This window comes from Burkholderia sp. YHN3-13 (genome assembly GCF_055810675.1).
The window spans coordinates 1-55,245 of record NZ_JBVVNQ010000015.1; the positions used below are offsets into that span (position 1 = coordinate 1).

At 67.3% G+C, this 55,245-nt stretch carries 56 protein-coding genes and 1 tRNA gene (1 of these 57 only partly in view); 18 read left to right on the plus strand and 39 right to left on the minus strand.

Going from position 1 to position 55,245, the window contains the following annotated elements; all coding sequences use genetic code 11:
• A partial coding sequence (locus tag AC0KUR_RS27290) for a hypothetical protein (RefSeq protein WP_473376651.1) occupies window positions 1-291 on the plus strand: 291 nt, incomplete at its 5' end.
• Window positions 292-579: 288 nt separating this feature from the next.
• Here AC0KUR_RS27290 and AC0KUR_RS27295 read toward each other — a convergent pair.
• The gene (locus AC0KUR_RS27295) at window positions 580-1,110 is read right to left on the minus strand and encodes a cytochrome b (RefSeq protein ID WP_175904955.1); all 531 of its coding nucleotides are present in this window, start codon (window positions 1,108-1,110) and stop codon (window positions 580-582) included.
• Window positions 1,110-2,198, minus strand: coding sequence for a catalase family peroxidase (locus AC0KUR_RS27300; RefSeq protein ID WP_059560206.1), 1,089 nt, complete (start codon window positions 2,196-2,198; stop codon window positions 1,110-1,112). Before AC0KUR_RS27300 ends, AC0KUR_RS27295 begins: the two co-directional genes overlap by 1 nt.
• A 158-nt stretch (window positions 2,199-2,356) precedes the next feature.
• Here AC0KUR_RS27300 and AC0KUR_RS27305 point away from each other — a divergent pair, with 158 nt between their 5' ends.
• Window positions 2,357-2,878 (plus strand): sigma-70 family RNA polymerase sigma factor, encoded by a 522-nt coding sequence (locus AC0KUR_RS27305; RefSeq protein WP_473376652.1) that lies wholly within the window; start codon window positions 2,357-2,359, stop codon window positions 2,876-2,878.
• The gene (locus tag AC0KUR_RS27310; protein ID WP_473376653.1) at window positions 2,875-3,633 is read left to right on the plus strand and encodes an anti-sigma factor family protein; all 759 of its coding nucleotides are present in this window, start codon (window positions 2,875-2,877) and stop codon (window positions 3,631-3,633) included. Before AC0KUR_RS27305 ends, AC0KUR_RS27310 begins: the two co-directional genes overlap by 4 nt.
• 247 nt (window positions 3,634-3,880) lie before the next feature.
• On the opposite strand, the gene AC0KUR_RS27315 is transcribed toward AC0KUR_RS27310, so the two are convergent.
• The 4 genes from AC0KUR_RS27315 to AC0KUR_RS27330 all read right to left on the minus strand — a co-directional run bounded on the left by AC0KUR_RS27315 (window position 3,881) and on the right by AC0KUR_RS27330 (window position 6,766).
• The gene (locus tag AC0KUR_RS27315; RefSeq protein ID WP_175028920.1) at window positions 3,881-4,441 is read right to left on the minus strand and encodes a hypothetical protein; all 561 of its coding nucleotides are present in this window, start codon (window positions 4,439-4,441) and stop codon (window positions 3,881-3,883) included.
• Between the two features lie 751 nt (window positions 4,442-5,192).
• Window positions 5,193-5,510, minus strand: a complete 318-nt coding sequence (locus tag AC0KUR_RS27320; protein ID WP_473376654.1) for a hypothetical protein — start codon at window positions 5,508-5,510, stop codon at window positions 5,193-5,195.
• A 15-nt stretch (window positions 5,511-5,525) separates the two neighbouring features.
• The gene (locus AC0KUR_RS27325) at window positions 5,526-6,425 is read right to left on the minus strand and encodes an Imm72 family immunity protein (RefSeq protein ID WP_473376700.1); all 900 of its coding nucleotides are present in this window, start codon (window positions 6,423-6,425) and stop codon (window positions 5,526-5,528) included.
• A 176-nt stretch (window positions 6,426-6,601) separates the two neighbouring features.
• A complete protein-coding gene (locus AC0KUR_RS27330) occupies window positions 6,602-6,766 on the minus strand; it encodes a hypothetical protein (protein WP_175028917.1) in 165 nt (54 codons plus the stop codon).
• Window positions 6,767-7,353: 587 nt separating this feature from the next.
• Here AC0KUR_RS27330 and AC0KUR_RS27335 point away from each other — a divergent pair.
• Window positions 7,354-7,430 (plus strand) — tRNA-Val (locus AC0KUR_RS27335).
• A 306-nt stretch (window positions 7,431-7,736) separates the two neighbouring features.
• Entirely contained in the window at window positions 7,737-8,243 is a 507-nt protein-coding gene (locus AC0KUR_RS27340; RefSeq protein ID WP_034188228.1) for a DUF2628 domain-containing protein, read from the plus strand.
• A gap of 95 nt (window positions 8,244-8,338) precedes the next feature.
• On the opposite strand, the gene AC0KUR_RS27345 is transcribed toward AC0KUR_RS27340, so the two are convergent.
• Complete coding sequence (locus tag AC0KUR_RS27345; RefSeq protein WP_473376655.1) at window positions 8,339-9,220, minus strand: sigma-70 family RNA polymerase sigma factor; 882 nt, start codon at window positions 9,218-9,220, stop codon at window positions 8,339-8,341.
• On the minus strand, window positions 9,220-9,696 hold the full coding sequence (locus AC0KUR_RS27350; protein WP_034188227.1) for a carboxymuconolactone decarboxylase family protein: 477 nt from the start codon (window positions 9,694-9,696) through the stop codon (window positions 9,220-9,222). The genes AC0KUR_RS27345 and AC0KUR_RS27350 overlap by 1 nt, the downstream gene beginning before the upstream one ends.
• 522 nt (window positions 9,697-10,218) lie before the next feature.
• Between AC0KUR_RS27350 and egtB the strand changes: the two genes are divergently transcribed.
• From egtB to AC0KUR_RS27375, 5 genes are all read left to right on the plus strand, one after another.
• Window positions 10,219-11,442, plus strand: a complete 1,224-nt coding sequence (egtB, locus tag AC0KUR_RS27355) for an ergothioneine biosynthesis protein EgtB (protein ID WP_200089459.1) — start codon at window positions 10,219-10,221, stop codon at window positions 11,440-11,442.
• On the plus strand, window positions 11,426-12,439 hold the full coding sequence (gene egtD / locus AC0KUR_RS27360; protein WP_059559519.1) for an L-histidine N(alpha)-methyltransferase: 1,014 nt from the start codon (window positions 11,426-11,428) through the stop codon (window positions 12,437-12,439). Before egtB ends, egtD begins: the two co-directional genes overlap by 17 nt.
• Window positions 12,440-12,731: 292 nt before the next feature.
• Window positions 12,732-13,037: a hypothetical protein gene (locus AC0KUR_RS27365; protein WP_034188224.1), complete on the plus strand. Its 306-nt coding sequence runs from the start codon at window positions 12,732-12,734 to the stop codon at window positions 13,035-13,037.
• Between the two features lie 37 nt (window positions 13,038-13,074).
• Window positions 13,075-13,329, plus strand: coding sequence for a glycine zipper 2TM domain protein (locus tag AC0KUR_RS27370; RefSeq protein ID WP_034188223.1), 255 nt, complete (start codon window positions 13,075-13,077; stop codon window positions 13,327-13,329).
• Window positions 13,330-13,515: 186 nt separating this feature from the next.
• Window positions 13,516-13,890, plus strand: a complete 375-nt coding sequence (locus tag AC0KUR_RS27375) for a hypothetical protein (protein ID WP_034188222.1) — start codon at window positions 13,516-13,518, stop codon at window positions 13,888-13,890.
• Between the two features lie 261 nt (window positions 13,891-14,151).
• Here AC0KUR_RS27375 and AC0KUR_RS27380 read toward each other — a convergent pair whose 3' ends face one another.
• The 17 genes from AC0KUR_RS27380 to AC0KUR_RS27460 form a co-directional block, all read right to left on the minus strand.
• A complete protein-coding gene (locus tag AC0KUR_RS27380; protein ID WP_473376656.1) occupies window positions 14,152-17,178 on the minus strand; it encodes a type III restriction-modification system endonuclease in 3,027 nt (1,008 codons plus the stop codon).
• Window positions 17,178-19,196 carry a site-specific DNA-methyltransferase gene (locus tag AC0KUR_RS27385; protein ID WP_034188220.1) on the minus strand — a complete coding sequence of 673 codons (2,019 nt, stop codon included), beginning with the start codon at window positions 19,194-19,196 and terminating at the stop codon, window positions 17,178-17,180. The genes AC0KUR_RS27380 and AC0KUR_RS27385 overlap by 1 nt, the downstream gene beginning before the upstream one ends.
• 350 nt (window positions 19,197-19,546) lie before the next feature.
• Complete coding sequence (locus tag AC0KUR_RS27390) at window positions 19,547-20,677, minus strand: porin (RefSeq protein WP_034188219.1); 1,131 nt, start codon at window positions 20,675-20,677, stop codon at window positions 19,547-19,549.
• A gap of 287 nt (window positions 20,678-20,964) precedes the next feature.
• Complete coding sequence (locus tag AC0KUR_RS27395; RefSeq protein ID WP_034188218.1) at window positions 20,965-21,642, minus strand: response regulator; 678 nt, start codon at window positions 21,640-21,642, stop codon at window positions 20,965-20,967.
• 13 nt (window positions 21,643-21,655) lie between these two features.
• A complete protein-coding gene (locus tag AC0KUR_RS27400) occupies window positions 21,656-23,023 on the minus strand; it encodes a sensor histidine kinase (RefSeq protein WP_473376701.1) in 1,368 nt (455 codons plus the stop codon).
• Window positions 23,024-23,111: 88 nt separating this feature from the next.
• The gene (locus AC0KUR_RS27405; protein WP_124608637.1) at window positions 23,112-23,969 is read right to left on the minus strand and encodes an ABC transporter permease; all 858 of its coding nucleotides are present in this window, start codon (window positions 23,967-23,969) and stop codon (window positions 23,112-23,114) included.
• Window positions 23,970-24,016: 47 nt separating this feature from the next.
• On the minus strand, window positions 24,017-24,814 hold the full coding sequence (locus tag AC0KUR_RS27410; protein WP_011350460.1) for an ABC transporter ATP-binding protein: 798 nt from the start codon (window positions 24,812-24,814) through the stop codon (window positions 24,017-24,019).
• A 112-nt stretch (window positions 24,815-24,926) separates the two neighbouring features.
• Window positions 24,927-25,931: an ABC transporter substrate-binding protein gene (locus AC0KUR_RS27415; protein ID WP_473376657.1), complete on the minus strand. Its 1,005-nt coding sequence runs from the start codon at window positions 25,929-25,931 to the stop codon at window positions 24,927-24,929.
• A 142-nt stretch (window positions 25,932-26,073) separates the two neighbouring features.
• A complete protein-coding gene (fliR, locus tag AC0KUR_RS27420) occupies window positions 26,074-26,856 on the minus strand; it encodes a flagellar biosynthetic protein FliR (protein WP_034188217.1) in 783 nt (260 codons plus the stop codon).
• Between the two features lie 23 nt (window positions 26,857-26,879).
• Entirely contained in the window at window positions 26,880-27,152 is a 273-nt protein-coding gene (fliQ, locus tag AC0KUR_RS27425) for a flagellar biosynthesis protein FliQ (RefSeq protein ID WP_034188216.1), read from the minus strand.
• Between the two features lie 19 nt (window positions 27,153-27,171).
• Window positions 27,172-27,933 carry a flagellar type III secretion system pore protein FliP gene (gene fliP / locus AC0KUR_RS27430; protein WP_034188215.1) on the minus strand — a complete coding sequence of 254 codons (762 nt, stop codon included), beginning with the start codon at window positions 27,931-27,933 and terminating at the stop codon, window positions 27,172-27,174.
• A gap of 36 nt (window positions 27,934-27,969) precedes the next feature.
• Complete coding sequence (gene fliO / locus AC0KUR_RS27435; protein ID WP_124608636.1) at window positions 27,970-28,542, minus strand: flagellar biosynthetic protein FliO; 573 nt, start codon at window positions 28,540-28,542, stop codon at window positions 27,970-27,972.
• On the minus strand, window positions 28,539-29,030 hold the full coding sequence (fliN, locus tag AC0KUR_RS27440) for a flagellar motor switch protein FliN (RefSeq protein WP_034188213.1): 492 nt from the start codon (window positions 29,028-29,030) through the stop codon (window positions 28,539-28,541). Before fliN ends, fliO begins: the two co-directional genes overlap by 4 nt.
• Complete coding sequence (gene fliM, locus AC0KUR_RS27445) at window positions 29,023-30,021, minus strand: flagellar motor switch protein FliM (protein WP_034188212.1); 999 nt, start codon at window positions 30,019-30,021, stop codon at window positions 29,023-29,025. Before fliM ends, fliN begins: the two co-directional genes overlap by 8 nt.
• Before the next feature lie 22 nt (window positions 30,022-30,043).
• Window positions 30,044-30,580, minus strand: a complete 537-nt coding sequence (gene fliL, locus AC0KUR_RS27450) for a flagellar basal body-associated protein FliL (RefSeq protein ID WP_049033962.1) — start codon at window positions 30,578-30,580, stop codon at window positions 30,044-30,046.
• Between the two features lie 151 nt (window positions 30,581-30,731).
• Entirely contained in the window at window positions 30,732-31,454 is a 723-nt protein-coding gene (locus tag AC0KUR_RS27455) for an LrgB family protein (RefSeq protein WP_034188210.1), read from the minus strand.
• 13 nt (window positions 31,455-31,467) lie between these two features.
• The gene (locus tag AC0KUR_RS27460) at window positions 31,468-31,944 is read right to left on the minus strand and encodes a CidA/LrgA family protein (RefSeq protein WP_034188259.1); all 477 of its coding nucleotides are present in this window, start codon (window positions 31,942-31,944) and stop codon (window positions 31,468-31,470) included.
• Between the two features lie 141 nt (window positions 31,945-32,085).
• On the opposite strand from AC0KUR_RS27460, the gene AC0KUR_RS27465 reads away from it, so the two are divergent.
• Window positions 32,086-33,012, plus strand: a complete 927-nt coding sequence (locus AC0KUR_RS27465; protein WP_034188209.1) for a LysR family transcriptional regulator — start codon at window positions 32,086-32,088, stop codon at window positions 33,010-33,012.
• A 144-nt stretch (window positions 33,013-33,156) separates the two neighbouring features.
• Here AC0KUR_RS27465 and AC0KUR_RS27470 read toward each other — a convergent pair whose 3' ends face one another.
• Window positions 33,157-34,719 carry a DHA2 family efflux MFS transporter permease subunit gene (locus AC0KUR_RS27470; protein ID WP_473376658.1) on the minus strand — a complete coding sequence of 521 codons (1,563 nt, stop codon included), beginning with the start codon at window positions 34,717-34,719 and terminating at the stop codon, window positions 33,157-33,159.
• Between the two features lie 177 nt (window positions 34,720-34,896).
• Window positions 34,897-35,382, minus strand: coding sequence for a MarR family winged helix-turn-helix transcriptional regulator (locus tag AC0KUR_RS27475; protein WP_473376659.1), 486 nt, complete (start codon window positions 35,380-35,382; stop codon window positions 34,897-34,899).
• Window positions 35,383-35,556: 174 nt separating this feature from the next.
• Here AC0KUR_RS27475 and AC0KUR_RS27480 point away from each other — a divergent pair, with 174 nt between their 5' ends.
• Together AC0KUR_RS27480 and AC0KUR_RS27485 are read left to right on the plus strand one after the other, a co-directional pair.
• A complete protein-coding gene (locus AC0KUR_RS27480) occupies window positions 35,557-35,841 on the plus strand; it encodes a multidrug ABC transporter ATPase (RefSeq protein WP_080287836.1) in 285 nt (94 codons plus the stop codon).
• A gap of 269 nt (window positions 35,842-36,110) precedes the next feature.
• The gene (locus tag AC0KUR_RS27485) at window positions 36,111-37,652 is read left to right on the plus strand and encodes an efflux transporter outer membrane subunit (RefSeq protein WP_473376660.1); all 1,542 of its coding nucleotides are present in this window, start codon (window positions 36,111-36,113) and stop codon (window positions 37,650-37,652) included.
• A 21-nt stretch (window positions 37,653-37,673) separates the two neighbouring features.
• Here the strand turns inward: AC0KUR_RS27485 and AC0KUR_RS27490 are convergent, their stop codons facing one another.
• Genes AC0KUR_RS27490 through gspG form a run of 8 tightly spaced genes read right to left on the minus strand, consistent with a single transcriptional unit; the run spans window position 37,674 to window position 43,660 of the window.
• Window positions 37,674-38,462, minus strand: coding sequence for a type II secretion system protein N (locus AC0KUR_RS27490; protein ID WP_034188204.1), 789 nt, complete (start codon window positions 38,460-38,462; stop codon window positions 37,674-37,676).
• A gap of 35 nt (window positions 38,463-38,497) precedes the next feature.
• The gene (gspM, locus tag AC0KUR_RS27495) at window positions 38,498-39,004 is read right to left on the minus strand and encodes a type II secretion system protein GspM (protein WP_034188258.1); all 507 of its coding nucleotides are present in this window, start codon (window positions 39,002-39,004) and stop codon (window positions 38,498-38,500) included.
• Window positions 39,001-40,359: a type II secretion system protein GspL gene (gspL, locus tag AC0KUR_RS27500; RefSeq protein ID WP_034188203.1), complete on the minus strand. Its 1,359-nt coding sequence runs from the start codon at window positions 40,357-40,359 to the stop codon at window positions 39,001-39,003. Before gspL ends, gspM begins: the two co-directional genes overlap by 4 nt.
• 26 nt (window positions 40,360-40,385) lie before the next feature.
• The gene (gspK, locus tag AC0KUR_RS27505) at window positions 40,386-41,525 is read right to left on the minus strand and encodes a type II secretion system minor pseudopilin GspK (RefSeq protein ID WP_226253713.1); all 1,140 of its coding nucleotides are present in this window, start codon (window positions 41,523-41,525) and stop codon (window positions 40,386-40,388) included.
• A 2-nt stretch (window positions 41,526-41,527) separates the two neighbouring features.
• Window positions 41,528-42,187, minus strand: a complete 660-nt coding sequence (locus AC0KUR_RS27510; RefSeq protein WP_034188202.1) for a PulJ/GspJ family protein — start codon at window positions 42,185-42,187, stop codon at window positions 41,528-41,530.
• A gap of 7 nt (window positions 42,188-42,194) precedes the next feature.
• Entirely contained in the window at window positions 42,195-42,602 is a 408-nt protein-coding gene (gspI, locus tag AC0KUR_RS27515; RefSeq protein WP_049029107.1) for a type II secretion system minor pseudopilin GspI, read from the minus strand.
• Window positions 42,599-43,168, minus strand: coding sequence for a GspH/FimT family pseudopilin (locus AC0KUR_RS27520; RefSeq protein WP_226229767.1), 570 nt, complete (start codon window positions 43,166-43,168; stop codon window positions 42,599-42,601). Before AC0KUR_RS27520 ends, gspI begins: the two co-directional genes overlap by 4 nt.
• Window positions 43,169-43,207: 39 nt before the next feature.
• On the minus strand, window positions 43,208-43,660 hold the full coding sequence (gspG, locus tag AC0KUR_RS27525; RefSeq protein ID WP_049029109.1) for a type II secretion system major pseudopilin GspG: 453 nt from the start codon (window positions 43,658-43,660) through the stop codon (window positions 43,208-43,210).
• A gap of 174 nt (window positions 43,661-43,834) precedes the next feature.
• Here gspG and AC0KUR_RS27530 point away from each other — a divergent pair, with 174 nt between their 5' ends.
• Entirely contained in the window at window positions 43,835-44,245 is a 411-nt protein-coding gene (locus AC0KUR_RS27530; RefSeq protein ID WP_034188199.1) for a type II secretion system protein N, read from the plus strand.
• A 31-nt stretch (window positions 44,246-44,276) separates the two neighbouring features.
• On the opposite strand, the gene gspF is transcribed toward AC0KUR_RS27530, so the two are convergent.
• Genes gspF through gspD form a run of 3 tightly spaced genes read right to left on the minus strand, consistent with a single transcriptional unit; the run spans window position 44,277 to window position 49,334 of the window.
• Window positions 44,277-45,494: a type II secretion system inner membrane protein GspF gene (gene gspF, locus AC0KUR_RS27535; protein ID WP_034188198.1), complete on the minus strand. Its 1,218-nt coding sequence runs from the start codon at window positions 45,492-45,494 to the stop codon at window positions 44,277-44,279.
• Between the two features lie 4 nt (window positions 45,495-45,498).
• The gene (gene gspE / locus AC0KUR_RS27540; RefSeq protein ID WP_034188197.1) at window positions 45,499-46,998 is read right to left on the minus strand and encodes a type II secretion system ATPase GspE; all 1,500 of its coding nucleotides are present in this window, start codon (window positions 46,996-46,998) and stop codon (window positions 45,499-45,501) included.
• The gene (gene gspD / locus AC0KUR_RS27545; protein ID WP_034188196.1) at window positions 46,995-49,334 is read right to left on the minus strand and encodes a type II secretion system secretin GspD; all 2,340 of its coding nucleotides are present in this window, start codon (window positions 49,332-49,334) and stop codon (window positions 46,995-46,997) included. Before gspD ends, gspE begins: the two co-directional genes overlap by 4 nt.
• Window positions 49,335-49,701: 367 nt before the next feature.
• On the opposite strand from gspD, the gene AC0KUR_RS27550 reads away from it, so the two are divergent.
• Window positions 49,702-50,154, plus strand: coding sequence for a lytic transglycosylase domain-containing protein (locus AC0KUR_RS27550; protein WP_034188195.1), 453 nt, complete (start codon window positions 49,702-49,704; stop codon window positions 50,152-50,154).
• Between the two features lie 159 nt (window positions 50,155-50,313).
• A complete protein-coding gene (locus tag AC0KUR_RS27555; protein WP_069705889.1) occupies window positions 50,314-51,627 on the plus strand; it encodes a GTP-binding protein in 1,314 nt (437 codons plus the stop codon).
• A 129-nt stretch (window positions 51,628-51,756) separates the two neighbouring features.
• Here AC0KUR_RS27555 and AC0KUR_RS27560 read toward each other — a convergent pair whose 3' ends face one another.
• Entirely contained in the window at window positions 51,757-52,035 is a 279-nt protein-coding gene (locus tag AC0KUR_RS27560) for an HU family DNA-binding protein (protein WP_006401505.1), read from the minus strand.
• Between the two features lie 388 nt (window positions 52,036-52,423).
• Between AC0KUR_RS27560 and mnmC the strand changes: the two genes are divergently transcribed.
• Together mnmC and AC0KUR_RS27570 are read left to right on the plus strand one after the other, a co-directional pair.
• On the plus strand, window positions 52,424-54,349 hold the full coding sequence (gene mnmC, locus AC0KUR_RS27565) for a bifunctional tRNA (5-methylaminomethyl-2-thiouridine)(34)-methyltransferase MnmC2/FAD-dependent 5-carboxymethylaminomethyl-2-thiouridine(34) oxidoreductase MnmC1 (protein ID WP_473376661.1): 1,926 nt from the start codon (window positions 52,424-52,426) through the stop codon (window positions 54,347-54,349).
• A gap of 671 nt (window positions 54,350-55,020) precedes the next feature.
• Window positions 55,021-55,245 carry the 5' portion of a cation:proton antiporter gene (locus AC0KUR_RS27570; RefSeq protein WP_034188193.1) on the plus strand. 990 nt of this gene lie beyond the right edge of the window, so 225 of the gene's 1,215 nt are visible here — the first part of the coding sequence; the start codon lies at window positions 55,021-55,023; its stop codon lies off the right edge, out of view.

The window sequence follows — 55,245 nt, forward strand, 5'->3', positions numbered from 1 at the left end:
AGTTTAAACCTGTTACTGTTTTCGGTTCGGTTAAGAACCGGTCGCTCACTCAAAGCTGACAGGAATATGAATCACTTCATAAACCTGACTTACTTTAGTGTGAGACTCTTGATGCTTTCGCCATCTGATCCGAGGATCAGCTCGCTACCATCAAGCGCCCACACTTATCGGCTGTTAATTTTTAAAGAGCAATCTGCGAGGAACTTCGTGTTTCCCGGCAGCGCTGCGTTTTCAGCAGCAGAGAAGCGAGATTATCAACCGTTTTTTGAGACTCGTCAACAACTTTTTTAACTACTTCGTTGCGACGACTGCGGTTTAATTTCGCGTGCACTGGAATCGATAAAACCGACTTCAACAGCACCGCTTCCCTCTTCTTCCCCCGCGCCGTGTTTCCGTTAGCGCGAAAGAGGCGTGATTCTATGCATCTGCCCCGGTCTCCGCAACCCCTTTTGTGAAATATTTTTGACATGCTAGGGCGGGGCCGCTGAGCTTTCCCAGTGCTCATATACAGGCGACACGGCAGGCGCAGCCTCGGTCGCCCTTGAACAGCCCCGCCGCATCGAACGCAACTTCCGTCGATTACCGCCCCACCATCGCCCTCACCACGCCATCCCGCCGAATCAGCCCGTGATACAGCGCCGCGGCAAAGTGCGCGAGGAACGTCAGGAAGAACAGATACGCGAGCACGCGATGCGCGACCCGGAGCCACGCGAACGTCACCGGATCAGCCGACACCAGCGCCGGCAGCTGCACGCCACCGCCCAGCGTCACCGGATACCCGCCCGCCGACAGCATCGCCCAGCCGATCAGCGGCATCGCGACCATCAGCGCATACAGCACGAGATGCGACCCGTGCGCGGCCACCTTCTGCCACCACGGCAGATCCTCGGGCAACGCGGGCGGCTTCGACAGCACCCGCACCACGATCCGCACACACACGAGCACCAGCACGGCCACACCCAGCGGCTTGTGAATCGCCACCAGGATCTCGTGCCGTTCGGAAACGGACGCCACCATCCCCACGCCGATGAACAGCATCGCGAGGATCATCGCGGCCATCACCCAATGCAGCACCCGCGCCGGCAAACCAAACGTCGTAGAAGCCTTCATCACCGTCCCTCCGAACTCAACCTGGCCACGCCGGCCACCCCGGCCTCTTCACTCGTGCGCCGCAGATACGAATCCGCATACGCCGCCGAGCGCGCCGCCAGCAACGGATCGCCCGACACCTGGATCCCTTGCGGCAGCACCGTCGGGTCGTAATTCACGTCGCGGCACGGGCCGCTGTCCTGCGCCTCCACGCGGTCGAGCACGAGCGTGCCCGCGTCGATCGTCGTGCGCTGCGCGGGCCAGACCTTCGTCGCGTCGTCCACCGGGTCGCCGGGCTCCGCCAGCGTGACCAGCAGCTTCCACTTCTGCGGGCCAGCCGCGATGCGCTGCGTCACGTCCTGCTGCAGCACGTTCGGATCCGCGGCCGTCGCGACGTCGCCGGCGCCGGCCGTCTGTTCCGGCACGACGCGCCACCGCACCGCCTGGCGCTTGCCGGCCGCGTCGACGAAGTAGAACGCGTTCAATCCGTAATAGCTTTCGGTGACGTAACTCGCGCTCGGCTTCGCACTCTTCACCCATTGCAGGAACGCGCCCGCCTCCGGATGCGCGCCAAAGAACGCCTTCACTTTCGCCGGATCGGGCTTGCCCGTCTTCGGATCGGGCCGGGTCGCGAGCGTCTGCTCATAGAATGCCTGCGGCGTCGCGACCGGAAACACCGGCATCGCGTTCATCCCGGTCCGCCATTGCTCGCCGTCCGGCGCGGTGAGCTTCAGCGCGAGGCTGCGGATCGGCACGCTGCTGTCGGGCGCATACGGATTCCCGCCCGGCAGCGCGAAGCGGCCGACCACCGGCGTGCGCACCGCGTTGAAGAACGGCGCAACCGAATACGCGCTCGCGGCGCCGTTGCCCTCGAAGTAGCCGGTCACGCACACGCCCTTCGCGTGATTGCGCCGGAAGCCGGGATGGACGCCGCTGTTGGTCTGCAGCGCGTCGACGAGCCGCTGCGGGGTCAGACGGGCCGGCGCGAGCCAGCCGCCCGCATAACCGAACGCGACGGCCACGCCGGCCACCGCGCCGCCGATCACGGCCCAGCGCCACCACCCGCGCCCGGGCTCGCGCTGCGGCGAAGAAGAGGAAGATTGCTTCATGAATGCGCTCCCGATCGTCAGATCATTGTCGAACCCGCGTAGGACGCCGCCCGCGCCGCTTTATTCCACGAAAAAATTTTTCCTATGCTGAAGGGAATAATCGATGCCGGCCGACGTCCTACGCGGCATCCACGACCCTTTCGGCAACCGGCCCGGCCATGCCCTCCACCGCCCTCGACGACGAAGCATTACGCGAACTCATCCCCAGGCTGCGACGCTTCGCGCTCTGGCTGGCGCGCGACGTCCATGCGGCCGACGATCTCGTCCAGTCGACGCTCGAGCGCGCGCTGTCGCGCTGGACGAGCCGTCGCGACGACGCATCGCTGCGCAGCTGGCTCTTCACGATCCTGTATCGGCAATTCCTCGACGGGAAACGCAGCGCGAAGCGCTACGCGTGGCTGCTCGGCCGTATCCAGGACGACGACGAAGCGCACTGGCCCTCCGCCGAACGCGAATTCACGGCACGGGCGACGCTCGAAGCGTTTGGCCGGCTCCCGGACGAGCAGCGCAGCCTGTTGCTGCTCGTCGCGGTCGAGGGCTTCACCTATCAGGAAGCCGCCGACCTGCTCGAGGTGCCGATCGGCACCGTGATGTCGCGGCTCTCCCGCGCGCGCCAGGCGCTGCGCCAGCTCAGCGACGGCGAGCTCCCTGTTCCTTCCTTGCGATTGATGAAGAAATGAACACGCCTCCGAACGAACACGACCTTCACGCCTATGTCGACGGCCAGCTCGACGACGATGCGCGCGCCGCGGTCGAGCGCTATCTCGCGCTGCATCCGGAGCGCGCGGAACAGGTGAAGCAATGGCAGCAGGACGCGCAACGGTTGCGGGCCGCGCTGGAAAGCGTGCGGATGCCGCCCGACAACCCCGCGCTGGATCCGGCGGCGATTCGCGGCCGGCGCGCGGAACGCTCGCGGATGCGGTTCGCGATGGCGGCTTCGTTCGTGTTCTGCGTCGGGCTCGGGACGTTCGGCGGATGGCAGGCGCGCGGGTGGAACGCGGCGCCGCCCATCGCGCCGATGAGCGATGCGGTCAAGGCTTACCGGATGATGGTGGTCGATCGGACGGCCAAGGTCGATTACCGGTCGACCGGTGCGGGCGATTTGCAGGGATGGCTCACCAAAGGCGTGGGCGCATCGGCGAAGCTACCGGATTTGAGCGCGGCGGGGTTCAGGCCCGTCGGCGGACGGTTGTTCACGACGGACAGCGGCGCCACGGCCGCGATGGTGCTCTATCAGAATGACGCCGGGCAGACGCTGAGCTTCTATCTCCGGCCGGCGGAATCGGAACATCGGCTGCTGCCGAATGGGCAACGCATGGATGGCGCGCTGCTCGCGCGGTATGGGTCGGTGAACGGGCTCAACTATGCGGTGGTCGGGCCGGCCGGGAGCCTCGGGGAGAAGGCGGTCGTGCAGGCGCTTGATCAGCAGACTTGAGTGGTGGGATGCGCGCCCGGCTGGCGGTCGGTGGTGACCGTCAGCGCTTTTTGTGGGGCGGCCCGGCGAGCTTGAACGGGCGCACGCTCACCACTCCCTTGCACAGCGTTTCGACTGCCTTTCCCTGGTTGTTATGCACATTGAGGCAACGCCGGCGCCCTCACCTTTGAAATCACAGGGTTTCGAGTCGGCGCGGAACAGGATGTCCACATCGATCATGGGTAAGCGATCTGGCTTCCGAGGTGGACTACGATCCTGTCCGTCCTGGTAGAACAGCCGCCGATATCTGGCTGCCGGCAAGCATCTTGTTTGCTCGGCGCACAAACACCCAGTGCCAAACCCAGAGGAAAACCGCAACGCCGCCGGCGATGGCGCCCATGGTATTCGGTATCAACGAAACAACCTGCGCAAGACACCACCCGATGCCGCTGATCCGGCCGAACGAGCGCAAACCCGACAGAGCGGGATTGATACGAGACTCCGCTTCCAGCGACTTCGCAACGTTGGAAATAATGAAGAAGTCCTCGATGAAGTTGTACGGCAAGAGGAACATGAGCCAGACGCTGTTGGGTTCGGCCGCACGCGATCCCTGGTTGACCGATTTCAGGGTAGTCCGGAGGTCGCTCGCGTAGGCATAGACCAGAGCCAGGAAAACCGTGATGGCGACGATGCCGCCGATTGTCCCAAGCCTATCCATTTCGCCGAGAATGCCTCCGTCTTCCGAGGGACGGATAAGCGGATAGGCAAGCCCAAAGGCAATGGGGATGCTCAGAATGGCTTTGAGAACGGTCCGGGCAGTTGCGCTCATGTGTATCGGATCGATAGCTGCGTTGTCACCGGCAGCATAGCGAACGATCATCCTCGCTAGGCGACTTTGTCCTGGTATATGCCGCCTTCTCTCGCGACGCTAGCCGAGTCGGTGTCTGAACCGCACCGGGAATCGTGGAGGCCAGTTGGTTTAATCGTGGTGACGCTGCATGCGGATATCGTTCGGCTCGCTCACCTTGGGTCTGCACAGCGTTTCGAGTTGCATGGAAGCGCGATATCCACAACCCGTGAGGTGGTGCAAACATCCTCGCCGAATTCGCGTACCCTCACCCGTTGAATGCACAGGGTTTCGAGTGTCTTGGCTGCTCGATATCCACACGGAATTCAACCACGGTGGATCGCGCGGAAACTGTCGCATCATCGACCCTGTTCCGAAAAGCCCTGTCAGACAGGGCATTCGGGCCGATTCGTGTGGTTGAATGCAAGGCGCTCACCTGTTCGACGCACGGCGATTCGACTCGTTGGGTGTGCGAGTTGTCCACATGCTGCCCGCCAGCAAGCGCACGAACGTGATGCACCTTTCCCCGGCGTTCGCATCATGACGCCGGCAGTTCTCCGCTCAGTCGTGCGCTCGCGCATCCGGATCGGCTTGTCACGGTCCGAATTCGCCGGGATCCGCTCCCGACTTGCGATCCGGGTACATGCTCACCATTTACGCGCACAGCGTTTTGTGTTGTTTTGTGCGGCAGTTATCCACACGCGAAGGTCGACCAACTTCACGGCATCCGCAGTCACTTGGTTCGATAAACCCCGAGAATTTCGCCGGTTTCCGGAGAAACGACATACTGGATCGACGTCCCAAGCGGACTCGCATTGCCGAGCCCACGCATGCCGGGCGGCATCTTCGCCACGAACGTCACGCTGATGACGTGATCCTCGGGCGTTGGATGCGCCTTGGCTTCACTTTCGTCTTCGATGCAGATCTCGAAGTTGTGCAGATCCTGCCCGGTCGTCGCGAAGTCGTCATAGGCGGCCTTCAGACCGAGCAGCGTCGCGGTATTGAGCCGGACGGAACAGCGATCGATCCTGCCGAAATTCAGCTTGCTCATGGTGTTCTCTGGATATCACGGGTTCGGGCTCGTCTGCGACGCTTGCCGTAGCCCGAGGAAATACTGTGATTCGTCGTGGATGACGCCGTCCGCGTATCGCTTGTCTTCCCACAGCAGTCGCCAGCGTGTCTTGACGGACACTCTCGTGTCGTTATCTCTGAGGTTCGGCGCGCGTATATCGCGAATGAGGTAATTGAAACAGCCGTTGCCGTGCAGGCTGCGATCGCCGATCGGCACAATACCCAGCAATTTCGATTGCTCGACGGCAACCGGTTCCCAGATGCCGTCGCAAGGCACCTTCTCGCCCGTCTTGATCACCGTGCCGACTGGTTCCGGAACCTCGGGCAAGTCCTCCGGAAACACTGGATACGGAAGCGTGTAGAAGGTGTTCTCGTATGCCTTCGGAGACAACAGCAGCCCTACCGAGCGCAGTTGCGCCAGATCGCTGTTCAAACTCGACGGCTCGAACGGAGCACTCTCCATCTGGTATTCCGATGCGTGCAGCAGTTGGGCCAGCGCGTCAACCTTCGGCGGATAGGGGGCGAACTGCGTACCACGCTCCCAGTAGTCATAATGAGGGAAGAAATGCGCGTTCAAATAGTTAGACCGATCGACTGCGTATTGCAGCGGCTGGCCGCGCTGCCAGACAAACCGGTACCCGCGAGCCAGTTCCGGTAATCCTCGATCGTAAGCGGCGAGTACTTCGAAGATGGTTGGCAGATGGTCTGCCGGCACGCGCTCCGGATCGTCTTCAGGCCAAGTCTTCACCGCCTTCTCGTACTCGTTCGCGAAGATCGCAAACGCATCGCGCTTCCGCTTCCAGAGCGAATAACTAGTCAGACGTTGCAGCAGCCAGAAAATCCTGCGCCGCGTCGCGTCATCCGCCATGTCGTACTGCTTGATCGTATCCGTCATCTCTGCCAGCTCTTTCATTCGGTTGCATCGCTCCGTTGAAAGCATCGATCAATCACGCACGGCATCAATACAGTTCGATGACGTACTGCCCCGGCTCGCGCGATGTAATCGAACGACGCCAGCGCCTCAGCGTAGTCAATGATTCGATCATCTACCTGTGCCCCTCATCAGCCGGTTCATGCCGTCATGAATCGCTCGCCCTTGTAGCGGCAACACAGGACCTCCGCTTCCGGGATCGACATGCGTTGCTCGAACACGATGTCGCCCGGGTGTTGCCGCATCCGATGCACGACTGCGTCGATATCGAGCGTGTCGAGCCCGGTCAACGAGGAATCGGTCATGTGCCGTGAGCCTGTCCGTCGGGCCTTTGCATTCTGAATGCCCGCGATTCTACAGACATGGGGACTCACGCACTGCTCGGACGCATCACAGCCTTTCGCTTCGTTCCTCTGCTCGCCGCACGCAGTGCATATCCCGAGCAGATCACAGTCGACGGACTGTGCTTATCCAAAGGTGTTAACAGGGTTCGTATATATACGTAGTGATAGTTAACAAGTCCTGTGGCCCACAGTGGATAACCTCCGTAACGCACTGAATTTTCAACATGAAGCGAAATGCATAACCCTGGGTGAGCGACGTGAACAGCGCCCGGCAGCACAGAACAACTTTTCGTCGATTCGCCGCTTCGCCGACCTATCCTCAATCGTTCCACTGTGAATCCAGAGGCTTGCCGGACGGTTATCCAGAGGGCAATGTGGATAACACCACAGCGCATCGACGCGTTTTGCTGTGACTCGAGCACGTGAAGCCAACGTTCCCGGCATCGCCAGGCACCATCGATCGTCAGCGTCCACACGCGCCGTTTCAAAAAATTTTCACGAAGGGGCTTGTGCTCCTCAAAAACCCTCTCTATAATTCGCGGCTTCTTAGGCTCGTAGCTCAGTTGGTTAGAGCACCACCTTGACATGGTGGGGGTCGTTGGTTCGAATCCAATCGAGCCTACCAACGAACAAAATGAAGGGGTCCGGCAGCACAACTTGCCTACAGGCAACGCGGCTCGCCAAACATACAAACGCCACGCGGCAGCATCGCGTGGCGTTTTTCTTTTCCGGTCCGAAACAACGCATGAAGCCCCGATGCGTTGCGCGAATCGCGGCATCGCATTCTCTCCTGCGTCCCGACCTGCCATGCAACGGTCGCTGTACGGCGCGTAGAATCGTCTGCGCATCGACGTGGCGGCTTCGCCCATCGCCCGATTTCCACCGCATCAGAACAACCACGCGCGCTCCGCGCGACTGAGAGCACACGACCATGTCCGAGGTCACGACCGCCGGATCGTCCGCAAGCAACGACGAAATCGCCGCTTACGTCGGCAAGAATGCCGCCTGGTTCGAGCGCAAATGGGCGATCGCCGAAGCGCGCAAGAGCCGGCAGTCATGGAACTGGGCCGCGTGCTTCCTCGGCCCGGTCTGGATGGCGTATCGATGCATGTACTGGCAGGCGGCCGCCGTGCTCGCCGCCACGCTCGGCATCACGCTGGTCGAGCTGCTGTACTTTCCGAACTACTTCGAATCGAGCATGCTCGACCCGGTCACGATTGCGATCGCGGTCTCGCTCGGCTGGTGCGGGAACAGCCTCTACAAGCGGCACGTCGAACGCAGGATCGAAAAACTGCGCCCCAGCGCGACATCCCGCGAATCGTTGCTCACGCTGCTCGAAGCGCAAGGTGGCACGAACTGGCTGGCGGCGGCCGGTTTCGCCGTCGCGACGCCGCTGCTCGGCGTACTGATGTTCACCACCGTAGGCGCGATGTACTGATTGCTGTAGCCGGCGATCGGTGAAGCAGAAAGAAGAGGGCGGACGGCGCCGTCGCCATGCATCCGCATGGCATGCGGCGCCGGCTCGCGCCACCTTCAGCGCAGATGCTTCAATTTGTCAGGATTCCGCACGACATAGATCGCGACGATCTTGCCGTCGTCGATCTCCAGCGCGGTGGTCTGCAGCTTGCCATCCGCTTCCAGCGTGACGAATCCCGGCAGCCCGTTGATGAACCCGGCCCGCACGAGCTTCGACGCATGCGTCGCGAATAGCTCCGCCAGGTACGCGTGCACCTTCATCACGAGTTCGAAGCCGAACACCGGCTTGCCGGCCGCCGTGCGCTTGCCGCCGCCGTCGGAATGCAGGCTCACGTCCTCGGCGAGCATCGCGCCGAGCGCACGCATGTCGCCGCTGCGCGACGCCGCGAAGAACGCCTCGGCCAGCTCGATCCCGCGCTGCTTCTCGACATGAAACCGCGGCCGCGCCTCGCGCACGTGCGTTCGCGCCCGCGCGGCAAGTTGCCGGCACGCGGCCGCGTCGCGCTGGATCGTCGTCGCCACTTCGTCGAACTCGAGACCGAACACGTCGTGCAGCAGGAACGCCGCGCGTTCGAGCGGCGACAGCCGTTCGAACGCGAGCAGCAGCGGCAGCGTGACGTCGTCCTGTTCGTCTTCCTCGATGACCGGCTCGGGCAGCCAGGGGCCGATGTAGGTCTCGCGCTGGTGCCGCGCGGATTTCAGCTGGTCGAGGCACATGCGCATCACCATGCGGCGCAGGAACGCCTCGGGCACGCGCACCTCCGTACGGTCGACGTCCATCCAGCGGATGAACGCGTCCTGCACCACGTCCTCGGCATCCGCGACGGAACCGAGCATCCGGTACGCAACGCGGATCAGCGTGCGGCGCAGCGGGTCGAAGCTCGCCGCCGCATCGGCCCGTGCTTCGGCGCTGCCCGTGGCCGGGGCGTGGTCCGTCATCAGGCCACCATTTTCGCGGCGGCGGCCTTTGCATCGGCCGGCTCGATCCACAGCCCGAAGCCGACGGCGAGCCGGTTCCAGCCGTTGATCACGTTGATCATCAGCGTGAGTTTCACCTGTTCCTCCTGGCTGAAATGATCGTTCAGCGCCGCATAGGCCGCTTCATGCGCGGCGTGGCCCTCCGACAGCCGCGTGAGCGCCTCGGTCCAGCCGAGCGCCGCGCGTTCGCGGTCGGTATAGCAGGGTGCTTCGCGCCACGCGGCAAGCAAGTAGATGCGTTGCTCGGTCTCGCCGTGCTCGCGCGCCTCGGCGGTGTGCATGTTAATGCAGTTCGCACACGCGTTGATCTGCGACGCGCGGATCTTGACGAGCTCGATCAGCGTCGGCTCGAGGCTCCCGGCAGCGGCGACCGATACGGCCATCCAGTTCTTCATCAGCGCGGGGGCGGCGGCAAACGGATTGAGTTTCGCAGTCATGGTTCCTTCTCCTTTCGTGTGGGTTCCGGTGACATGACGAGCGAGCCCCCGCGCGTGTGACATCGACTCAGAAAATTTTTCGAATCACGCACGGATGGAGATCGCAAGCGAAGGGCCGAGCGATTCAACACCGTGCCAATGACCGTACACGACGGCGTTCGTCAGACAAACTCGCACGCCACGCGGCTGTCATGGGCCGTCAGTAGCACGCCGCGCAGGCTGGCATCCGGCAAAGCCCGCCCGGGCGGGCATCCCCGCGTCGTCACGCATCCGGCACATGCGCACCCGATGCTTTCATTTGTCTTTCTGTCGCGTTTCATCGGCATCCCGATTCGCAGCATTCACATTTCTGGACCATACTGTTCTGCACGGGCAGATGAAGTGACGCCGCATCCGCGGCCCGGCGCGCGCGCCGGCTGCCCGACGACGCAGCAGGTCGCACGTCAGCCGCGCGCATCATGCGCAAGGCTTTCCTTTTTCCGGCAACGCAACGCAGCGCATCGCGCCGTGGACGGTAAACCGATGAGCCTTCTTGCCTCGCAGCTTCAGCGCCGTTACCAGGACGTGCGCTCCCATAGCGTCGCGCTGACCGCGACGCTGTCCGCCGAAGACCAGGCCGTGCAGTCGATGCCCGACGCGAGTCCGACGAAATGGCATCTCGCGCATACGACCTGGTTCTTCGAAACCGTCGTGCTGATGCGCCGCGTGCCCGGCTACGCGCCGTTCGACGACGCGTTCCAGTTCCTCTTCAATTCCTATTACGAAGCGCTCGGCCCGCGACATCCGCGGCCGCAGCGCGGGTTGCTCACGCGCCCGTCGCTCGACGAGGTGCACGCGTACCGGCAATACGTCGACGACGCGATGCTGCGCGCGCTGGCCGGCGCCGATGCGGCGCTGCTCGACGCGATCGCGCCCGAGGTCGTGCTCGGCCTGCATCACGAGCAGCAGCACCAGGAACTGATCGTCACGGACATGCTGCATGCGTTCTCGTGCAACCCGCTGAAGCCGGCGTTCCGGCCGCGCAACGGGATGGACGGCGATGCGATGGCGACCGGCGACGCCGGCGCGCTGCGCTGGCTGCATCAGCCGGGCGGGCTCGTCGAGATCGGCCACGACGGCGACGCGTTCTCGTTCGACAACGAACGACCGCGCCACACGGCGCTCGTGCGGCCGTACGAAATCGCGAACCGGCTCGTGACGAATGCGGAATTCGCGGCGTTCGTCGCCGACGGCGGTTACACACGCCCCGAGTTCTGGCTGTCCGACGGCTGGGCCACGGTGCAGCGGGAAGGGTGGCAAGGGCCCGCGTACTGGATGCCCGACGACGACGATGCGGCCGCCACGCGCGTGCGGCGCACGTTCGGCCTGCACGGCATCGAGCCGCTCGCGCCGGACGCGCCGGTGTGCCACGTGAGCTTCTACGAAGCGGCCGCGTATGCGGAATGGGCCGGCGCGCGGCTGCCGACCGAATTCGAATGGGAAACCGCGTTTGCCGCCGAAGGTATCCGGCAGATGCTCGGGCACGTATGGCAGTGGACGCGCTCGTCCTACGAGCCGTATCCGGGCTTTCGGCCGCTCGCGGGTGTCGCGGCCGAATACAACGGCAAGTTCATGGTCGGCCAGCAGGTCCTGCGCGGCAGCAGCATCGCGACGCCGCCCGGGCACGAACGGCCGACGTACCGCAATTTCTTTCCGCCGGCGGCACGCTGGCAATTCACGGGAGTGCGACTTGCGCGAGACGTCTGAGCAGACGGCCACGAGCGGTGGCCAGCAACCCGCCCGCGATGCGCGGCCGAGCGCGTTCGAGCGCGACCTGATCGACGGACTGTCGCGCACGCCGCGCAGCATTTCGCCGAAATACTTCTACGATGCGGCCGGCTCCGCGCTGTTCGATCGCATCTGCGAACTGCCGGAGTATTACCCGACGCGCACCGAGCTCGGCATCCTGCGCGATCGCGCGGCCGAGATCGTGCGGCGCGTCGGCCCGCATGCGGAACTCGTCGAATTCGGCGCCGGCTCGCTCGAGAAGATCCGCGTGCTGCTCGACGCGTTCGCGGGCAACTATGCGAACGCGCCGGCACGCTATGTGCCGGTCGACATCTCGGCGGACTACCTGCACGGCGCGGCCGCGCGACTGCGGTCGGCCTATCCGTGGCTCGACGTCGCGCCGCTCGCGGCCGACTATACGAAGGCCGAGCAACTGGCCGCGCTGACCGCGACACCGGCGCGGCGCATCGGTTTCTTTCCCGGCTCGACGATCGGCAATTTCTCGCGGGAAGAAGCCGACGCGTTCCTGCGCGATGCCGCGCGGCTGCTGCGCGGTGGCGGCCTGCTGGTCGGCGTCGATCTCGTGAAGGACGAGCGCACGCTGCACGACGCGTACAACGATGCGCAGGGCGTGACCGCGCAGTTCAACCTGAACCTGCTGGTGCGCGCGAACGCGGAGCTCGGCGCGGACTTCGACATCGCTGCGTTCTCGCATTGCGCGTTCTACGACCGCGATCGGCAGCGCATCGAGATGCATCTCGTCAGCGACGTCGCGCAAACCGTGCACGTGCGCGGCCATGCGTTCCGCTTCGAAGCCGGCGAGCGCATCCATACGGAGAACTCGCACAAGTTCACGATCGACGGCTTCCAGGCGATCGCGCGCCGCGCCGGGTTCGAGCCCGATACCGTGTGGACCGACGCGGACAACCTGTTCAGCGTGCACTGGCTGCGCAGCGTCGACGACATCCGCGCTTGACCCGCGCGTTGGCGAACCGCTCGCGCCGCGCGGTGCGGGCGGTTCGCATCCCGCGCACGCCGGCCGGCCCGATCGAATCGCCCGGTTTCGTGCCGAAACGCCCTTTTTACCGGTGCGATGCACCGTCGCAACGGTGTTTCGAGTGCGGCCTCTCCCTTGTCCCGCAAGGGTTTGCGGCTCTTCGTAAACGTCCGTTACCGGTCTCGCATACCCGTTTCACCTGTGTCCGTGCCCGGTGCCTAGACTCCGAACCGTATTCACATGACGCACGACACGTGCAGGGAGTCGCGAGATGAGCAAGAAACTTATTCTCGGTGCAGTTCTCGGTGTAGCGGCGCTGGCAGCTTCGGGCGTCGCGTCGGCCCACGTCGACCTGTCGGTCGGCATCGGCGTGCCGGGCGTCTACGCGGCGCCGGCACCGGTCTACGTCGCGCCGCCGCCGCCCGTCATGTACGCGCCGATCGGCTACCGCGATGACGGCTGGCGTGGCGATGGCTGGCGCCAGCGCGAATGGCGCGAACACGAGTGGCGCCGCCGTGAATGGCGCGAGCACGAGTGGCGTGACCGCGGCGGCTGGCGCGGCGGCCGCTGGGACTGAGCGGCCCGGTTGATTGCCACGAGAGGAGAGTGACAACATGAAACCCATTCGACACATCAGCGTGTATGCCGCGGCCGCTGCCGTGGCGCTCGCAACGATCGGCAACGCGCACGCGGCGGGCTGCATGAAGGGGGCGGTGGTCGGCGGGGTCGCCGGCCACTACGCGGGCCACCACGCGGTCGTCGGTGCGGTCGGCGGCTGTGTCGTCGGCCACCACATGGCGAAGAAGCAGGCGCAGGAGCAGGCCGCTCAGCACCGGGCGGCCGCGCAGGGCACGCAGCCGGCGCAATAAGACTTCATCACCGGGGCGGCGCCGAGGCGCCGCCACCGCCTGTTTCGTTTCCCGTTCACGCAGGACCCGGATTGATCCGACGAATGCGCGCCACGCGCGCCGTTACGATCATTTACAACGTCGTGCGGCGCGAATTTTGCGCGTTCATAGAATGCAGTCACACGAACGCGCTCCAGGGAGTACCAGATGAAACAGCAACGATATCTGTTCGTATTGACGGCCGCGCTGCTCGCGCTCGGCTCGGTGTCCGCGTACGCGGCGGCCGGCGGCAATGGCGGTGGCAACGGCGGCGGTCATGGCGCTGGCGGCTCGGGCGGCAACGCGGGCGGCATGTCCGGCGGCCACATGAGCGGTCAGGCGCTGAGCAACTCGAACGGCATGCGCGCGGGCGACCGCGACAAGGGCCTGTCGCGCGCAGCCGACCGCTCCGACACGATCGCCGACCGCGCCGGCGTGCAGCCGGGCCGCGGTCATACGCACGGGCATGCGCCAGGCCATACCGCGCATGCGTCGACGTCCGCGCATCGTTCGCATCACAACGCATTCGGCCGCACGCTGTAAGCACGGCGCACGCATGCGGGAAAAGGGAGAAGGGCGCTTCGGCGCCCTTTTTTCATGGCGGAAACGCAACGCCCCTGTTGCGCCGGAAGCTTGAGCCGACCCGATTTGCAACCAGCCGTAACCGCATGGCGCGCAGGCGAGAATACGGATCGCCTTCAAGCGGTCGGCAAAAGCGGAATCGATACGCGGCGCGCGCGTCGCAACGGCACCCGGCACGATCGACCGACGCAGAAAAAGGGCGGCTCGCCGCCGCCCTTCGTCTTACCGCCCGGCGCCCGCCGGCGGCACCGCAGGCTCGAACAACGCGTCGGCCTGCCGCACGCGCACGAAGCGCGCCGCGCCGTCGCCGTCCACCAGCGCGCGGAAATGCGCTTCGCCGCACGCGAGCTTCGCGCGTTCGTGCTCGCTCGGCACCTGGCCGTCCGCATTCGGCGTATCGACGACGAAGTACAGCCGCTCGCCGCCGTCCTGTTCCGCGAGCACGGCCCAGTCGGGGTGATAGCTGCCGAGCGGTGTCTGCACGCGGAACCACGCAGGCAGCTTCGCGTACAGCTTCACGCCGTCGTGCGCCTCGAGCGCGTCGGCGAACGCGCGCTCCGCGTCCGTCTCGCACACGACCGCTTCGTGAATCGACTTCCGCGCATCGGGCCGCAGGTTGCGCAGATAACCGGTCAGCGCCTCGCTCTCGAACGATTCGAGCGCATGCACGTGGCGCTCGCCGAGCTTGCGGTACGCGATGCCCGCGACGAGCGCGTGGCGCTTGCAGCGGTTGATCGCCTCGGCCGCGACCGCGATGAACTGCTGCGGATTCACGCGGAAATCGTCGAGCCGGCCGCTGTCGGCCAGGATCGTCGCGAGCGAACGGCGCGTGAGCTGCGTGCGGTCCTGCAGCTCGGTGAGCAGGTCGGGCAGCGGCAGCTCGCCTTCGTCGATCAGCACCGTGCCGGCGCCGGCCACCTCGATCGCCTCGATGCCGGCCTTGCCGATGTCGATCTCGGCCTTGCGCCACTGCAGCCGCGCACGCGCGATGTCCGGCGCATCGCGCAAGGCGGCCGCGCAGTCGCGCACGAGTTTCGCGTTGTCGAACTCGACGCGGTACACGGTGCGATGGCGAATCCGGTCCCACAGCGACCGGAAATCCTCGCCGAACACGACGGCCTTGCCCGACGCATCGCGCCGCAACGCGATCGCGCGGCGCTCGTCGGCGTTGCGCACCGTGAAGCGGCCCGACAGCTTGCGCAGCGTCGCGACGATCGGCGCCCGCAGCCTCTCGAACGCCTCGGGCAGCACCAGCGCGCTCTGGCGCAGTGCATCCTTCAGCCGGTCGAGCACCTTGCCCTGCGCGTCGACGTAGCCCTGCTCATGCAGGTGGTTCCACAGCACGCGCGACAGCTCGATGCCGAGCGCGTGCGCGGGCCCGTCGGCTTCCTGCACGGGCAGCGCCGCGAACTGGTGTTCCTCGACGATCCCGAAACGGATGCCCGTATCGGCCTCGATTTCCTTCTGCAGGTTTTCCGCGAACGACTCGTAGCGCTCGGTCGCGATCACGGTGAGCGTGTTCACGCCCGCGTCGCGCACGCGTTCGCCGTCCTGGTCGACCGCGAGGCGCAGCCCGCGGCCGAGCGTCTGGCGGCGCTCGCGCTCGGTCTGGATGTCGCGCAGCGTGCAGATCTGGAACACGTTCGGGTTGTCCCAGCCTTCCTTCAGCGCCGAGTGCGAGAAGATGAACTTCAGCGGCGTGTCGAACGACAGCAGCGCTTCCTTCTCGCGCATGATCAGGCCGTACGCGCGCTCCGCGTTCTCGCGCGCCGCCGCGCTGCTTTCGCTCGTGTCGGTCCAGCCGCCCTTGCGGTCGATCGAGAAGTAGCCGTTGTGCGCGCGCCCGACTTCGAGCGCGACGTCGACGCCGTCGAACAGCGCACGGTAGGCCGGCACGCGTGCCGCGCGCGCATATTCCTCCTCGAAGATCAGCGCGTAGTCGCCCTTCACGGGCATGCCGTTCTCGTCGTAGCGGCGATAACGCTCGACCGAATCGACGAAGAACAGCGACAGCACCTTCACGCCGCGCTCCGCGAGGCGCAGCTCCTTGTCGAGATGCTCGCGGATCGTGCGGCGGATCATCTCGCGCTGCACGGCGAGCGTGTCGATGTCGCCGAACGCCTCGCCGAGCGACAGGAACGCCTCGCCTTCCGGATGGTGCAGCTCGACGTACTCGGCACCCTTCACCGCGTGCACTTCGCCGATCCGCAGCCCCGCATACAGCGCGCGCCGGGTCAGGCGTTCGAGATCGTCGCCGTCGGTGACCGTCACGATCTGGCGCTTCACGCCGGCCGCGGTCGCGACGTCGAGCTCGACGCGCGCGCTGATCGCACCGCGCCGGTTCGACACGCCGACGAGCCGCACGTACGGCTTGTTGTGCGCATCCTCGACGATCGCCGACGCGATCTCGATCTGCTTGACGAGCTTGCGCTCGTACGCGTCGACCGCGTCGAGCCGGTACACCATGTGGTGACGGTCGACGTGCGTGGCCGAGTAGCGCAGCGTGCAGAGCGGCGCCATCGCGGCGAGCGCTTCGCGGCCGCGCCCTTCGAGCCCGCCGTCGACGCTCTGCGGCTCGTCGACGATCACGATCGGCCGCGTCGCGCGGATCAGGTCGATCGGTTTCTCGCCGCCGGTCTTCTCGCTGTCCTTGTAGAGGTTGTTGATTTCCTTCTTGTTGATCGCGGCAACCGTCATCACCATGATCTGGATCGCCGCGCTCGCCGCGAAGTGGCGCACCTGGCCGAGCTTCGCGGAGTCGTACAGGAAGTAGTCGTACGGCACGCCCGCGTACAGCGCGCGGAAGTGATCCTCGGTGATGGACAGCGTCTTGTGCACGCCTTCCTTGATCGCGATCGACGGCACGACGATCACGAACTTCGTGAAGCCGTAGCGGCGGTTCAGCTCGAAGATCGTGCGCAGGTACACGTAGGTCTTGCCGGTGCCGGTCTCCATCTCGACGGTGAAGTCGCGCGAGCCGGGCAGGCCGGACGGCGGCAGCCCGCCGCGTAGCTGCACGTCGGCGAGATTGCGCGCGAGCGCGTCGTCGGTCAGCGACAGCCGGTTGCCGACCCCTTGCTCCGACACCGCGAAGCCGAGCGAGCCTTGCGCCGCGGCCGTCGTGCCGGGCGCGGCGTTCGCGAGCACGCTGAAGTCGCCGCGATACGATTCCTGGCCGCGAAACAGGTCGCAGACGGCGTCGATCGCCTCGCGCTGGTAGTCGAGATCCGCTTCGAAATGCAGCCGCATCACAGGCTCCGCACGCGCTTCACGCCGTGCTGTTCGAGCAGCGCGGCGAGATTGAGCTTCGCGACGTCGTCGACGAAGCCGCTGTCGCGGAACAGGCACGTGACGTCGCGCGTCGCGCCGGTTGCGTCGAGCAGGTCGACGATGCCGTCGGCGAGCGGGCCCGCGTCGTCGCGCGCGATGCGCGCATCGAAGCACGCGACGATCGCGCGGCCGATCAGGTGCACGGTCTTGCCCGCCACCTGGTGATGCTCGACCGGCGTGCACAGGTCGAGGCCGAGCTTCAGCGTCAGCTCGGCGAGCAGGTCGTCCTCGGTGCGGCCGGTCTTCACGTGCTCGACGGATGCGAAAAGGGCGTGGTCGAAATCGTCGCGGCGCGGATCCCACTCGATCACGTTGGTGGTGTCGAGCCGGTACACGCGAAAGCCCAGGTCGCCATAACTTTCCGGATAGTCGCGCGCGACCTGCTGCGCGGCGCGGCGCAGGCGCTCCTTGGTCACTTCGGCGAGCGTCAGCGGCTTTTTCAGCTTCGCGCAGAAATCGGCGGCCGCCTGCTGCGTCTTGTCGCGGCGGTCGAGCGCCTCGGGCAGCTGCACGAGGATGTAGCGGCGCGCGCCGCCGTCGGTGGCGTTCACCTGCATCACCGCGTGGCCGGTCGAGCCGGAGCCCGCGAAGCAGTCGAGCACGATGTCGTCGCCGCGCGTGCACCAGCCGATCACGGCCGCCGCGAAATCGACCGGCTTCGGCAGGTCGAACGGGATGCCGAGCGTCTTCAGGAGCGCGTCGTCGGAGCCGGCGAACGGCAGCACCGACGGCACGTTCTCGTACATGTTCTCGTCGAGGTAGTAGATCCGCTGCGGCTGCGTGGTCTCGTCCGCGCCGAATTCGATCTGGCCGCGCTCGATCAGCGCCTGCATCGTCGCGGGCGGGTTGCGCCAGCCGCGCGCGGGCATCGCGCACGGCTTGCCGGTGACCGGATGGATCAGCGGCGTGAAATACTCTTCCGGCGCCTTCTTCTTGTTCGGCCAGGCCATCGACACGAGGCGGTACACGCGGCCTTCCTCCGACAGCCGGTCATACATCACTTCGCCGCCGGACAGGTTGGTCTGCGCCTTCATCCACGCGCGATACGCCTTCTGCGCGTCCTTCGCGTTGCCGCTGCGGTACATGGCGTCGTGCGCGGCATCGAGCATGCGCTGGGCGTTGCGCTTCGGGCGCTTGAGCGGCGCGCGTTCGAGCAGCGTCTCGGCGTTGCGCGCGAACAGCACCAGCGATTCGTGCTGGTATGCGACGCCGCGCGCGTCGCCCTTCGGATTGCGCTTGTCCCACACGGCCACGCCGAGCTCGTTCTCCTCGCCGAAGATCTCGCGCAGCATCAGCACGAGCGCATGCACTTCATGCTCGTCGATGTGCACCGCGATCAGCCCTTCGTCGGACAGCAGCGCGTGCGCGAGCTTCAGGCGCGGATACATCATGTTCAGCCAGTCGGTGTGGAACCGGCCGTTCGCCTCGGTGTTGGTGCTGCGCTTCACGCCGCCCTGGGTCTGCCCGGTCATCGCCAGGTAGTGGCGGATGCTGTCGCTGAAGTCGTCCGGATAGACGAAATCGCTGCCGGTGTTGTACGGCGGGTCGATGTAGACGAGCTTCACCTTGCCGGCATAACTCTTGTGCAGCAGCTTCATCACGTCGAGGTTGTCGCCCTCGATCACGAGGTGGCGCGTGTCGTCCCACGCGACGCTGTCGTCGGGGCAGGGCCGCAGCGTGCCGGTCGACGGCGTGAGCGCGGCCTGGCGCGCGCTGCGCTTGCCGTGCCAGTGGAAGCCGTAGCGCTCGTCGGCGTCGCCGACCGTGCGTTCGCCGACCAGCGCCTTGAGCACGTCGACGTCGACCGACGCGCCGTCCGGCCCTTCGGTCACGAGTTCGGGGAACAGCGCCTTCAGGCGCGCGACGTTGTCGGCGGTGAAATCCGTCGACATCGCCTGCGGGCTGGCCGCATCGAGTTTCTGCATCGTCTTTTCCATCGGAGCCCGGCCGCGCGCGCCAGGACGTCGGGCGCGCTCACGGCACCGGCGGCAATGGCCACCCGGGCAAACCCGAAACGCTAGCGAGTCGGTCGGCGCAGGTCAAGCGCCGATGTGGGCCGAGCGCGCGGGCATCGGCCGCGATCGCCCGCCGGACGGGCCGCCAGCGGAATCGGGCCGGTTGTCGCACGCAGCGGCCGGCGGCCGTGCCGCGGGCGTTCAGCGGCGCGCTGGAAAGCACGAAAAAAAGGGCACGGTTGGCGTCTGGCGCCGGCGTGCCCGCATGGAGAATCCCGGATGGAGGGTGCGGCGGGGCCCGGCAGGCCCCGCCCGGATGGCCGGCGCTCCGATCAGAAGCGCGTGCGGATGCCCGACGTCAGTTCGAGCTGGTTCTTCGCGCCGAACGTCGACGACACCGTGTAGCCGCCGTGCAGCTTCATGTAGTCGCCGGCCAGGTACACCTCGGTGCGCTTGCTCAGGTGATAGAACACCGACCCGTAGATCGTCTCCTTGAAGCCGTTGGCGACGCCGTTGGTCAGGCTGAACGCGCCGAGGTTCGCGTTCGGCGTGAAGCCGTCCGCGTTGTTCGCGGCATTCTTGACGCGCATCTGCTGGTAGCCGAGCTCGTAGTCGAGCGCGCCCGGCGGCGCCACCTTCACCGACACCGTCCACGAATCGTCGTGGCGCTGGCCGAGCGAGCCCTGGTCGCCGTTGTAGCGGAAGTAGCCGGCATTCAGGCGCACGATGCTGAACGTGTAGTTGCCGCCGACCGAGAACGTCTGGTTCCGGAAGCCGTTGTGGTTCACGTGGTTGTAGAAGCCCGACACGTTGAACGGCCCGCCGTTGTAGCCGAGCGCGGCCTGGTACGCGGAGCCGGTCGCGAACGAGGTCGAGTTGCTGAACTGGTAGCCGGCGCTCGCGAAGATGCCGTTGCTGAACAGCTTCTTCCACGCGATGCCGTTGTTGTAGCGCGTACCGGTCGGGCCGGCCGCGTAGAAGATCATCTGCTTGAAGTTGTTCGAGTTGGTCCAGCCGCCTTCCTCGGTCGACAGCTTCGCGGAACCGTACGGGTCGCCGTAGATCGCGGCGGAATCGCGCGCGATCGTGTTCTGGAAGCCGGCCGTCAGCTTGCCGAAGCGCTCGTCCTCGACACCCACCCATGCGTCGCGGTCGAAAATCTGGCCTTCGTCTTCCATCTGGCCGTTCGCGACCACGAATTCGCTTTCGAGGCGGAAGATGACCTTGGTGCCGCCGCCGATGTCTTCGGCGCCGCGCAGGCCCCAGCGGCTGCCGCTGAACCAAGGCTCGCCTTCGTTGCCCATCCCGATCACGTGATTGCCGTTCGCGTCGGCGTGGGTCCGGTAGGTCGGAAAGCTCAGGTCCATCAGCCCGTAGAGCTGCACGCTCGACTGCGCATGCGCCTGGGTGCCGGCACACAGGCCGGCCGCCGCGATGGAAAGGGCAAGGGTTTTTCGTTTCAAGATCGTCTCCTCCGAGCTGCCGCATTGAAATCTGGTCGTTGGCAGTACGTAATGTATGCCTATGCCGACTCTTGCCGGCCACAGCGAGAGGGCCGACGCGTAGCATCGTAGAGCGTGCAATCCTTCACGACGCTTTCCCGGACGCAACAATCGGATCGGTGAAAACACCGAACGCGCGACCATCACGGATCGGGCGGGCGCGCGCAAGCGGGCCTGCCGGGCATCCGGCTGGCCTGGTCAACCTTTCGTGCTACGAATCGACGTTTCGTGCGACGGGAGCGCGCCCGTCAGTCCTGCGTGCTCTTCATGCGCAGGATGTAACCGAGCCCGCGCAACGTGATGATTTCGGCCGTGCTGCCCGCGAGATGCTTGCGCAGCCGGTGGATGTAGATGTCGATCGCGTCGGCGCTCGGCTCGTCGTCGAGCGCGAACACGCTGTCCATCAGCCGCGCCTTCGACACCGTCTTGTTCTGCTGCAGCATCAGCGTTTCGAGGATCGCATGCTCGCGGCGGCGCAGCGCCAGCACCGTTTCGCCGCAGCGGAATTCGCGCGTGCCGAATGCGTAGACGAGGTCGCCGCACACGAGCTGCGTCGTGCCGACGCCGGCCTGCCGGCGGATCAGCGCGCGGATTCTCGCGACGAGTTCGCGCGACTCGAACGGCTTCACGACGTAATCGTCGGCGCCCGCGCCGAAGCAGTCGACCTTGTCGTCGACCGAACCGTGCGCGGTCAGCATCAGCACCGGCACGTTGTCGTTGCGGCGCCGCAGCCGCGCGAGCACCTCCTTGCCGCTGATGCCGGGCAGCCGCATGTCGAGCAGCACGGCGTCGTAGCGTTCGGTCTTCAGCACGGTGTCCGCGCGTTCGCCGTCGCCGACGCAGTCGACCGCGAAATCCTCGCCGCGCAGCAGGTTCACGATCCAGTGCGCGAGTTCGGCGTTGTCTTCGACCAGCAGGAGTTTCATGACGGCTTTCTCTTCAATCGTAGGCGGGCAGCCGTACGGTCACGACGATACCGCGATTGCCGGGCCCCGGCGCAAGCGACGCGCTGCCGCCGTGCGCCTGCGCGATCTCGCGCACGATCGCGAGGCCGAGGCCCGAGCCCTCGGTGTCGGCCGACACGCGGTAGAACCGCTTGAACACGTGCGGCCGCGCTTCGGCCGGGATGCCGGGGCCGTTGTCGACCACGTCGAGCACGACCGCGTCGCCGTCGCGCCGCGCGCAGACGGTCACGCAGCCGCCCGGCTGCGTGTAGCGCACCGCGTTGTCGACGAGGTTCGTCACCAGCGCGGTCAGCAGGCTGTCGCTGCCGGCGACGTCGAGCCGCTCGCCGAGATCGGCCCCGAGGTCGATGTCGCGCCGCTGCGCAAGCACGATCGTCTCCTCCAGCACGCTCGACACCACGGCCGCGAGATCGACGCGATGGGTCAGGAGCGTCGACGGCGTCGCTTCCGCATGCGCGAGCAGCAGCAGCTTGTCGGTCACGTCGGCCATCTTGCGGCTGCTGCGCTGCATGCTGTCGAGCACCGCCGCCAGCTCAGGATCGTCGTGCCCGCGCTGCTGCGCATACTGGATCTGCGTATCGAGCACCGCGATCGGCGTGCGCAGCTGGTGCGCCGCATCCGCGATGAAGCGGCGCTGCGTGGCGGTGTGCATGTTGAGCCGCGCGATGCACTGGTTGATCGCGTCGACGATCGGCCGCAGTTCGTGCTGCAACCGCTCGGGGCGGATCGGCTCCAGCTCCATCGGCCCGCGGTCGGCCACGTCGTCCTTCAGCTTCATCAGCGGACGCAGCTCGAACGTGAGGCCGAGAGTCACGAGCACCACCGCGAGCACCAGCATCAGCGACAGCCGCACGAGCTGCGGCCGCCAGATCGTCGCGACCATCGCGCCGTGCGAGCGCGTCGTCTTCGCGACGACCACCGTGACCGTCTCGACCTGTCCCTCGTCGTACAGCTGGCGATCGTAGGCCACCGCGCGCAGCGGCACGCCGTCGAGCGACGTGTCGTACAGCGTCGGCTCGACGCCGTGCCGCGCGGGCAGCTCGAGCGCCGGATTGCCGGCGAGCAGGCGCTCGTGGCCGTCGATCACCTTGTAGAACACCGAATCGCCCGACGGCGACTCGAAGATCTCCAGCGCGGCCGGCGGCACGTCGGCCATCGGCCGTCCGTTGCGCCATTCGACGTCCTCGCCGATCGTGCGCGCCGATGCGACGAGCGCGCTGTCCTGCACGAGCCCGGCCGTGGTCCGCGCGGTGTCGTACGACATCGCGCCCGCGATCAGCACGAACACCGCGAGCGGCAGCAGCAGCCACCACAGCAGCCGCCCGCGCAGGCTGTGCGCCATCCCGTTGTGCTCCTTCTCCGCAATGCCGAACCGCGCCGGGGTCGCCGGCGCGGTCGGAAGTGTCATGTCAGGCGTGCACCGGCGGCGTTCAGAACGCCGCGGGCCGCCACTTCAACAGCCGCTTCTCGAGCCAGGTCAGCAGGTAGTCGGCGGCCAGCGCGACCACGGCCAGCACGATCATCGCCGCGAACACGCCGCTCGCGTTGAACGCGCCCTGGGCGGTGGAGATTAGCAGCCCGATGCCCTGCTTGGAACCCAGGAATTCGCCGACCACCGCGCCGACCAGCGCGAAGCCGAAACTCACGTGCAGGCTCGCGAGAATCCAGCTCAGCGCGGACGGGATCACGACGGCCGTGGTGATCTGCCGGCGCGACGCACCGAGGATCTGCGCATTCGCGATCAGGTAGCGGTCGGCTTCGCGCACGCCCTGGAACGCGTTGCCGAACACGACGAAGAACACCATCACGACGGCCAGCGCGATCTTCGACGCCATCCCGAGGCCGAGCGCGATCACGAAGATCGAGCCGAGCACGACGCGCGGGATCGAGTTCGCGATCTGGATGTACAGGCCGAACACGTCAGCCATCAGCTTGTTGCGGCCGAGCACGATCCCGCAGATCACGCCGGCGACCGAGCCGATCACGAAGCCGATCCCGGTTTCCTCGAGCGTGACCCATACCTGCGTGAGCAGCGGGCCCTGCGACGTGCCGTTCACGAACCAGTCGCGGATCTGCTCGAAGATCAGCGACGGCATCGAGAAGAAGAACGGATCGATCCACTTGAGCCGCGCGGCGAGTTCCCACCCGCCCAGCACGACGACCAGCACGGCGATCCGCAGCGTGACGATCAGGTTGCGCCGGCGTCGCAGCCGGCGTTGCGCGGCGCGCTCGTCGTCCTCGAGCGTCGTCGCCGGAATGGCGGTGGGGGGAAGCGTCATGTCGGTCATGCTCCTGTCCTTGCTGTCCTTGCTGTCCTTGCCGTGCGGCGTATGCGTCAGCCGATCTGCACTTCTTCGCGCAGGTCGTGCCAGATGTCCTTGGAAATTTCGATGAAGCGCGTGTCGTAGCGGATCTCCGACGTGACGCGCGGGCGCGGCAGGTCGATCTCGTACACGCGCTTGAGCGTCGCGGGGCGCGCGGTCAGCACGAACACGCGGTCGGCGAGCGCGATCGCCTCTTCGAGATCGTGCGTGACGAACACGACCGAGCCCTTGTTCGCGGACCAGAGCTGCAGCAGCTCGTCCTGCATCAGCGTGCGCGTCTGCATGTCGAGCGCGGAGAACGGCTCGTCCATCAGCAGGATTTCCGGCTGGTTGATGAAGGTCTGCGCGAGCGCGACGCGCTTCCTCATCCCGCCGGACAACTGGTGCGGGTAGTGCTTCGTGAACTTGTCGAGTCCGACCTTGCGGATCCATTCCTCGGCCTGCGCATACGCGACGTCCTTCGAGCGGCCGCGAAACAGCGGGCCCGCCGCGACGTTGTCGATCACGTTGCGCCACGGGAACACCGCGTCGGCCTGGAACACGAAGCCGATGCGCGGGTCGATCCCGTCGACCGGACGGCCCATCACGCGCACTTCGCCCGACACGGGCTTGAGCAGCCCGGTGATCAGGTTCAGCGTCGTGGACTTGCCGCAGCCGGTCGGCCCGACGATCGCGATGAACTCGCCGCGCGCGACGCTCATGCTGAAGTCGCGCAGCGCGACGGTGGCCTTGCCTTCCGGCGAAATGAAGCGGCACGACACGTTGCGAAACTCGATCGCCGGTGTGCTCGGGGAGACTGCCTGGTTCATCGCATTCGTCCTGCGGGTGAAGAGGGCGTCGCAGCGTGGCGACGCCGGGCCGGCCAGCCGGACCGGAACGGGGAGCGCACGGCGGCGGGATCGCCGCCGCCGGCGCCGCGCGTTACTTCGCGTTCACGAAATCGTTCGTGAAAGTGCGCGCGAGGTCGATGTGCTTGCCCTTCACCGACGGGTTGAACGCGGACAGCACCTTCAGCACGGTCGCCGGGCCGTCGGCCGGCATCCTGCCGTCGGCCGTATACATCGGCAGCGACGCCTTCAGCGCGGACACGTACAGCACCTTGTCCTTCTGGTAGTCGGCCGGCATCTTCGCGGCGATGTCCTCGGCGCTGTGCGTGTGGATGAACTGCATCGTCTTCGCGAACGCGTGCGCGAGCTTGGTCGCTTCCGCCTTGTGCGCATCGGCCCACGCGGACTGCACGTACAGGCTCGCGGCCGGGTAGGTGCCGCCGAGCGCGGCGCGCGTGCCTTCCAGCGTGCGCAGGTCGACCAGCACCTTCGCGTCGCCCATCTTCTCGAGCGCGGACACCGTCGGCTCGGTCGTCATGCCGGCATCGATGCGGCCCTGCTTGATCGCGGCGATGAAGCTCGCGTCGGCGCCGACCGGCAGCATCGTGTACTGCGTCGACGGCACGCCGTGCTGCAGTGCAAGGTATTGCGTGAGGAAGCTCGTCGACGAGCCGAGGCCCGTCACGCCGAGCGTCTTGCCCTTCGCGTCGGCCATCGACTTGAACGTCGGCGCGGCCTTGGTCGACACCATCTCGACTTCGCCCGGCACCTGGCCGAACACGGCGATCGCCTTCACGTCCTTGCCCTTGCTCTGCAGGTCGATCGTGTGGTCGTAGAAGCCGACGACGCCCTGTACGGCGCCCGCCAGCAGCTCGTTCTCGGCGTCGACGCCGGCCGGCTGCGACAGCAGCTCGACATCGAGCCCTTCGGCCTTGAAGTAGCCGAGCTCCTGCGTGAGCCGCGCGGGCAGGTAGATCAGCTTCGCGATCCCGCCGACCATGATCGTGATCTTGCCGCCGTCGTCGGCGAAAGCGGGGTGAGCGGCAAGCGCGCAGCTCAGGCTGGCTGCCACGGCGAGGGTGCGCAGGATGGGTCGCATCGGGTCGTCTCCGTTCGTTGTATTCGTCTGGCGCGATGCGTGCTGCATCGTCACGACGAGTATAGGGACGCGAAACCTTCCGCTACCTTTCGCGGGCCGGCGATTCCTTTAGGGGTTTTCCAGCAACGGGAGCCGGATGCGGCTAGCGCCAGCCGGTCAGCGTCCGCCCCATCGCATCGAGCCCCATGTCGAACAGGTGCGACACGAACGGCACGAGGTTCGGGATCATCAGTTGCACGAGCAACAGCCCGACGAGCATCGTGACGGGGAAGCCGACCTGGAATACGCCGATCTGCGGCGCCGCGCGGTTCAGGATGCCGAGCGCGAGGTTCGCGATCAGCAGCGCGGTGACGACCGGCAGCGCGAGCAGCAGCCCCATCTCGAACACGGTCGCGCCGAACGCGGCGAGCGTGCGCCAGCCGGGCGCGTGCAGCAGGTCGGCCGACACCGGCAGCGACTGGAACGATGCGGCGAGCGCCGCGAACACCTGCAGGTGGCCGTCCACCGCGAGGAACGCGAGCATCGCGATCGCGTTCAGGAAGCGGCCCAGCACCGGTGTCGCCCCGTTCGAATGCGGATCGAAGAAAGTCGCGAAACCGAGCCCCATCGACAGCCCGATGAAGTCGCCGGCCGCCTCGACGGCCGCGAACACGAGCTGCATCGTGAAGCCCATCGCGATGCCGATCAGGAACTGCGTGACGACGATCCAGATGCCCTGCGCGGAGAACACGGTGACGTCCGGCATCGCGCCGAGCGTCGGCGCGACGACCAGCGCCATGAACGCGGCAATGCCGATCTTCACGCGCACGGGCACCGACGCGTGGCCGACGACGGGCGCCGTCGCGACGAGCGCGAGCATCCGCACGAACGGCCACAGGAAGGCGGTGAGCCAGCCGTTGAGCTGCGCGTAGGTAACCGAGAACATGGCCGCCGGGCGGTGCGCGCGGCTCAGCCGGCGCCGAGCGTCGCGACGTGCAGCAGCGTCTGGCGCAGGTAGTCGAGCATCGTCGTCAGCATCCACGGGCCGGCGATCACGAGCGTCGCGGCGACCGCGAGCAGCTTCGGGATGAACGACAGCGTCGATTCGTTGATCTGCGTCGCGGCCTGGAACAGGCTCACGACGAGGCCGACCACGAGCGCGACCAGCAGCAGCGGGGCCGCGAGCAGCAGGCCGATCATCATCGCCTGGTGCGCGAGGGTCATCACTTGTTCGGGCGTCATCGCGCGAATCCTCCGCCGCTTACGTGAAGCTCTGCGCGAGCGAGCCGATCAGCAGCTGCCAGCCGTCGACCAGCACGAACAGCATCAGCTTGAACGGCAGCGACACGGTGGACGGCGACACCATCATCATCCCCATCGACATCAGCACGCTCGCGACGACCATGTCGATGATCAGGAACGGGATGAAGACCGTGAAGCCGATCTGGAAGCCGGTCTTCAGTTCGCTCGTGACGAACGCGGGCACCAGCAGCGACAGCGGCACGTCCTCGGGGCCCTGCATCGGCGCGGCCTTCGAGATCTTCGCGAACAGCGCGAGATCGGTCTCGCGGGTCTGCTTCAGCATGAAGGTCTTGAACGGCGCGACGCCGCGCTGCACGGCCTGCTCCATCGGCATCGAGCCGTCGGAGAACGGCTTGTAGCCGTCGTTGTACGCACGGTCGAGCACCGGCGACATCACGAAGAAGGTGAGGAACATCGCGAGGCCGACGAGCACCTGGTTCGGCGGCGTCGTCGCGGTGCCGAGCGCCTGGCGCAGCAGCGACAGCACGATGATGATGCGCGTGAAGCTCGTCATCATCAGCAGCATCGCCGGCAGGAACGACAGCATCGTGAGCAGCAGCATCGTCTGCACGCTCAGCGAATAGGTGGTGCCGCCGTGCGGGCCCGGGCTCGCGTTGAACGCGGGCAGGCCGTTCGCCTGCGCGCAGGCGAGCGCCGGGGCGAGGCAGAGGATCAGCACGGGCGCGACGCGCGCCGCGCGACGCAGGAATGCGTGTTTCATCGGAATGCGGAGACGGAAAGAGGGCGCGGCGCCATGTCAGCGGTCCTTGCCGCGACCGAGGCGCTTCACGGCTTCGCCCGCGAGCGCGTCGCGGAACCGCGAGCCGAACGTGCCGGGCAGGCCGCCGTCGGACGGGTTGCCGCCGGCGGGCGCGTCGGCCGAAGCCGGCGCCGTTGCAGTGGCCGAAGCCGAGCCGGCCGGCAGCGAATGCAGCAGGCGCACGCTGCCCGGCGCGACGCCGAGCACGAGCCAGGTGTCGCCGATCTCGACGATCGTCGCGTTTTCCTTCGCGCCGACCGCGACGCTCGACACGACCTTCAGCGGGCCGCCGCGCCGCGCGGGCTGGAAGCCGAAGCGGCGCGCGAGCCACGCGCATGCGAACACGAGGCCGATCACGACCGCGAGCCCGACGAGCGTCTGCAGCACCGCGCCGATGCCGAGCGACGGCGCGGCCGAGCCGACCATCACGCTCGATGCGATCGAGCCGGCATGGTTCACCGCGTTCATGTCGGCGGCCCCGGCCGGCGTGCACGCGAGCGATGCGGCGACGGCAGGCGCCGCCGCTGCAATCGCGTTGCGCACGCGGCGGCCGGGCTTCACGACGGTCATCGATTCAGCTTCCGGATGCGTTCGGCCGGCGTGATGATGTCGGTCAGGCGGATGCCGAACTTGTCGTTGACGACCACGACCTCGCCCTGCGCGATCAGGCAGCCGTTCACGAGCACGTCCATCGGCTCGCCGGCGAGGCCGTCGAGCTCGACGACGGAACCCTGCGCGAGCTGCAGCAGGTTGCGGATCGCGATCTTCGTGCGGCCGAGCTCCACGGTCATCTTGACCGGGATGTCGAGGATCATCTCGATGTCGTTGTGCGTCGAGCTCGCGGCGGCCTTCGACAGCGGCTGGAACACGCCGGCGCCCGTCGCGCCCGCCTGCACCGGCTGCTGGTTCTGCTCGGCGAGTGCGGCCGCCCAGTCGTCCAGGCCGGGATCTTCCTCCGCCGCGGCCGGGGCCGCCTGCGCGTCGCCGGCCGAAGCCGCGAGGGCCGCGTCGGCCATCGCCTGGATGTCGTCGTCGGGCGTCTGGTTCAGCTCACTCATATCCACCTTCCTTCATCGTATCGCCCGCGCTGATCATCTTCTGCACGCGCAATGCGTATTGACCATTGAAAATTCCGTAGCCGCATTCCATCACCGGCACGCCGTCGACCTTCGCGGTGATCGTGTCCTCGATCTCCAGCGGCAGCACGTCGCCCGCGCGCAGGTTCAGGATCTTCTCGAAGGTCGACGAGATCTCGGCGAGATTCGCGGTCAGCTCGACCTCGGCGGCCTGCACCTGCTGCGACAGCACGCGCACCCAGCGGCGGTCGACTTCGAGCGCCTCGCCCTGGATCGGCGACGCGAGCACGTCGCGGATCGGCTCGACCATCGAATACGGCATGCAGATGTGCAGCGTGCCGCCCGTCGGCCCGAACTCGATCGAGAACTGCGTGACGATCACGATCTCGTTCGGCGTCGCGACGTTCGCGAACTGCGTGTGCATTTCCGAGCGCACGAATTCGAACTGCAGCGGCCGCACGCTCTTCCATGCGGTCGTGTAGTGCTCGAACACGAGGTTCAGCAGCTTGCCGATGATCCGCTGCTCGGTGGCCGTGAAGTCGCGGCCCTCGACGCGCGTGTGGAAGCGCCCGTCGCCGCCGAACAGGTTGTCGACGACGAAGAACACGAGGTTCGGGTCGAACACGAACAGCGACGTGCCGCGCAGCGGCTTCACGTGCACCAGGTTCAGGTTCGTCGGGATCGGCAGGTTGCGGGTGAACTCGCTGTACTTCTGCACCTTCACCTGGCTGACGGAGATTTCCGCCGTGCGCCGCATGAAGTTGAAGATGCCGATCCGCAGCAGGCGCGCGAAGCGGTCGTTGATGATCTCGAGGCCGGGCATCCGGCCGCGGACGATCCGCTCCTGCGTCGCGATGTTGTAGGGGCGGACGCCCGATGTGTCGCGCTGCTCGTCGACCGAATCGGCTTCGCCCGTGACGCCCTTGAGGAGGGCATCGACCTCCTCCTGGGACATGAACTCCTGGTGACCCATACGCGCTCCTTTGGCGGCCGCGTTACTGGACGACGAATTCGGTGAACAGCACGTCGTCGACCTTCGCGCGCTGGTTGCCCGGCTGCGTCGGCTGCTCGATCAGGTCCCGCAGTTCCTTCGCGAGCGAGCGTTTGCCGTCCGGCGTCGCGAGTTCCTCGGGATGCTTGTTCGACAGCGCGAGCAGGATCCGGCTGCGGATCTCCGGCATCCGCGCGGTCAGTTGCTCCTGCGCCTTCGGATCGGTGAGCTTCAGCGACAGGCCGACGCGCAGGTAGTGCTGCATGCCGTCGTCGGACTGCAGGTTCACGGTCAGCGGGTCGAGCGGGAAGAACACCGGCGCGGCCAGCGGCGGCGGCTCGGCCGGCGCGCTCGCATGGCCGACGCCTGCCTTGCTCAGGAACACGTACATGCCGCCGGCGGCGGCGGCAGCCGCGCCCAGCGCGATGACGGCGATGAGCGCGATGCGCTTGAACTTGCCGGACGAAGCCGGCTTGTCGGCGGTCGGGTTTGCAGTCGTGGAGGCCATGTGAATGCGTGCGTGATGTCTCGTAGCATGCATTGTTCGGCATCCGGGCCGAGCCCGATGGGCGGAAAAGAGGGGGGATTTGCGGCTATCTCAGCCGATTGTCGGCCGGATGCTGGGCAGCGGGGTCGGCGGAGCGCGGCGGGACGGCGCGCCGGGCGGGCGTCGGCCGGCCGGCGCGGGGGTGTCAGATCGGCAGCAGCGTGAGCAGCGGCGCGATCAGCACCATCGCGACGCCCGCGATCATCATCGTCAGGCTCGACACGACGCCTTCCTCGCTGCCGATCTCGCGCGCCTTCGCGGTGCCCACGCCGTGGGCGGCCGCGCCGAACAGCGCGCCGCGCGCGAGCCGGGTGCGCATCGGCACGAGTGCGAGCACGAGCTCGCCGAGCAGCATCCCGCAGAGGCCGGTCGCGATCACGAAGAGGGCCGTGAGGTCCTTCGGCGCGTGGATCTTGTCCGACACGGCGAGCGCGAACGGCGTCGACACCGAGCGCGTCATCAGCGAGCGCTGCAGCTCGGGCGACAGGTGCAGCAGCTTCGCGAGCAGCAGCGACCCGCATACGCCCGCGGTGATCCCGACCGCGACGCCGACCGACAGCGACAGCCAGTGGCGGCGGATCAGGTCGCGATATTCATAGATCGGCACCGCGAACGCGATCGTCGCCGGGCCGAGCAGCCACATCAGCCAGCGCGTATCGCGGAAGTAGACCGAATACGGGATGCCGGTCAGCAGCACCAGCAGCACCAGCACGCCCGGCACGAACACGAGCGGCGAGAACAGCAGCGTCTTCTTGTACGCATAGAGCCGCTTCGACACGAAGTACAGCACGACCGTCAGCACGAAGCAGCCGAGGGAGATCGCGGTGTTCACGCGGTCGGCGGGCAGGTTCGATAGCGCGGCGAGCATGGTCGGCTCCGGCTCAGTGCGCGGACACGGCGCTCAGGCGTGCGCGGCGGCGTTCGGCGAACACGCGCTGCGCGGCGAACCGGCGTTCGAGCTTCGCGGCGAGATCGACCGCGACGGCCACCGCCACCATCACGAACGCGGTGCCGGCGAGCATCACCAGCGCGATGCGCCAGCCGTCCTCGCGGAACAGCCCGCCGTACTGCACGGCCGCGACGGCGGCCGGCACGAAGAACAGCAGCATGTCGGACAGCAGCCAGTTCGCGCCGTCCTTCACCCACGCGGGCGCGACGCGGCCCGAGAACAGCAGCACGAGGAGCACCGCGAGGCCGATCACGCCGGACGGAATCGGCAGGCCGACCTTGCGCACGGCCCAGTCGACGGCCATCCACAGCGCGCCGAGCGCGGCGGCCTGCAGCGCGATCCGGCCCGTATGCGCAAGGCTGCCGGAAGCGGCAGGGCGGGCGGCGGCAGCGGCGGTCGGCTTGGTCATGGCGGGCTCCATACGGAATAGTGCGTCGATGGTGTGAGTATAGGGTTTCCCCTAACCATAAATAAAATGACTTGTCTCTATCCTTATCATTCCAATTCGGAATTCAGTTTGGGCTTTCCGCACCAATTTGGGGAGATATCGATGGAATTGCGCGCGCTGCGGTACTTCGTCGAGGTGGTTCGCCAGCAGAGCTTCACGGCGGCGGCCGACAAGCTGTTCGTCACGCAGCCGACCATCAGCAAGATGGTGAAGGCGCTCGAGGACGAGATCGGTTCGCCGCTGCTGCTGCGCGACGGCCGCCAGATGGTGCTGACCGATGCGGGGCGGATCGTGTTCCAGCGCGGCCAGGACGTGCTCGCCGCGCAGGCGCAGCTGCAGTCGGAGCTGAACGATCTCGGCACGCTCGGCCGCGGCGAGCTGACGATCGGCATCCCGCCGCTCGGCGGCTCGCTGTTCACGCCGATCATCGCCGCATACAAGCAGCGCTATCCGAACATCGAGCTGAAGCTGTTCGAACAGGGCGCACGGATGATCGAGGCCGCGCTCACGTCGGGCGAGCTGGAGCTCGGCGGGTTGCTGGAACCGGTCGATCCCGGCACGTTCGAGCGGCTGCCGATGGTGCGCGCGCCGCTGTGGCTCGTCGCGCCGCGCGAGTCGCGCTGGGAGGACCACGCGGCCGTGCCGCTCGCCGACCTGGCGCGCGAGTCGTTCGTGTTCTATGCGGAGAGCCTCGCGCTGCACGACGCGGTGCTCGATGCGTGCCGGCAGGCGGGCTTCACGCCGTCGATCGTGAGCCGCAGCGGCCACTGGGATTTCATGGCCGCGCTCGTGCATGCGGGCGTCGGCATCGCGCTGCTGCCCGAGCCGTATTGCCGGCGGCTCGACGTGGGCCAGTTCACGTGCCGGCCGATCGTCGAGCCGGAAATCACGTGGGCGATCGCGCTCGGCTGGCTGAAGAAGGGCTACCTGTCGCACGCGGCGCGTGCGTGGCTCGACGTCGCGCGGGCGACGCTGCCGATCGCGCCCGGCGACGATCTGGCGTTCGGCGGGCTGCGGGCGCGGGAGTGACGGCCGGCCCTGCGTGCGGCGCGATCAGACGTGTCGAATCGGACCCGGATACCGGGCCACCGTGGGGTCGTGCGTGAGTGGCGTGATGCCTTCCGACGTCACCTGGGCAACCAGCAGCCGGTCGAACGGGTCGCGATGCCGCCGTCAGTGCCCCATCGCCGGCCCCGCGCCCTTCCTCGGTTTCGTGATCCACACGAGCGCCGCCAGCGCGATGAACATCACCGCCGACAGGTGGAAGAAGTCGTTGGTGGCCATCATGAAGCCCTGCTGCGTGACGAGCTGGTTGAGCTGCGCGTTGGCCGTCTGCCCGACGATGCCGAGCTGCGCGAGCGCGCCCTGGTAGTCGGTCGTGTTCTGCGCGTAGACGCTCACCGATTCCGACAGCCGCGCATGATGGTAGATCGCGTCGTTCTCCCAGAACGTCGAGCTGGCCGCGGTGCCGATCGCGCCGGACAGCGTGCGCAGAAAGTTCGACAGCCCCGACGCGCTCGCGAGCCGCTCGTCGGAGATGCTCGACAGCGTGATCGTCGTCATCGGCACGAAGAAGCACGCGACACCGATCCCCTGCACGAGCCGCGGCAGGATCACGTGGTTGAACGGCACGTCGAGCGTGAACGTCGCGTTCCACAGCGACACGCCCGCGAACACGATGAACGCGAAGCTCGCGACCATCCGCAGGTCGAGCCGGTGCATGTTGCGGCCGATCAGCGGCGACAGCACGAGCGCGAGCAGCCCGACGGGCGCGGTCGCGAGGCCGGCCTTGCCGGCCGTGTAGCCCATCACGGTCTGCAGCCACAGCGGGAAGATCACGACCGAGCCGAAGAACGCCATGAAGCCGAACGAGATGATCAGCGCACCGAGCGCGAAGTTGCGGTCCTTGAAGAGCGACAGGTCGACCACCGGCTCCTTCTCGGTCGCCTCCCACACGAGCATGAACGCGAGCGACACGACCGCGATCAGCGCGAGCGCGACGATGAACGACGAGTTGAACCAGTCGCGGTCCTTGCCGAGGTCGAGCATCATCTGCAGGCACGACACGCCGATCACGAGCAGCGCGAGGCCGATCGCGTCGATCCGCTGCTTCGACGTCTTCGTCTCGCGGCCGCGCAGCAGGAAATACGCGCAGGCCGCGGAGAAGACGCCGATCGGCAGGTTGATGTAGAAGATCCACGGCCACGTGTAGTTGTCGCTGATCCAGCCGCCCAGCAACGGGCCGAAGATCGGCGCGACGATCACCGTCATCGCCCATAACCCGAGCGCGAGCCCGCGCTTCGCGGGCGGGTAGCTGCGCATCAGGATCGTCTGCGACAGCGGCACCATCGGCCCCGACACGAGGCCCTGCAGCAGCCGGAACGCGATCAGCGTCTCGAAGTTGGTCGCGAAGCCGCACAGCGCCGATGCGATCGTGAACGCGAGCACCGACAGCGTGAACAGCCGCACCTCGCCGACCCGCCGCGCGAGCCAGCCGGTGAGCGGCACCGCGATCGCGGACGCGACCGAATACGACGAGATCACCCACGTGCCTTCGCTGGTCGCGACACCGAGGCTGCCCGAGATGGTCGGCACCGCGACGTTCGCGATCGACGTGTCGAGCACTTCCATGAAGGTGCCGAGCGCGAGCCCGATGGTGAGCAGCGCGAGCGTCCCGCCGGACAGCGGCGCGGGTTCGGCGGCGGGGGAGGCGGCGGATGCCGTGGTGGCGGACATCGGAATCTCCTAGAGGCGGCGCGCACGACGCGCCGGCACAACGCACGGGCGTGCGACGCAGCGCAACCCGGCCGGGTGGAACGAAAAAGGGGAAAAGCGCAGCGCGTGTCCTGTCATCTTCTGCCCAGACAGAGAAATAAGCGAATGCTTAACCTAGACATGGGGCCTCCGCGCGCGTCAGGCGTCTTCGTCGGGTTTCGGGCAGCCGGTCGAGCCGGGCCCGTTGGCGATGAAGCGCTGCAGCAGGCCGGTGAGCGTCGCGAGTTCGTCGGCCGAGAAGCCGTCGAGCTGCGCGTTGAGCACGGTCGCGACCAGCGACGGCAGCGCGCGGGCCGCGTCGGCGCCGCGCTCGGTCAGCGTCAGCTCGATCATCCGGCGATCGTGCTCGCTGCGCGAGCGGGCGATCAGCCCCTTGCGTTCGAGCCGGTCGAGCATGCGCGTCATCGAGCCGCTGTCGTACGACATCTTGCGCGACAGCTCGAACGGCGTGCGCGCATAACCGCGCGACAGCAGCAGGATCACGCCGATCTGCTGCGCGGTGAGGTCGAGCGGCTCGAGCGCGCGATCCATCCGCTCGACGAGCGCCTGCTTCGCCTTCGACAGGTAATAGCCGAGGCTCGTTTCCAGCGCGATGTTCTCGGGATCGTAGAGGCCGCCGGTCATACGATTGCGCGCGCAGCAATAGTGCGTTTCAGGTTAAAACGCGCCCAGTATCTTGAAAAATGATTGCTTAGTCAATATTATTTGAGGCAACCAGTTACGACGTGCATGTTGCACTGCCGGAGACTATGTTCTGACCGATGCGCCCGCGCTGCCGGGCACCCGAGGATGTTCGCGATGCTGTTCCTGAAAAATGCCGCCGGCGCGCTGCGCCGCAACCTGACCGATACCGCTCATCATGTGTTTTCCGGGCCGCACCGCGGCTGGAAGATCGCGCTGTACGTGACGATGCTGGTCGTGCCGGGCGGCTCGCTCGCGGCGCTCGGGTTCGCGTGGTTCGATCATCGCCGGCAGCGCAACGCGAAGGGCGGCGCCCGCCGCACGAGCCAGCCGGCCGCCACGGAGCCGTCGACATGGCGCGCCGCCGCCGAGCCCATCCCGGTGCCGGCGCGCTGCCACTGACGTCGCCCCGCCCCCGTTTTCCCGTCTGATCCGGCCGGGCGCCCGCCGCGCCACGCGTGGCCGACGCCGCACGCCCGTCTTCCCGCAAGCGATCCGTAATGGCCGGTAAACCGGCCGGCCGCGCCGGTAACACAATCCGGCCCGCGCGCACCGTACCCTTAGGGCTGCGCGGCTTCCCCGCCGTCAGTTACCATTTGTCCGCCAGCGGCATGACGACCGCATCGCGCGACGCCGCTCGCCGGCCGTCACGCCCAGACAGGAAAACCACCATGCCGTACGCCTCCCTCCCGCGCGCCCTTCGCCCGCTGAGCGCCGCCGTCGCCGTCGCGACGGCCGTGCTGCTCGCCGGCTGCGCCGTCGGGCCCGACTACCACCGGCCCGACACGTCGATTCCCGCAGCCTTCAAGGAAGCGCCGGCCGGCTGGAAGGTCGCGCAACCGGCCGACCGCACCGACCGCGGCCCGTGGTGGACGGTCTACAACGATCCGCAGCTCGACGCGCTGATCGGCAAGCTCAACGCCTCGAACCAGACCATCGCGCAATCGGCGGCCGCCTACCGGCAGGCACGCGCGCTCGTCACCGAAGCCCGCGCCGCGTATTTCCCGACGGTCGGGCTGACCGCGTCGGGCTCGCGCGCCCGCACGCCGCGCACGTCGGTGTCGTCGGGCTCGTCGAGTTTCGGCAGCGGGTCGTCCGGGTCGATCAACAACAGCTACAGCGTCGGCCTCGATGCGAGCTGGGAGCCCGACCTGTGGGGCAAGGTGAGCCGCACCGTCAGCGCGCAGCGCGCCGGCGAAGCGGCGGCGGCGGCCGATCTCGCGAACGCGCGGCTGTCGCAGCAGGCGCTGCTCGCGCAGACCTATTTCCAGCTGCGCACGTCCGACGCGCTGCAAAAGCTGCTCGACGACACCGTGAAGTCGTACGAACAGTCGCTGAAGCTCACGCAGAACCAGTACGCGCAGGGCGTCGCCGCGCGCGCGGACGTGATCCAGGCGCAGACGCAGCTGCAGAGCGCGCAGGCCGCGCAGATCGACAATGGCGTCGCACGCGCGCAGTACGAGCACGCGATCGCGACGCTGATCGGCGAACCGGCGTCGACCTTCTCGCTGCCGCCGAACCCGCTCGCGGCCGAACCGCCGATCACGCCGGTCGACGTGCCGTCCACGATCCTCGAACGCCGGCCGGACATCGCGGCGGCCGAACGCCGCGCGGCGGCCGCGAACGAGCAGATCGGCGTCGCGATCGCGGCGTTCTTCCCCACGCTCACGCTGTCGGCCACCGGCGGCTTCCAGAGCTCGGTGTGGTCGCAGCTGTTCACGCTGCCGGCGCGTTTCTGGACGGTCGGCCCGCAGCTCGCGGCCACGCTGTTCGATGCCGGGCTGCGCGCCGCGCAGACCGATGCCGCGCGCGCGACCTACGACCAGGATGTCGCCGCGTATCGCCTCGCGGTGCTCACCGCCTTCCAGGACGTCGAGGACAACCTCGCGTCGCAGCGCATCCTCGCGCAGGAAATCGACGTGCAGCGGCAGGCCGTCGACAGCGCCGAACACTCGCTCGCGATCGTCACGAACCAGTACAAGGCCGGCACGGTCGCGTACCTGAACGTGCTGACCGCGCAGACCACCGCGTTCACCGCGCAGCAGAAGCTCGCGACGATCACCGGCCAGCGGATGGTGTCGTCGGTCGGGCTCGTGAAGGCGCTCGGCGGCGGTTGGGACGTGTCGGACCTCGCGCGCGAGAACGGCGGCATGGCGGCGCCGGCCCCCGCGCCGGCATCCGGCGCGGCCGCGACGCCGCTCGCGCAGAAGTAAGGGCAGCGGGCGACGCGCGCGTCAGCGCTGCGCGTCGCCGAAGATCAGCGACACCGCGTTGTTGCCGATCGGGTGGCCGAGCAGGTTCAGCAGCCCGGCGAGGTTCGCCTGCTGCTCGGGCGCCGCATGCGCGGTGCCGCGGAACGATCCCTGGCCGGGGCCGAAGCTGCCGTGGCCGTCGAGAAACAGCGGGCCCTGCGTCGTCGACAGGTCGAGATCGGCGCCCGCGCCCTTCGCCTGCAGCACCGCGCGGTACGAACCGAGCGGCTTCACGCGCGACACGCGCGAACTCATCGAGTCGATCGTCACCGTCAGCTGGCCGAACGCGTTGCTGCCGAACAGGCGCCAGTCGCTCCAGCCGATCCGCACGTCGCCCTGCAGGTCGAGCGTGTTGAACGGCGTGCCGAGCCCCGCGAGCAGCGATGCGGGCACGGCCATCGTGCCCGCCGACAGCACCGCGCCGCGCCATGTCGCATCGAGCGTCACGGCATCGGGCATCGCCTCGGTCTGCCGCATGCGCATCTGCACGCGCCCCGTCAGCAGCGGCCAGAAGCGCGTGGTCCATTCGACCCGGCCCGGCAGCAGTGTCGCCGCGCTCTGGTCGGCGCCCGGCGCGAGCATCAGCGTGCCCGAGCCGTGCCACAGCGACCCGTCCGGGTCGACGAGATTCACGTGTCCGCCGGTCGCGCGCGCGAACTGCGGCGCGATCCATGCCGCCGGCGCGAGCGCGACGAGCGTCACCGCCGTCGCCAACCCGCCCGCCAGTGCCCACGGCAATACGGCGGCGAGCCGTCTGATCCCCGGCCTCATCGGCCGACCGCCGCTTGCGTCATCCACTGCGTCATTTATTTCTGTACGGAAGGTTGCATCACGGCCGTCAGGTCGACCTGGCCGTCGTCCTTCAGCGCGGTCGCGTGCGCCTCGCCGACCTGCACCTTGAACTGCCGGCGCGCGTCGTCGAGCCACTGCGTCCACGCCGGGAACGACACGTTCTTCATCTGCACCTGCACGCCGTTGCCGACGATCTGCACCTGCGCCCCCTGCAGCCCGTGATCGGACAACGACGCGGTCAGCGCGTCCTTCAGCGCGAGGCCGGTCGGCGCGACGCCCTGCGCGGCGGCCGCCAGCGACTTCGCCTCGTTCGCCTGCGCGGTCATCTGCGCGAGTTCGTGACGCATCGCCGGCAGCTCCCGCTGGATTCGTGCGCGGCCTTCCTGCGCGGGCGACCACAGCACCGAATACGCGATCGCAACGGCCAGCACGGCGCCGCCCCAGCCGAGCAGCATCTTCTCGCGCGGCGAGCGCTCACCCCAGAACTGGGCCAGCGTCTGGTTCAGTTGTTCGGTTTTCATGAGCGGCTCCGGATCGTCCATTTGCCCGTGTTGCTGTCGACTTCGCCGGACAGTCCGTTGCGCGCGAGGCGCTGCGTGAAATCGGGATCGACCTTGACCTCAGGCTTGAAGCCGACGTCGAGCCGCCGGTCGTGATAGTCGAGCGACGCGATGCCGTTCAGCGGCAGCGCGCCCATCGAACGCGACAGCCCGCTCGCCAGCGCGAGGAAATCGTTCGGCGACAGCTCGCCGGCCGCCAGGCGAAGCTGGTCGAGCTGGCGCTGCATCTGCGCGGGTGGATCGAGCACCGTCGTCGTCTTCGGGAACGCGGACAGCAGCGTTTCGGTGATCTGCGCGGACAGCGCATCGCGCTCGCGCGACAGCTTCCACCAGTGCAGGTTCATGCCGATCACCGCGACGCCGAGCGTCACCGCGAGGAGCGCGAGCGGCACGCGCAGCCGCTTCACCGTCGCGCGGTCGAAGCGCCACGGCTGCGACTCGAATTCGAACTGGCACAGATCGAACTTCTCGGTGAGCGCGCGGCGCGCGAACGTGTCGAACGGCAGCGGGGCGGCGCCCGGCAGCAGCGCCGCGTCGGACCGGCCGACCGACGCGAGCCGCGGCTCCGCACCCGGTTCGCCGAGTTCGTACAGTTCGACGTCGCCGCCGCGGGCGAGCGCGGCCAGCGTGCCGGCCGCGCGCGCCGCGGGCGCCGCGAAGCCTTCGCCGAGTGCGCCGCGCGCCACCGCGAGTTCCAGGCGCGGCGCACCGGCCGCGGCCGGCTGCGCGCCGGCTTCGACGAGCACCGGTTCGACCGACGTCGCGAGTCCGAGCACCGCGGCAACCGTCGCCGGACGGGCGACCGGCTCGAGCGCCTCCGTGGCGAGCGCGGCGGCATCGGCCGGCGCGACCGGTGCCGGTTCGGCCGACGCGCGCGGCGCCGGCAGGCAGCGCGTCGCGGGCACCGCGCTCAGGTGCCGGTGGCCGGCCGCCGTGAACGCTTCGCAGATCGTGCGGAACCACGCGCGATCGACGACGGCCAGCACGCGGCGCCCGTCGGGCAGCGCGACCGGATCGAGCGCGATGTGGCAGCCGAGCGGATCCTGGATCAGCTGATCCTCGACGATGTTGGGCAGCGCCTGGCGCAGCTTCGGCCCCTTCAGCGGCGGCACGGCCGTGGCCAGCAGCAGCACGTCGCGCGCGGCGACGATCAGCACCGTCGCGTTCGCGCGCGGCAGCAGCGCGAGCGCGGCACGTCCGGCGCGCTGTACCTGGCCGGCCTTGTCGACGAGCGTGAACGGCAGTTCGGGCCACTGCCATTCCTGCAACGGCACGGCAGGCTCGCGCGGCGGCAAAGAAACAATCAACGTGCTCACAAGAGCTCCTCTCCCGATTGGCGTCGTTATAGCTGGTCGCGGATACGCACGACCCGCGTCGAGTGCGTGGTCGGATCACGATACACGAGCGAGGTGCGGTCGACCTCCGCCCGGTCGTGCTGGATCCGGCCATGCACGATGAAATAACTCGAATTGACGTCGACGAGGCTCGAGTCGATCGTCACGTTCGGCGCGCCGGCGCCGCGCAGCGCAAGCTGCACGTCGCCGACGTTCCGGAAAAACACGGTCTCGCGGCGCGACACGAGCGCCTGCGCGGACGACACGCTCATCCCCGGCACCAGCGACGCGATCACTTCGGCCGGCGCGGTGTTCATGTTCACCGGTGTCGTGGTCGGCAGCACGGTGACGAACGGGCGCAGCCGCGCGACCATCTCGGGCGTCACGCCGTCGACGTCGAGCAGACTGTCGACGCTCGTCATCATCAGCGGCGCCGGCCCGCGGTCGCCGCCGGCCATACCGGGATCGTCGGTGAAGCCGCCGCCGCCCTGGTCGGTCGTGACCGGCGCGGTCACGGCGTTCGCCGCGGTACCGCCGCCACCGGGCAGGTTCGGCATCTGGAAACGCGTCGCCGAATGCAGCAGGCCCGCGCGCACCTGCAGCGCGATGCGCTTCGCGAATGCGCCGTCGTAGCCGAGCGTCGTCAGGAGGCGCTGGAAGGCCTGGAGCTGCGTGACGTTCAGCTGCAGCACGCCGGGCGCCGGCGACGACACGAGGTTGCGCAGGTTGAACTTCGCCTGCGCGTCCTCGATCGAGCCGGAGATATAGGTGTCTTCGCCGCCGCTGTCGTTGGGCGCGCCGATCCTGCCGAGGAAATCCGACAGCTTCGTCTTCGCGATCGGCACGCCCCAGATCCCGCCGAGATAGGTGATGCCGGGCGCCGTGTCGCCTTCGGAGCGCAGGATCATCCGCGTCCAGTCGAGCGCGCCGCGCGCGACCCACTGCGCTTGCGCGATCACCCGCTGGTTCTCGATGCGGCGGATCTGCACCTGCTGGCGCCACAGCATTCCCGAGACGAGGATCGCGGACAGCGCGACGACGAGCAGCGCCGTGATGATCGCCGCGCCGCGCTCGCGGCGGGCACGCGTGCGACCGGCGGCACGGTTGCCGCGGTTGCGGAAGGGCGGACGGGAGCGGCGCGCGCGCATCGTCATTCCCCGACGAGGAAGATGCGCGTGACGGGCACGCGCAGCGACGTCGCGCCGATGCTGACCTGCAGCCCCGTCACCGCGCGCGTCGGCGGCGCGTTGCCGATCTGCGGCACCTTGAGCGCGTCGTTGTTCTGCGCGAGCGCGTCGTCGGCCGTCTGCAGGTTGGTGGTCCAGCCCACGCGCGGCACGTACAGTTTCGCGTCGATCGCGCCGACGCCGCCCATCAGCGCGACCCAGCTCCAGCCTTCGACGCTGCTGTCCTTCAGCATCGTGCGCAGCCGGTTCGCGTCGTCGATCGGCGGCGACACATAGCGCACGACGCGCCCGCCGGCGATCCGGTAGCGGACCACCTGCAGCCGCGGCGCGGCGCCCGGCACCTCGAGTTCGCGCACGATCTGCAGCGTGTTGCCGGCGACGCCGATCGCCGGCTGGCCGGCTTCGTCGTCGGTCGCGGCAAGCCGCGCGTCGATGCGCATCTGGTCGAACATCTGCGCGAACACGCGCTCGTCTTCCATCGCGGCCGCGACCTTGTCGCGGCCGCGCATGATCTGGTCGAGCCCGCGCCACGCGAGGATCGCGACCACCGCGAGGATCGCGATCGCGATCATCAGCTCGATCAGCGTGAAGCCGCGGACGCGGCGGGCGGACGGGCGGCGCATCGGCGCGTCAGAGCGGACGGCTGGTTTCATTCGCGACCACCGTCACCATCTGCGCGAGCACGCCGGATTGGCCGGGCATGCTCACCGAAATCCGGACGCGCCGGAACACCGGGTTCGGCGTCGTGCTCACACGCTGCGTGCAGACGAGCTGCACGTTGCCTTGCGAGCAGTCGAAGCTCTGCTCGCCGACCTCCGGCCATGCGTGCGTGAGCCGCAACTGCGCGAGCGCGTTGTCGGCGCTCCAGCCGGCCAGCAGCCGGCGATGCAGGTCGGACGCGTTGGTCGCCATCGTGCCGACCGCACGGATCGACGCGGCGAGCGCGACCGCGATGATCGCGAGGGCGACGAGCACCTCGATCATCGTGAAACCGCGCGATGAAGAAACGGAACAGGGCAGGCGACGACGCATCGTCATTGCACCTCGTAGCGGCCGTTGCCGGTGCCGACGATCGTCGCGCTGCCGGCGGCCGAATGCAGCGTCACGCGCACCGGCGTGTCGATGCTCTCGGTGCCGAACACGACGCGGCTCGCCTGTGTGTCGGAGCCCGGATAGTCGATCTCGGCGCCGGTGACGCCGCCGTCCCAGTCGCGCGGGCGCAGCAGGTCGTCGCGCAGCGTGCGCCAGCCGTCGGGCGAACTCACGTCGAAACGGAAACCGTGCTCGGTCGGCTGCCACGCGATCGGCCGCGCGCGCACCTGCGCTTCGTCGCCGGCCGTCTCGAACAGCAGCGCGACGCGCTGCGCTTCTTCACGCAGGTCGGTGCGCGGATTGCGCGTCAGCGACAGCGACGCGAGCGACACCAGCAGCCCCGCGATCACCAGCACGACCAGCATTTCGAGCAGCGTGAAGCCGCGCGTGCGACGACGCGGCGCGCGGTGGTTCACCGGCCCGCCGTGGGCACGCGCCGGTACGGCCGACACCGCGCCGCGACGCGCACGGCGATCGCGACCGCAGCGGGAGGTCGTGCGAATGGCGGGCATGAAGAACGGGAGTGAAACGCCGGGCCGGTCAGTGCCGGCTTATTGCCACGAACCGATGTCGGTATCGTTGCCTTCGCCGCCTTCCTTGCCGTCGGCGCCGTAGCTGAACACGTCGACCTCGCCGTGCACGCCCGGGTTCAGGTACTTGTAGCCGTTGCCCCACGGGTCGTTCGGCAGGCGCTCCAGGTAGCCGCCGTCCTTCCAGTTGTTCGGGATCGGATCGGTGGTCGGCTTCTGGATCAGCGAATTCAGGCCCTGCTCCTGGGTCGGATAACGGCCGTTGTCGAGCCGGTACAGCTTGAGCGCCTGCATGATCGTGCCGATGTCCTGCTTCGCGGCGATGCGGCGGGCCTCGTCCGGGCGGCTCATGATCTTCGGCACGATCAGCGCCGCCAGGATCCCGAGGATCGCGACCACCACCATGATCTCGATCAGCGTGAAACCGCGCTGACGACGCACGGCCGCGTTGCGGCGAGTGATCCACGTTTGCATGACTGACTACCTCTTCCAAAAAATGTCGTCGATTGAGTGACGCACCCCGCGCACCGGACGATTGCCTGACAGCAAGCTTCCGGTCCCGCGGGCGCGGAGCACGCATTGTAAGGCGCGCATCGTCGAGGGCTTTCACCCAACGCAAATTTCATATACATCCGTACAATAGCGCGCATGAACGCGCTCTCGATCCGGATCCTTTCCCTCGCCCTCTTCGCGGGTTTGTGCGCGACGGCCACCTACTGGGTCGTCACGCTGTCGGCCCGCGAAGCGCCGCTGCCCGCCGCCGCCGCGCGGCTGCCGATCCGCACCGAGGACGCCGCGGCGCTCTTCGGCGGCCAGCTCGACAAGAATCCCGTCCAGGACATCCACCTGTTCGGCATTCTCGCGCTCGACCATGGCGGTGCCGCGATCGTCGGCGTCGGCGGCGAACCGCCGCGCGCCGTGTCGCTCGGCGCGGACGTCACGCCGGGCGCGAAGCTCGCCGAGGTCCGCCCGCGCTCGATCATCGTCGACCGCAACGGCGCCCGCGCCGAAATCCAGCTCCCGGCGAACACGCCGTCCCCCGCGATCTACATGCGCTGAACGGCGACGGCCTGACCGTCAGGCCGCCACGTCACTGCACCATGTTGTTCAGCTCGATGATCGGCAGCATCACCGCCAGCACGATCACGAGCACGATGCCGCCCATCGCCAGGATCAGGAGCGGCTCCAGCAGGCTCGTCAGGAACATCGTGCGGCGTTCGAGCTCGCGCGCCTCGCCTTCGGCCGCGCGATCCAGCATCGTCGTCACGTCGCCCGTCGCTTCGCCGGAGCGGATCAGGTGCACGAGCACCGGCGGAAACGTCTTCACGTTGTTCAGCGCCCGCGACAGCGCGGAGCCCTCGCGCACGCGCACGATCGCATCGTCGATGTTCGCGCGCATCGCGCGGTTCGACAGCGTCTCGCCGGCCGCCTGCAGCGCGCGCAGGATCGGCACGCCGGCCGCGGTGAGAATGCCGAGCGTGCTCGCGAAGCGCACCGTGTTGTAGCCGCGCACGAGCTTGCCCGCGAGCGGTGCGGTCAGCACCCAGCGGTCGAACGCGAGCCTCGGCCCGTCGCGCGACAGCGTCGCCTTCACGAACCACACGACCAGCACGACAGCGATCAGGATTGCCCACCACCAGTGCCGCACGAAATCCGACAGCGCCATCATCACGACCGTGAGGATCGGCAGTTGCTGTTTCGTGCTCGCGAACACGTTGACGACCTGCGGGACGACGTAACTCAGCAGGAACGTGACGATGCCGAACGCGATCAGCGTGACGATCCCCGGATAGGTGAAGGCCAGCAGGATCTTCTGCTTCAGCGCGTTGCTCTGCTCGATGTAGTCGGCCAGACGCGACAGCACGATGCCGAGCTTGCCGGTGTGTTCGCCGGCCGCGACGAGCGCGCGATAGATTTCCGGAAAATCGCGCGGGTGCTGGCCCAGCGCATTGGCGAGCGAATGGCCGCCGAGCACCTCGGCGCGGATCGCGGCCATCAGTTCGCGGATGTAGTCGCGCTCGGCCTGCTCGGTCAGCACGCCGAGCGCCTCGTCGAGCGGCAGCCCGGCGATCAGCAGGCTCGCGAGCTGGCGCGTGAGGATCGCCTGTTCGCGCTGCGACAGCTTGCGGCCGAACGCGAGCCGCTGCGAACGCGCCCCGCGCGTCGCGCTGGCGGCCGGCTCGACGACGAGCGGGGTGAGCCCCTGCGTGCGCAGCTGGCCGCGCGCGGCACGTGCGCTGTCGGCGTCGATGACGCCTTTCTGCGCACGTCCCGCCGCATCGATTGCTTCGAAACGGAATGCCGGCATCGCGCTATGCGCCTCCCGTCACGCGCAGCACTTCCTCGAGCGACGTCGCCCCCGACGCAAGCCAGCGCTCGGCGTCGTCGCGCAGCGTGCGCATTCCTTCCGCGCGGCCGGCGGCGAGAATCTCGGCATCGGCCGCGTTGCGGTGGATCAGCGAGCGGATAGATTCGTCGACCAGCAGCAGTTCGTATACGCCGCGCCGGCCCGCGTAACCCGAATGCCCGCACTTGTCGCAGCCGACCGGATGCCACACGGTGCGGCCGTCCTCGTGCCGCTCTTCCTTGCAGACGGGGCAGAGCTGGCGCACGAGACGCTGCGCGAGCACGCCGAGCAGCGACGACGCGAGCAGGTAGGGCTCGACGCCCATGTCGGTCAGGCGCGTGACGGCGGACGCCGCATCGTTCGTGTGCAGCGTCGCGAGCACCAGGTGGCCCGTCAGCGATGCCTGCACCGCGATCTGCGCGGTTTCGAGGTCGCGGATTTCACCGATCATGATCACGTCCGGGTCCTGGCGCAGGATCGAGCGCAGCGCACGGGCAAAGGTCATCCCGATCCGCTCGTTCACCTGCGTCTGGCCGATGCCGCCGAGGTCGTATTCGATCGGGTCCTCGACGGTCATGATGTTGGTCGTCGCGGTTTCGAGCCGCGACATCGACGCATACAGCGTGGTCGTCTTGCCCGAGCCGGTCGGACCCGTGACGAGCACGATGCCGTGCGGGCGGGCGATCAGCTTGTCGAACTGCACGAGCGTGTCGCGGCCCATCCCGAGTGCCTCGAGGTTCAGGCGCTGCGCATCCTTTTCCAGCAGACGCAGCACCGCGCGCTCGCCGTGCCCGGTCGGCAGCGTCGACACGCGCACGTCGACCGGCCGGCCGCCGACGCGCAGCGTGATGCGGCCGTCCTGCGGCAGGCGTTTCTCCGCGATGTCGAGCTGCGCCATGATCTTGATCCGCGAGATCAGCGCGCCGTGCAGCGCCTTCTTCGGGCGGACGACGTCGCGCAGCGTGCCGTCGACGCGAAAGCGCACGACCGAGGCATTCTCGAACGGCTCGATGTGGATGTCCGACGCCTGTTCGCGCGCCGCTTGCGTGAGCAGCGCGTTGATCATCCGGATGATCGGCGCGTCGTCTTCCGACTCGAGCAGATCCTCGACTTCGGGGATGTCCTGCATCAGCCGCGACAGGTCGACTTCGCCTTCGACCTCGCCGACCACCTGCGCGGCGCTGCCGTCCTGGCGCGCATAGGCCTGGTTGATCGCCTGCGCGAGCTCGTCGGCCGGCACGTGGTGCACGGCAATCGAGCCGAAGTTGCGCGCGATCTCCGCGAGCGCGGCATCGCTCGTGCGTTCGCTGATCCACACCTCGAGCGTGTCGTCGAGCTGGTGCGCGATCAGCACCTGGCCGCTCTTCGCGAAGCCGTACGGCAACAGCCGCGCGGCGAGCGGCGACGGCGGCTGGCGTTCGCCCGGCGCGCCGTCGTGGGCGGAAGACGCGAGCACGTCGCTCACTGCGAGGCTCCCGGCGTGGCGGTCAGCGGCTGTTGCGGCACGGCCTGCTGCGGCACGCTCTGCGGTTGCGCGGGCGTCGCCTCGGGCAACGGCTGGGCCGGCACCGGCACCACCTGGCGCTGTACCTGCTGGCGACGCATCTTGTCGAGATCGAACAGGTTGCCCGCGGCCGTGCCGCCCTGGCTCGGGCCGATCGGCATCGGCGGGACGACCGGATCGTCCTTGTCGCGGATCACGTTGTTGTCCGACTTGTACGCGCCCGTCACGCCCTGGATGTAGTCGTAACGATTGGCCGTGACTTCCTGCGCGGTGCTGCGATCGGAAATGATGACCGGGCGCAGGAACACCATCAGGTTGGTTTTCGCGCGCACCTTCGATTCGGAACGGAACAGCTGGCCGATCCACGGGATGTCGCCGAGCAGCGGCACCTTGCTGTTCGACACCTGGTAGTTGTCCTGCATCAAGCCGCCGAGCACGATGATCTCGCCGTTGTCGGCCAGGATCGTCGACTGGATCGAGCGTTTCGTGAAGGTCGGGCCGGTCTGCGCGCTGGTCGTGCCGGCGACGACCGCCGAATCCTCGGTATAGAGCTGCAGCTTCAGGATCCCGCCGTCGGTGATCTGCGGCTTCACGTGCAGCGTCAGGCCGACGTCGCGGCGGTCGTACGTATTGAACGCATTGCTCGTCGTGCCGCTCGTCAGGTTCGAATACGAACCCGTCGCGATCGGCACGTTCTGGCCGACGACGATCTTCGCTTCCTCGTTGTCGAGCGTGATCAGGTTCGGCGTCGACAGCACGTTCGCGTCGCTCACGCCGGCGAAATACTGCAGCAGCGCGCCGAGCCCCTGCACGCCGAACATGTTGTGCAGCCAGCCGATGTTGAGCCCTTGGGACAACTGCCCGAGATTGGAGGCCAGGCCGCCGCCGGTGATCCCGCCGGCGGCGTTGGTCAAACCGCCGGCCGTCAGGTTGACGATGCTGTTGCCCAGGCCCAGCCCGGGGTTCAGGTTCGTGCCGCCGAGAAACTGGCCGCTCGCCACCTGCCACTGGATGCCGAGGTTGCCCTGCGTCGTCGAGTTCAGCTCGACGATCAGCGCTTCGATGTAGACCTGCGCACGCCGCGCGTCGAGCTGGTCGATCACCGAGCGCAGGTTGCGGTAAACCGGATCGGACGCGGTGATGATCAGCGAGTTGGTCGCCGCGTCGGCCTGGATCATCCCGCCCGGCTGGTTGTCGTCGCCCTTGTCCTTGTCGCCGCCGAGCAGGCCGCCCGTGCCGAGACCGCCGCCGCCGGACGAGCCGCCGTACGACGAGGACGAAGACGAACCGCCGAGGCCGCCCGACGGCAGCGGCGGGGTACCGGACGTGCCGGTCGAGAAGTTGCCGCTCGACGACGAGCCGCCGTTCTGGTTGAAGCTGTTCGCGTCGTTGGACGAAGCGGACGAGCCGCTGTCGTTGCCGCCCTTGCCGAGCATCCCGCGCAGCGTCTTCGCGAGCTTCACCGCATCGGCGTTGCGCAGCGGCACGACGTGCATGTTGCCGGGCACCGCGCTCGGCGCGTCGAGCTGCTGCACGAGGCGCTTCGCGGCCGCGAGGCGCGACGCGTTCGACGCACGCAGCAGCAATGCATTGGTACGCGGGTCGGCCGTGACCGACACCTTCAGCGTGGCGTCGCTGTTGCCGATCGCGCCCGGATCGAGCATTTTCTGCAGCTGCGCGGCGAGGTCGATCGCGTTCGCGTTGCGCAGCGGCACGACCTGCACCTGCGCGCCCGCGGCGCTGTCGATGCCGGAGATGATCTGCGCGATGCGGCGCACGTTGTCCGCATAGTCGGTCACGACGATCGTGTTGTTCGCCGGGTAGGCCGTCACCGTGTTGTTCGGCGAGATCAGCGGGCGCAGCACGGGCAGCAGGTTGTTCGCCGATTCGTTGTGCAGCTCGAACACCTGCGTGATCACCTGGTCGCCGCGGGCCTGCGGCACATTGCCGACATAGGTCGGCACGCCCTGCAGCTTCGCGTCGGCTTCCGGCACGACCTTCAGCACGCCGTGATCCTGCACGAGCGCGAAGCCCTGCATGCGCAGCGCCGACTGCAGCGTCTTCAGTGCCTGGTCTTCCGGTACCGGCCGTTCGGCCACGAGGTTGAGCTGCCCCTTCACGCGGGGGTCGACGATGATGGTCTTGCCGGTCGCGGCGCCGATCGCTTTCGCGACCTGGTCGATATCCGCATTCACGAAATTGAGCGTGACCTGAGCGTAGGCGGCCTGCGAGACGATGATGCCGGCGACGAGGAGGGTCGTGGCAATGCGCCGCATAACGAAGCGATTTCTTGTCATGGATGAATGGGTCGATGCCGGCTCAGGCCACTTCCGGCGGTAGTGCTGGGATCCAAGTCCGAAAGAGGCGACATTAGCAGTTTTTCATGTCCGAAATATCACATTGATCCGAGGACTGTCTCACATACGACAGGGATCCGGCGAATCGTATGCAATATGTAAGGATGGGGGCGACCCGCCGCATGCCGGCCATCGCCCCCGATTCGCGACGAACCGACATGAAAATGCGGTATAACCGGGCTGCCGTATTCCTGCATGTCGCAATCTGACGGTCTGCCGGTATGATACGGTCGGCGCGTTTCTCGTCGCACTAATAACAGGCACGGGTTTTCCCGACCTTCGCGCAATTCCTTTTCGTTTTCGCACGATGAACAGACGACGGTTCGCTTCGATCGCGTTGATCGCCGCTGGCGCGTGGTTCGCCAGCGCAAATGCTCGTGCGGATTGTTTCGACGAAGCGGCCAGATACCAGCAGGTCAATCCGCTGATCCTGCGCGCGATCGCGTGGCAGGAATCGCGCAACCGCCCCGGCGCGCTGAACAAGAATACGAACGGCTCGGTCGACTACGGCCTGATGCAGATCAATTCGATTCACCTGCCCGCGCTGTCGCGCTACGGCATCGGCCGCGACACGCTGATGGAACCGTGCAAGAACGTCTACATCGCCGCGTGGCATCTGAAGCAGAAGATGAACCGTTACGGCAACACGTGGCAGGCCGTCGGCGCCTATCATTCGGAAACCCCGTCGCTGCGCGACAAGTATGCGCGGCAGATCGCCGGCATCCTGTCGCAGTGGAAGCTGCTGCCGCCCGTGCAATGACGTGGCGCCGCGTCGCGGCCCGACCCGGTGCCGGCCGGCCGGCGCCCGTTTGATGCACAATGCGGATCTCGCGCCGCAACTTCGCCCGTCCGCGGGCCGATCGCGCCCCGGAAGGGCGCCGCGGCCGCTTTTTCATCTTTTCCGTTGGTGCATATCATCATGAATCCGGCAATGAACCAGCCGTTGCCCGTCACCGTGCTGTCCGGCTTCCTCGGCGCCGGCAAGACCACGTTGCTCAATCACGTCCTCGCGAATCGCGCGGGCCTGAAAGTCGCGGTGATCGTCAACGATCTCGCGGCGGTCAACATCGATGCGTCGCTCGTGCGCGATGCGCAGGCGCTGTCGCACGTCGAGGAACGCCTCGTCGAAATGTCGAACGGCTGCATCTGCTGTACGCTGCGCGACGACCTGCTCGTCGAAATCCGCAACCTTGCATCCGAAGGCCGCTTCGACGCGATCATGATCGAATCGACCGGTATCGCGGAGCCGATGCCGATCGCCGAAACGTTCACGTTCGTCGACGACGACGGGACGTCGCTGTCGTCGATCGCGCGGCTCGACACGCTCGTCACCGTGGTCGACGCCTACAACTTCCTGCGCGACTACGGCTCCGACGACGCGCTCGCGACGCGCGGCATCGCCGCGTCGGAAGACGACGACCGCACGCTCGTCGAGCTGCTGATCGAGCAGATCGAATTCTGCGACGTGCTGGTGATCAACAAGGCGGACCTCGTCGGCGCCGACGATCTCGCCCGCCTGCAGCACATTCTCGCGCGGCTCAATCCGCGCGCGCACCAGGTCGTGTCGACGTTCGGCAACGTGCCGCTCGACGAAGTGCTGAACACGGGCCGCTTCGATTTCGACGAAGCGGCGAACGCACCCGGCTGGCTCGCATCGCTCGATCACGATCACACGCAGTGCGACGACCCCGACTGCCATGACGCACATCATGCGCACGTGCACGGCGAAGCCGACGAATTCGGCATCGGTAATTTTGTTTACCGCGCGCGCCGGCCGTTTCACCCGGCCCGCCTCTGGGCGCTGCTGCATCAGGAGTGGCCGGGCGTGCTGCGCAGCAAGGGCTTCTTCTGGCTCGCGACGCGCAACGACATCGCCGGTTCGCTGTCGCAGGCTGGCGGCGTCTGCCGACATGGGCCGGCCGGGCTGTGGTGGGCCGCGCAGGATCGCGCGGAATGGCCGGACGATGACGAATTGCTCGGCGAAATCCGCGCCGAATGGCTGGGCGATCTCGACGATCGCGCGGTCGGCGATCGCCGGCAGGAACTGGTGCTGATCGGCATCGCGCTCGACGCCGATGCGTGGCGCGCGAAACTCGACGCGTGCCTGCTGACCGATGCGGAGTTCGCGGTCGGCGCGGCGGGTTGGGTCGCGTTCGACGATCCGTTCCCGGCATGGGACGTCGATTCGCACGACGACGACGATCACGGCAACACGCAGATCGTGCACGACTGACCGCGTCGTAACGGCTTGTAAAAGTAACCGTTAACTTTTGCAAGAGCGGCGCGGACTGTGGCGAAAATGCCGCGCGCGCCCAACAAAAAACCCGCCGAAAGGCGGGTTTTTCTTGGAACAGGCGCGGGTTTAACGCTTGTTGACGGCGTCCTTGAACGCCTTGCCAGCCGTGAACTTGACCGTCTTGGCTGCCGGGATCTTGATGGTTTCGCCCGTCTTCGGGTTGCGGCCCGTACGTGCTGCGCGCTTGCCCGAACCGAAGCTGCCGAAGCCGATCAGCTGAACCGCATCACCCTTCGACACGGCCTTCTTGATGACTTCGAGCAGCGTGTCCAGCGTTTCGCCGGTTTGAGCCTTGCTGGCGCCCGTTTGGGCGGCGACGGCGTCGATCAGTTCCTGTTTGTTCATTAAGGTTCCTTTATCAGGTTAGGTTGACACGAACAGCGCGAACGCGCCGATTATACGTGCGCGAACCGTGCCGTCGAGAGTCAGACTCCGACGGCACAGCGCCGAATCCTGGCCCGCGCGACGCGCCCTCCGGCTTGCCGGCGGCCACCCCGCGGTACGGCGTTGCTATGATAGCGCAGCGCAAACCCAATAACGACAAGGGTTTCAAAGATTTTCATCGGTATTTCGCCGAATGAATCGTCGATTGCCCGTTTTTTGACCTGCGCCAACCGGACAGGATACGCAGCGCGGTCCGCCCGTGCGCCGCCCCGTTGCCCTTTTCCAACGGCCGGTCGGACGGCTCCGCGCAATCCCTTGCCAGGCTTGGCTGCCACGTTTTTTGTTTCGCATGCCCGACCGACTTGTACCCGCCACGCTCGCGCCTCGCGACGACGGCACGCTCGTCTCGCCCGAGTTCGGCGAGCTCCATCGCAGTGCGTCAGGCGCGCTCGCGCATCACGCGTTCATCGCGGAAAACGGGCTGCCGGCTCGCTGGCGACAGCGTCGCACCTTCACGATCGTCGCGACGGAATTCGGCACGGGCGCCGGCTTCCTCGCGACCTGGGCCGCGTGGCGCGACGATCCGTCGCGCTGCGAGCGGCTCCATTTCGTCGCGGTCGAACCGCATCCGTTTTCGCGCGAAGACCTGCGTCGCGCGGTTTCCCATATCGTTGCGAACACAACCATATCCGCGGATGCCGATGCATTGATCGACGCATGGCCGATGCTCGTGCCCGGCCTGCACCGGCTCGAATTCGACGAAGGGCGCGTGGTGCTCACGCTCGCCTTCGGCGATACGGCCGACATGCTGAAGAAGCTGGTCGTGCGGGCCGACGCGTTCTATCTCGACGGCGCCGCGTCATCGACCGACGTGATCCGCGCGCTCGCGAAGATGGCCGGCGACGCCGCGACGTTTGCAACGCGTGCACGTTCCGACGAGATGAAGCACGCACTCGGCGAAACAGGTTTCATCTTTCGCGAAGTCGACGATCGGCTCGTCGGCGAATATGCGCCGCGCTGGCGCGCGCGCCGGCACGAACCGCCGCGCGCGCTGGCGGTTGCCACGCGTCGCGCGCTGGTGATCGGCGCGGGCCTGGCCGGTTGCGCGGTCGTCGAACGCCTGGCCGCGCGCGGCTGGGACGTCACGCTGATCGAACGGCACGAACGGATCGCGAGCGAAGCATCGGGCAATCCGGCCGGCGTATTCCATCCGCTGATGACGCGCGACGACAACGTCGCGAGCCGCCTCACGCGCAGCGGCTTCCTGCACGCGATCGCACGCTGGCGCGCACTCGAACGCGCGGGTCATGCGTTCGCGCGCAGCACGCACGGCATGATTCATCTCGCCGAATCGGCCGACGACTTCGCGCGGATGCGCGACGCATTCGACGCGTTCGGCGCGCCGTCCGACTATGTGACGCTGCTCGATGCCGACGCCGCGCGTGCGCATCTGAACCTGCCGGTCGCACATGGCGGCCTGCTGTTTCCGCACGGCGGCGCCGTCTGGCCGGCCGCGCTGTGCGCGGCGCAGTACGCGGCGGCCGGCGAGCGCGTACGCCTGCTTGCCTCCACCGGCGTCGCGCGGCTCGAGCGGCACGGCGATGCATGGCACGCGCTCGACGATACGGGTGCGACGCTCGCCGAAGCGCCCGTCGTCGTGCTCGCGAACGCGGGCGACGCCGCGCGTCTTGCCGGGCTGCAGCATGTCGCGCTGCAGCCGGTACGCGGCCAGCTCACGCTGCTGCCGCCGGGCACCACGGCGCCGCTGCCGTGCCCGACGATCGGCGACGGATATGCGGTGCCGCTCGACGACGGCACGCTGCTGATCGGCGCCACGTTCGAGCCCGACGACGTCGATCCGGCGATGCGCGCGGCCGGTCACGTTGAAAACCTCGATCGTGTGCGGCACCTGCTGCCCGGCCTGATCGGCGAGCTGCCGGATCCCGCCACGCTGCGCGGCCGCGTCGCATTCCGCTGGGTCGTCGGGGACCGCCTGCCGCTCTTCGGCCCGCTGGCCGACGAAACGCGAGCGCTCGCGAACGCCCGCGCGCTGGGCGGTGCGCAGGCACGCGATTTGCCGCGTACGCCCGGCCTCTACGGCGCATTCGGCTTCGGCTCGCGCGGCCTCGTGTGGGCCGCGCTCGGTGCCGAACTGATCGCATCGCAACTCGAAGGCGAACCCTGGCCGCTCGAGCGCGAACTCGCCGACGCCGTCGACCCCGCACGCTTCCTGATCCGCGCACTGCGCGCACGCCGCGTCGGCTCCGCCGGCTGACCGGCACGCGAATCGCGCACAGTTTCCCGATTTTTTCGCGCAAGGTTATCCACGCCACGCTGTGGATAACCGCGCGGAATCCGCACGCACTTCGTGTGTAATCACAGTGGACGTAAACTGGGCAACTCCGCACAGCTGTGCAACGGCCCGAAAGTTGCTCAACTCAAACGACTGTGCACGAACAGCCTGTGCAACCGGTTATGGTTTCGCCAACGCCTTGATCCGTCAGCGTAAACCGAAGTTATCCACAGAACTGTGCGTCCTTTGTTAACTTCTACTATGTATATATACAAGTAAACCTTTGAAACCAAAGACCTGTGGTGCCGCACAGCGCCGCGAGTCGATTCAATCGGTTCCGGAACGAAAAAGCTGTGGCACAATCGGTTTCCTTCGCGTTCGTCCGGCCAGGCGCCGGACATGCTTCAATGGAACGGTCCGCACGATTTCGAATCTGAATCTTCGAGACTGCGCAGTCCGTTCACACATCAGGCCGACAATCCAGATCGGCAACCTGAACGACGTTCCGCCCTGTGGCGGAACAGGCGGATCCCATGTCCCGCCGTCGTCGACCACAACAATCACATTCGGGGCGATACCCAGCCGGCGCGCATCCATTTCTGACGCTTGACCCCGCGTCGCTGGCGGTTGCTTCCAAAGGAGAAGTCACCACGATGAAGTCGGCGTTCTCATTCCTGCCCAACTGGCCGCTCGCGCCGGATGCCGTGTTCTGGGCCGGGCTCGCGCTGTTCGCGGCCGGCCTGTGCGGCGAGCTGTGCTACCGCGCGTGGCGTCTGCCGCGCATCACCGGTTATGCGGTGATCGGTCTCATTGCCGGTTCGTTCGGATTCGGCGTGATCGATACCAGCACCGACGAAACGTCGCGGCTGCTGATGGAT

Coding starts and splice junctions, on each gene's coding strand:
- AC0KUR_RS27485 (WP_473376660.1), top strand. CDS start 36,111: ATGCCGTACGCCTCCCTCCCGCGCGCCCTTCGCCCGCTGAGCGCCGCC.
- AC0KUR_RS27320 (WP_473376654.1), bottom strand. CDS start 5,510: ATGAGCAAGCTGAATTTCGGCAGGATCGATCGCTGTTCCGTCCGGCTC.
- gspK (WP_226253713.1), bottom strand. CDS start 41,525: ATGCGCGCGCGCCGCTCCCGTCCGCCCTTCCGCAACCGCGGCAACCGT.
- AC0KUR_RS27465 (WP_034188209.1), top strand. CDS start 32,086: ATGGAATTGCGCGCGCTGCGGTACTTCGTCGAGGTGGTTCGCCAGCAG.
- AC0KUR_RS27300 (WP_059560206.1), bottom strand. CDS start 2,198: ATGAAGCAATCTTCCTCTTCTTCGCCGCAGCGCGAGCCCGGGCGCGGG.
- AC0KUR_RS27305 (WP_473376652.1), top strand. CDS start 2,357: ATGCCCTCCACCGCCCTCGACGACGAAGCATTACGCGAACTCATCCCC.
- AC0KUR_RS27380 (WP_473376656.1), bottom strand. CDS start 17,178: ATGCGGCTGCATTTCGAAGCGGATCTCGACTACCAGCGCGAGGCGATC.
- AC0KUR_RS27405 (WP_124608637.1), bottom strand. CDS start 23,969: ATGACCGACATGACGCTTCCCCCCACCGCCATTCCGGCGACGACGCTC.
- fliL (WP_049033962.1), bottom strand. CDS start 30,580: ATGCATGCTACGAGACATCACGCACGCATTCACATGGCCTCCACGACT.
- mnmC (WP_473376661.1), top strand. CDS start 52,424: ATGCCCGACCGACTTGTACCCGCCACGCTCGCGCCTCGCGACGACGGC.
- AC0KUR_RS27315 (WP_175028920.1), bottom strand. CDS start 4,441: ATGAGCGCAACTGCCCGGACCGTTCTCAAAGCCATTCTGAGCATCCCC.
- AC0KUR_RS27345 (WP_473376655.1), bottom strand. CDS start 9,220: ATGACGGACCACGCCCCGGCCACGGGCAGCGCCGAAGCACGGGCCGAT.
- AC0KUR_RS27400 (WP_473376701.1), bottom strand. CDS start 23,023: ATGGCGCACAGCCTGCGCGGGCGGCTGCTGTGGTGGCTGCTGCTGCCG.
- AC0KUR_RS27510 (WP_034188202.1), bottom strand. CDS start 42,187: ATGCGCCGCCCGTCCGCCCGCCGCGTCCGCGGCTTCACGCTGATCGAG.
- AC0KUR_RS27480 (WP_080287836.1), top strand. CDS start 35,557: ATGCTGTTCCTGAAAAATGCCGCCGGCGCGCTGCGCCGCAACCTGACC.
- AC0KUR_RS27385 (WP_034188220.1), bottom strand. CDS start 19,196: ATGGAAAAGACGATGCAGAAACTCGATGCGGCCAGCCCGCAGGCGATG.
- AC0KUR_RS27455 (WP_034188210.1), bottom strand. CDS start 31,454: ATGCTCGCCGCGCTATCGAACCTGCCCGCCGACCGCGTGAACACCGCG.
- AC0KUR_RS27550 (WP_034188195.1), top strand. CDS start 49,702: ATGAACAGACGACGGTTCGCTTCGATCGCGTTGATCGCCGCTGGCGCG.
- AC0KUR_RS27295 (WP_175904955.1), bottom strand. CDS start 1,110: ATGAAGGCTTCTACGACGTTTGGTTTGCCGGCGCGGGTGCTGCATTGG.
- AC0KUR_RS27375 (WP_034188222.1), top strand. CDS start 13,516: ATGAAACAGCAACGATATCTGTTCGTATTGACGGCCGCGCTGCTCGCG.
- fliO (WP_124608636.1), bottom strand. CDS start 28,542: ATGACCGTCGTGAAGCCCGGCCGCCGCGTGCGCAACGCGATTGCAGCG.
- egtB (WP_200089459.1), top strand. CDS start 10,219: ATGAGCCTTCTTGCCTCGCAGCTTCAGCGCCGTTACCAGGACGTGCGC.
- fliP (WP_034188215.1), bottom strand. CDS start 27,933: ATGAAACACGCATTCCTGCGTCGCGCGGCGCGCGTCGCGCCCGTGCTG.
- AC0KUR_RS27325 (WP_473376700.1), bottom strand. CDS start 6,425: ATGACGGATACGATCAAGCAGTACGACATGGCGGATGACGCGACGCGG.
- fliR (WP_034188217.1), bottom strand. CDS start 26,856: ATGTTCTCGGTTACCTACGCGCAGCTCAACGGCTGGCTCACCGCCTTC.
- AC0KUR_RS27340 (WP_034188228.1), top strand. CDS start 7,737: ATGTCCGAGGTCACGACCGCCGGATCGTCCGCAAGCAACGACGAAATC.
- AC0KUR_RS27530 (WP_034188199.1), top strand. CDS start 43,835: ATGAACGCGCTCTCGATCCGGATCCTTTCCCTCGCCCTCTTCGCGGGT.
- AC0KUR_RS27555 (WP_069705889.1), top strand. CDS start 50,314: ATGAATCCGGCAATGAACCAGCCGTTGCCCGTCACCGTGCTGTCCGGC.
- AC0KUR_RS27475 (WP_473376659.1), bottom strand. CDS start 35,382: ATGACCGGCGGCCTCTACGATCCCGAGAACATCGCGCTGGAAACGAGC.
- AC0KUR_RS27365 (WP_034188224.1), top strand. CDS start 12,732: ATGAGCAAGAAACTTATTCTCGGTGCAGTTCTCGGTGTAGCGGCGCTG.
- AC0KUR_RS27310 (WP_473376653.1), top strand. CDS start 2,875: ATGAACACGCCTCCGAACGAACACGACCTTCACGCCTATGTCGACGGC.
- AC0KUR_RS27395 (WP_034188218.1), bottom strand. CDS start 21,642: ATGAAACTCCTGCTGGTCGAAGACAACGCCGAACTCGCGCACTGGATC.
- AC0KUR_RS27330 (WP_175028917.1), bottom strand. CDS start 6,766: ATGACCGATTCCTCGTTGACCGGGCTCGACACGCTCGATATCGACGCA.
- AC0KUR_RS27490 (WP_034188204.1), bottom strand. CDS start 38,462: ATGAGGCCGGGGATCAGACGGCTCGCCGCCGTATTGCCGTGGGCACTG.
- AC0KUR_RS27560 (WP_006401505.1), bottom strand. CDS start 52,035: ATGAACAAACAGGAACTGATCGACGCCGTCGCCGCCCAAACGGGCGCC.
- fliM (WP_034188212.1), bottom strand. CDS start 30,021: ATGGGTCACCAGGAGTTCATGTCCCAGGAGGAGGTCGATGCCCTCCTC.
- AC0KUR_RS27460 (WP_034188259.1), bottom strand. CDS start 31,944: ATGACCAAGCCGACCGCCGCTGCCGCCGCCCGCCCTGCCGCTTCCGGC.
- gspG (WP_049029109.1), bottom strand. CDS start 43,660: ATGCAAACGTGGATCACTCGCCGCAACGCGGCCGTGCGTCGTCAGCGC.
- gspD (WP_034188196.1), bottom strand. CDS start 49,334: ATGACAAGAAATCGCTTCGTTATGCGGCGCATTGCCACGACCCTCCTC.
- AC0KUR_RS27350 (WP_034188227.1), bottom strand. CDS start 9,696: ATGACTGCGAAACTCAATCCGTTTGCCGCCGCCCCCGCGCTGATGAAG.
- AC0KUR_RS27415 (WP_473376657.1), bottom strand. CDS start 25,931: ATGCGACCCATCCTGCGCACCCTCGCCGTGGCAGCCAGCCTGAGCTGC.
- AC0KUR_RS27520 (WP_226229767.1), bottom strand. CDS start 43,168: ATGCCCGCCATTCGCACGACCTCCCGCTGCGGTCGCGATCGCCGTGCG.
- AC0KUR_RS27470 (WP_473376658.1), bottom strand. CDS start 34,719: ATGTCCGCCACCACGGCATCCGCCGCCTCCCCCGCCGCCGAACCCGCG.
- gspI (WP_049029107.1), bottom strand. CDS start 42,602: ATGACGATGCGTCGTCGCCTGCCCTGTTCCGTTTCTTCATCGCGCGGT.
- fliN (WP_034188213.1), bottom strand. CDS start 29,030: ATGAGTGAGCTGAACCAGACGCCCGACGACGACATCCAGGCGATGGCC.
- fliQ (WP_034188216.1), bottom strand. CDS start 27,152: ATGACGCCCGAACAAGTGATGACCCTCGCGCACCAGGCGATGATGATC.
- AC0KUR_RS27410 (WP_011350460.1), bottom strand. CDS start 24,814: ATGAACCAGGCAGTCTCCCCGAGCACACCGGCGATCGAGTTTCGCAAC.
- gspM (WP_034188258.1), bottom strand. CDS start 39,004: ATGAAAACCGAACAACTGAACCAGACGCTGGCCCAGTTCTGGGGTGAG.
- AC0KUR_RS27370 (WP_034188223.1), top strand. CDS start 13,075: ATGAAACCCATTCGACACATCAGCGTGTATGCCGCGGCCGCTGCCGTG.
- gspF (WP_034188198.1), bottom strand. CDS start 45,494: ATGCCGGCATTCCGTTTCGAAGCAATCGATGCGGCGGGACGTGCGCAG.